The organism is Thiocapsa sp. (genome assembly GCF_022340925.1).
GTDB lineage: Bacteria > Pseudomonadota > Gammaproteobacteria > Chromatiales > Chromatiaceae > Thiocapsa.
The window spans coordinates 1-51,066 of sequence record NZ_JAJDNA010000081.1 but is presented as its reverse complement, the minus strand read 5'-3'; the positions used below and the strand labels follow the sequence as shown (position 1 = coordinate 51,066).

The window sequence follows — 51,066 nt, the reverse complement described above, 5'->3', positions numbered from 1 at the left end:
ACGGTCGGTTAAATATTTCTCGAAGGCCGGGCAGTCGCGCAGAAAGTCTTCGTACTGCTCGTCGGTGCAGAACCCCATGACATGCTCGACACCGGCCCTGTTGTACCAGCTGCGGTCGAAGATCACGACCTCCCCGGCGGCCGGGAAGTGTGCCAGGTAGCGCTGCATGTAGAGCTGCGTCTTCTCCCTTTCGGAGGGCGCAGGAAGAGCCACCACCCGGAATGTCCGCGGGCTCACCCTCTCGGTGAGTCGCTTGATCACGCCGCCCTTGCCGGCCGCGTCGCGGCCCTCGAACACGACGATGACGCGCAGCCCCTTCTCCTTCACCCAGTACTGGAGTTTTACCAGCTCGCCTTGCAGCCGTTCCAGCGCTGCTTCGTACTCCCTTGTCGACGGCTTCTTCGTCGCGTCTGACTCTGCGCGATCTTCGATCTTCTTCGAGCCGGATCTACGGTCTTTCTTTGCCATCCTCATTCTCCTCGTAAACTCTGGAAGGTGGTTAAGCGTTCGAGCCCAGGCCGTCGTGCAAGGTTCGCCCTGAAGGTCCACGCTCGTTTCTGGGTTACGGCCCGAAGCGGGATTTCCAGGGAACGCCTTCGCGTCGCAGCATAGCCCAGCCACGCAGTACGCCAAAACAACCGCCACCCAGCGTTGACGGGGGTTGCAACCGATTCTCAACTTCGGCATAAGCGGCACGAACAGGAGTGTCGCGTCTGCGCTCGCGATACCCGGCGGGTCGATCCCTCGCCGCCGGGACTCGCGCAGGGCGACAACCGATGGTGCCCCGGTTCGCCCCGCTCCGGGTCGGCGCTCCGCCACAAGCAGCGGCCCACAGGCCGCGCTTGGGCTGCGCACCAACTCTACGCGAATGGCTTGACGGCGTGTCGGATGCGCTCTGCATATCGCCTCCGCGGCTTCGGGACTCACGCCCCTTCGCCACTGCGGCGATACGCTCGCGCCTACGCCTCCCGGGGACTACCGGCCCTCGCGTTCGCTCTCCATGGCCGGCAGCGAATGTCCGCAACGGGTCGAGTTCAGACCTTGCAAAGATCCCTTAGGCGGTGTTCCATCGCGGGATAGGTAGCCGATGGCGAGGCGGGGGAATTCTAGAAGTCCGTGACGAAGCAGTGTTGGAAACAACAAATGGCCCCACGCAGGGCCCTTGCGGGCCCCAGAGGGTGTCCTCGGGACAGGCTGGACCTGCGTCGCGGATCGCATGAGGATGTGCCCGCCCATGCCTGTGACCAACCGGTGCCGGCGGCGGTGCAGATGGCTCAGGACTCCGCCCGGCTCGCCGCTTCATTCCAGATCGGATTGTCGCGGTCTTCCGGGTGCAGCTTCGGCAGCTCCCTGGGATACGCATGCCAGAATGACATGTCGATCGCACCCTCGGCGTAGGTCTCCTTGCGGTCATGCGCGAAAGGACACCACCAGTTCTCCACCACCTTCACCAAGTAGCTCGCATAGGCGAGCAAGGCGACGCTCATCGGACAGTACAGCTTGCAGTTAAGGATCCAGAAGTACCGCGAGCGCAGAATCATCCAGCGGCCGGTGCCGCCCTGGAAGCTGATGTGATCAGCATTGCGATAGCGGTGGGAGATCCACGAAGGGACGAAGTCCCAATAGCCCCTGATCTCCGTGCCACCGACCATCCGCAGGTGCAGCCGCGCCAGCGCGACGCCCAAGATGAGGAAAGGCACGGTCGTCAACAACGGCAGATAGATCAGCGGAATGCCGAGTAGGAGCTTCCAAGTTGGCTGCTCGCGGAATCCAAAGCCGATTCGAACCCGATTCATGGCCATCCCACCTGTCGTTGCATCAGCCGCAGGTCACCGACTGACGGTTTCGAGCCGCTCGCAGTGCGTGCGGTCTGCGAGATGCTGCGTGTCTCCACAGTCCGTTCCAATCAAGAACAGGTGGTGCGAGGAGTCGCTCGAGCGCCTTCACCGGGCCGCGCCTCGGACCAGGAGTCCTAACCTAACATGATCGGGAGCCTTGCAATACACTCAAAACAGCCCGGTCCCGATCCCGGAGCCACTCCGCAGGGGACTGATCGAGACCGAACGGACGGCCGGTCTGCGTCGGCTCAGCTCGATCGGTCGCCGATCATTTCCTGACCGAGCCCTTCAGGGCGAGAGCTTGCCATGTTCAGTGCACGCCGCCGGTACGAAAGATGGTCTCCAGCCTTGGCGGTTGTCCTCGGTGCGCTGCATGCCGACCCATCCGCAGCCGGCCTGACAGGCTTGTCCTGGGATGCCTGTCGCGACCGCGTGATCGCCGCACTGGAAGCGGCGGGCCAGCGTGACTTCGGTGACGTCAGCGCCTATACCGGGGCCAGCGGGGCTGGCGCGCTGGTCGCGGTCATCGAGCGCTGCGGGTACCGGCCCGAGCGGCTCAGCCGCGCTGACTGCGACGACCTCTACGAGCAGGTCTACAACGCATGCCGTCTCGAAGGCTTCGACGGGATGAGCGTGTCCGCAACCTCCTGGGTCCTGATCTACGACCCCGAGGGCGCGCTGGTCGAGCGGCTTCGACACATCTGCGCTCGTCCCGACCGGGCGAGCCGGACGGAGTTCGGCGTCCTGGTCTGCGGGGAGTGACGGGCGTGTCCCCCTGTCCTCGTGGAAGCAAGGAAGACGGGCCGTTCGCGTTGCCGCCAGCGAGATAAAGCCGACCGGAGCGATGCGCCAGCCATGCGGCCCCGTCGCCTGAGGCGAAGCGGCGCATGCCATCAACTGCGGGGCTGCCCCCGGCCCCCCAGCCTGCATCGATGCCCTGAATGCCCCGGGTGCGATTCAGCCCCGTTCAGCGCGGACCGATGTTGAATCCGATCGACAGGCGTCGTGCCGGGCTGCGATTGGTCTCGACCGCATGGGGCAGGGCCGGGTCGAAGAAGAGAAAGGTGCCGGCCTCGGGCGCGATCCGCACGGTAGCCGGGTCGTCGTAGAGCACGAGATCGCCCGACTCGTCCGGAACGCTCACATAGTAGACGGCTGAGAGCAGCTCATCGTGCTCGTCATGGGTATGCTCAGAGGTGCTCTGGCCCGGCTCCATTCGATTGAACCAGAAGCCGCACCGCAGCCCCCCGGCCGGGCGCTCGAGGATCGAAGCGGCGCAGGCAAGTGCCTGATCCAGGAGGGGGAGCAGGGCCGGCATGCGGTCACGCTCGAGATAGAGGTTCTCGAAACGACCGCCGAAGAAGTGGGAGCGCCGGTCGAAGTCCGTGTCAGCGAGCAGGTCAAAAGCAGCCTCGATCGTACGATTCACCCGCTCCGCGCCCGGCATTGCGCATCGATAGAGATTGGCGCTTCGCCAGCCGATCCGGACCGACCCTGGGGGGCCTTCGGGGCTCCGATCCACCATCCGGCCTATCATCCCGCTGTCGCAGGGGTCGCTGCAGGGCCGCCGATCCTGCCCCTCGCGACCCACCGAAGCGAACCCGAGCCGCGCCTCTTCATCGAGCAAACAACCGATCGGATTCGCTGCGGCTGCGCGTCAGCGCATCCTCGATCGAGACTCCGAGGAACCAGTTACCGGTGACGGCGAGATGCGTGCCGGACAGGGCTTGGTCGAGGCGCCCCACCCGCTTGGCATGCCCCGTACGGAGGGCCGGCAGGCGGTTGTGCACCCGCGCCTGAGCGGCGATGCGGCGCGGAGTCGTGCCGAGCGCGATGCAGGCGCGCTCGACCTGACCCTGCTCGTCCAGCACGCCCGGGCGAAAGTGGAAGGAGAAGGCACGGTAGCTTGGGTCGGCGAGGAAGTCGCGCGAGACCGCCGAGTAGAAGGCATCGTCGACTGCGATGAGTCCGGCGATCGGTTTCACGCCGAGGTCGGCCGCCCGGAACGCGAGCACCAGGGTCTCGATCTCGGCCATCCCGATCTCCGCGATCGCCTCGCGTGCCGCCTCGAGCCCGGCCGGCATGAGAGCCGTCGCCGCATCGGGCGGCACCGCCAGGGTCAGATAGCGGCAGCTCAGGCACTCTGACCCGGCCGTGACGCGAAACCCCTCGCCATCGGGCTCGATCGCGCTGACGCTCTGCCCGGTCCGCACCTCCACGCCGTCCTGGGCGGCGATGGCCGTCGGGATGGTCGAGAGGCCGCCGGCGAAGGTGAAGGCCTTGAGAACGTCCTTGCGACGGGGCTTCCGCCGGAAGAGTGCCTCTGCCGGGTAGTCGTCCGCGGGCTGGCAGATCACCGCCTGAAAGGCGTGACGCAGCAGGTCCTGATAGTTGCGGCGACCGAGCAGCTCACCGTAGTAGGCAGCCACGCTGCGGCCTTCCTTGGGGATCGAGAAGATCTTCGGGAGCGAGCGCACGGCTTCCCAGACGTGCAATGCCGAGATGATCGATCCCCGTTGCCCGCCCTTCCACAGCAGGTAGCTGACCTTGCCCTTGGCCTGCGCCCGGCCGGTCAAGCCGAGATCGTCGAGGATCGACAAGAGGTTGCCGTAGCTGTTGAAGCAGGTATGTCCGCCTGCCTCGCTCCAGAATCCGCCGAGCTCCGGGAAACGGTGGCTGTTGATGCAGCCACCAATCCGCTCGGATGACTCGAGCACCAGGCTGGGATGCCCGCGACGGCTCGCATAATGGGCAGCGCCCAGCCCGCTGATGCCGGCGCCGATGACGATATGGTCGAAATCTGTGCTCATGCGGATCGTGTCAGTCGGCCAATTCGTCGGGATCGGAAGGCGGTTCCCCTCCGGTGAGCGAGAGATGGCCGATGTCGGGTATTGCGACCGGCGCGGGCGGCGCCGCGCAGTCCGCCAGGTCCCAGTCGTGTCCGGAGACGAGGCTCAGGGAGCCGGTATCAAAGGCCGCTATGTTAACCGCCCTTGGCTCCTCCAGATAGCCGTCATGGGTCGTCAGGGACAGCCGCGGGGTGCCGGCCGTGTGCTCGCCCTGGGCTGCGTCCGGCAGCGGGGCGGCGCCACGGGCGGATTGCGCTCCCCCCTCGTTCTCGGCCAGTTCGACCGGAGTGATCCTGAGGACGGCGCCGGCGTGCGCGAAGGCCTGCTCGAAACGCGCCTTTGTCGCCGCATCGGCACCCCGTTTGACGATCACCGGTCGTCCCGTGAAGAGCCGGTCCATGCCCTGCTCGTCGAGCTTGAACACCGCGGTCAGGCGGGCGCGAACAGTCGCTGGATCGGCGCCCGGTGCGATACCACCCGCGTAGCTGAGATCGAAGCGTTCCTCTGCCATGGGTCTCCATCCTGCCCGACCGGGCCGGGGCCCGGTCGGGGAGCAAGGTCAAAGTGGTTTGGACAGGCTGAAGGCGCCCCGCACGTCGCCGAGGCTGTATCCGCGTGCCATGTCGTCAGGATAGCGTTCGTCCAGCGCTGCGGCGACCTCGTCGGTGATCGCGCTGCCGTGGCAGGCGAGACACACCTCCGCGGTGGGGATGGCCTTCATGAACCGGAACATGCGCCCCCCGTCGGTCCCGACGATCTCGGCATAGGCCATGGGCTGGACGTCTTCACCGGCGGCGCGACGCGCATCGAACCGGGCCAAGACCTCCGCCTCCCAGGCATCCGGGCTGTTCTCGGCAACGTTGCGGGTCTTGAGACTGGTGCGACCGACCTGCCAGCCGGAACGCTCGGACAGGTCGGCCGCGATCGCGGGTGCACGGTCCTGGCACACCGCGATGGCATTGGTGGGGCCGCCTTCCTTGATGGCCGCCTGCAGCTCTCCCTGCAGGGTCGTCGCGAACTCCTGGACGATGGCCTTGGCCTCTGCGAGGTCGTCCTCGGTGGCGGTCTCGGCATGGATTGTCGTCGTGATCAGGATGGCAAGGGTGGCGGCAATGCGGGCGATGGACTTCATGCGGGTCGACTCCCGGTCGGTGGTTGGGCTGGTTCTCGCTGCCTCGGTCGGTGACGAATGTGCCACCTTGCCTCGAGGCTCGCTGCCATTTGACGGATCGACCGCCGAGAGTTCCCTCTCCCATCGCCCGATGGTCGGCGGGCGCCGGATCGACGAGCCGCCCGGGCAGGGATTGGCTGCACGCACACGCTGGTCCGGATGCACGGCTCAGCCGGCGGCCCGCAGGGGTGATACCCTGTGCTCCCTGTCGGCCTCTGCGGCCGGCGGTGTGCTCTCGGGCGACTTGCCTTTGAGGATGCGCTCGACGCTCTTGGCGTTGCGGGCCAGATAGATGGTCAGCTCTTCCAGGTCGTTCTCCGGCAGGCCGGGCAGGATATTGTCATGGCGCAGGAGCTCCGCCAAGCGCTCGGCGCACTCGAGGGCTTTATCATAGGCGTCGGCGGCCTTCTTGTCGGTCGTGCGCAATCGTTCGGCTCCCCTCTGGTCTCTGACGACATATTCGATCTCGATCACGGTTCTCGGCTCCGGTGTCGGCGATGATGAGGCTCGGCGCGAGGCAGCGGGGATCAGTATACCCAACCCACATGGGTTTTTCGGAAGGCAGGGTCCGTTTCGTCTTCGGAGAATCCCCTGGGCGGCGTGGCCGATCGATCTGGGCGGTTCTCCGCTGAGCCCGCTTGGGGCGCGGAAGCCGGCCCCGGAGGGCGGCATGGCCGGTCGTTGCGAGGGCGCATCAGCAGCCGTTTGCCGAGCCGAGATGCTCCCGCAGCGCACAAGCGGTCGGTAGATCACCCGCCGCGGCGACCGTCTCCGGGGTTCCGGCAGCGCCGACCCGACCGCCGGCCTCGCCGGCCTCCGGGCCGAGGTCGATGATCCAGTCGGCCTCGGCCATGAGGTCCAGGTTGTGCTCGATGACCAGGACGGAATGGCCGGCGTCAACCAGTCTGTGCAAAACGCTGACCAGGCGCTCGACATCGGCCATGTGCAGACCGACCGTCGGCTCGTCGAGCACATAGAGGGTGGGGCGGGTGGTGCGCTGATCGGTGCTCGGGCGCGCCTTGGCCAGCTCGGTGACAAGCTTGAGACGCTGGGCTTCGCCGCCCGAGAGGGTCGGGCTCGCCTGGCCAAGCTGCAGGTAGCCGAGCCCGACCTCTTGGAGCAGGGCCAGCGGGTGGCGGATCGCCGGATGGGCCTGGAAGACGTCCAGCGCCTCGTCGATGCTCAGGGCCAGGACCTGGCCGATGTCGAGCCCCTGGTAGCGAATCTCGCGCGTCTCGCGGTCGAAGCGGCTGCCCCCGCAGACCTCGCAAGTCATCCGCACGCCGGGCAGGAAGCTCATCTCCAGCTTTTTCACCCCTTGGCCCTCACATGCGCCGCAGCGTCCGCCGGCGGTGTTGAAAGAGAAGCGCGCCGCCCCCCACCCGAGGATGCGTGCCTCCGGAGTGGCGGCGAAGAGGCGACGTACCCCGTCCCAGAAGCCGACGTAGGTGGCGGGACAGGAGCGGGGGGTCTTGCCGATGGGGGCCTGGTCCACCTCGAGGACACGGGCCAGGTCCTGCCAGCCGGTCAGCCGGCTGCAGCCGACGAGCGCGCGCGTGCCGGCCCGGTCCTCGCGTGCGAGCCGGTTGCGCAGGCTCTTGACCAGGACCTCGCGCACCAGGGTTGACTTCCCGGACCCGGAGACGCCGGTGACACACACCAGGCGGGCGAGGGGCAGCTGCACGTCGATGCCCCGCAGGTTGTGACGCCGCGCGCCCTCGACGACGAGCCAGGCGCCGTCCTCGCGGGTCTCCCGAACCGGGCGCGAGCGCCGGCGCGGGCGGGCGAGACAGCGACCAGTGATGGACGCCGGGTCCCGCATCAGATCCAGGGCGGTGCCGCGAGCGATGATGTCGCCGCCGCGGGTGCCGGCACCCGGTCCCAGGTCGATGACCTCGTCGGCGCGGCGGATGGTCTCCTCGTCGTGCTCCACGACCAGGACGGTGTTGCCCTTGGCCTGCAGCCGGGCGAGCCCGTTCAGCAGCAATCGGTTGTCCCGCGGATGCAGGCCGATGGTGGGCTCATCGAGGATGTAACAGACGCCACGGAGGTTGGAGCCGAGCTGAGCGGCGAGGCGAATCCGTTGGGCCTCGCCGCCCGAGAGGGTGGGCGCGCCCCGGTCCAGCGACAGATAACCCAACCCCACCTCGGCGAGGAAGGCGAGCCGTTCTCGCACCTCGGCGAGCAGGTCGTGGGCGATGGCATGCTCGCGCTCGTCGAGTCGAAGCCCGGCGACGAAGGCCGCGGCCTGGTCGACGGTGAGGGACGCGAGGTCCGCGATCGAGCGATCGCGAAAGCGCACCGCGAGCGCCTGTGGGTTCAGGCGGGCGCCGCGGCAGCTCGGGCAGGTGGCTGTCTCCGCCGCCTCGGTGTCCAGCCATGCGTCCTCTTCACCGGTTTGCTCTGCATCGAATCCGTCCAGCACGAGCCCACTCCCGAAGCAGGTCTCGCACCAGCCCTGCCTGGAATTGAAGCTGAAGAGTCGGGGGTCGGGATCGGGCAGCGCCGTCCCGCAGCGTGGGCAGGCGCGCTGGGTCGAGTAGGGTGTCTCGGGGCCCCAGGTCCCGTTGTCGATCTCGACCACGCGGACCGAGCCCTTGCCCAGGTCCAGGGCCTGATCCAGGAGGGCGCGGAGCTCGCCTTTCCGCTCGGGTCGAATCGCGACCTCACCGACGGGCAGCTCGATGGAGTGCTCCCGATAGCGGTCGAGCCGCGGCCATTGGTGGGTCTCGACCGGCTCGCCGTCGACCCGCAGGACAAACCAGCCGCGCCGCGCGGCCCATTCGGCGAGCTCCTTGTAGAGTCCCTTGCGGGCCACGACCAGCGGGGCCATCAGGCTGACCGTTTTGTCGGCATGCTCGCGCCGGATCCGCCGCAGCATGGCGTCCCGCCCCATCGGCTCGACCGGGACGGCACAGCTCGGGCAGGACTGGATCCCGAGCCTGACGTAGAGGAGGCGCAGATAGTGGTGGATCTCGGTCAGGGTGCCGACCGTGCTCTTGGCCCCGCCGCGGCTGGTTCGCTGCTCGATGGCGACGGTGGGCGGGATCCCGAGGACGGCATCGACATCCGGTCGTGCGGCGGGCTGGACGAACTGCCGGGCATAAGCATTGAGCGACTCCAGGAAACGGCGCTGGCCCTCGGCAAAGAGGATGTCGAAGGCCAGCGTGCTCTTGCCGCTGCCCGAGACGCCGGTGATCACCGTGAGCCGGTCGCGCGCGATCGACAGGGACAGGTCTTTTAGGTTGTGCTCGCGGGCGTGCAGGACGGAGATGCAGTTGGCTGGGGCAAGCGGCGCGTCGCGTGCTGTCGCGACCAAACCGCCCGGCGGGGGCTCGGCGACGCCGGGTGCGGATGTCGGTTGTGCCGCGTAGCCGGCGGGCGCGTCCTCCGGAGATGGATTCAAGCCCGGCTCGGGCGGGGCCCCGACTCCCGACAGTGCGTCAAGATGGCCGGCCAAGGCACGTCCGGTGAGGCTCGTGGGGTGTTCCGCAAGCGTTTTCGGAGTGCCGCAGCAGACAAGCTCGCCCCCCGCCTCTCCGCCCTCGGGGCCCAGGTCGATTAGCCAGTCCGCGGCGCCGATCAGGTCGAGGTTGTGCTCGATGACCAGCACGGAGTGACCCTTGTCGATCAGGCGCCGCAAGGCGCCCAGCAGGACAGCCACATCGGCGAAATGCAGGCCGGTGGTGGGCTCGTCGAGCAGGAACAGGAGGCCGCCGTCGCGGGTCCGGCCGCGGCCCGACTTGGCGAGATGGCCGGCGAGCTTGAGACGCTGGGCCTCGCCACCAGAGAGGGTCGGCACCGGCTGGCCGAGACGCAAATAGCCAAGTCCGACGGCCAGCAGGGGCTCGAGGGCGCGGCGGAGCTCCTGATCCGCTTCGAAGTAGGCGCGCGCCTCCGTCGCGGTCATCTCCAGCACGTCTGCGATGGAGCGCCCCCGCTCTCCGGGGCGGCCTCCGATCTCGACCTCCAGCACGGATCGGCGATAGCGCCGGCCGTTGCAGTCCTGGCAGCGCAGGTAGACATCGGCGAGGAACTGCATCTCCAGGTGCTCGTACCCGTTGCCGGCGCAGGTCGGACAGCGCCCCGCGCCGCTGTTGAAGCTGAAGGTTCCGGCCGTGTAGCCGCGCTCCCTGGCGAGCGGAAGTGCCGCGAAGCGTTTGCGCAGCACATCGAGCACACCGACATAGCTCGCCGGGTTCGACCGCGAGGTTCGCCCGATGCTGGACTGATCCAACAGGACGACCTCGGCGATCTCGGCGTCCCCCTCGATCTCGGCGTGCTCGCCCGGCGCCTCGACGGGGTGACCCTTGAGCTGGCAAAGGCCCCGGTAGAGAACATCCTGCACGAGTGTGGACTTGCCGGATCCAGAGACCCCGGTGATCACCACCAGACGGTGCAGCGGGATGGCGACGTCGATCCCCTTGAGATTATGGGCGCGGGCGCCTCGGACCCTGATCCAGGGCCCGTCCGGTGGCGAAGGGGCAGGCGCATCTGCGTTGGCGAGACGTCGCCGACCCGCCAGGTAATCCCCGGTCAGCGAACCTTGGCTCCTGGACATGGCTGCCGGCGACCCTTCAAAGACGATCCGGCCGCCGTGCTCGCCCGGTCCGGGACCCATGTCGATGATCCGATCCGCGGCCCGTATCACCTCGGGGTCGTGCTCGACCACCACCAGGGAGTTCCCCTGGTCGCGCAGCCGCTGCAGGATCCCCACCACCCGGCCCAGATCGCGTGAATGCAGGCCGACGCTGGGCTCGTCGAGCACGAACAGGGCGTTGACCAGGGTGCTTCCGAGCGCTGTGGTCAGATTGATGCGCTGCAGCTCGCCGCCCGAGAGTGTGCGCGACTGGCGGTCCAGGGTCAGGTAGCCGAGTCCGACCTCGCAGAGGTAGCCCAGGCGCGAGCGAATCCCGCCGATGAGCCGATCCAGTGCAGGGTCCAGGGTCAGGGCATCGCAGAAGTCCCGACAGGCGGTCAGCGGCAATCGCATGAGGTCGTGGATGCCCAGCCCGGGGAGGTTCAGCCAGATCGTCTCGTCCATGCCCACGCGCCCGTGGCGGAAGCGTTGCTCGGGTGCCAGCACGCGATCAGCGAGCGCCTTGCCGCCGACCCGCCAATCCAGCGATTCGTCCGTCAGCCTGGCCCCGCCGCACGCGCTGCAGACGTCATAGGAGCGGTAGCGCGAGAGCAGGACCCGCACGTGCATCTTGTAGCTGCGCCCTTCGAGCCAGGCGAAGAAGCGGCGCAGCCCATACCAGACGCCGGTCTCCCAGTCGCCCTCGCCTTCGATGATCCAGGCGCGGTCGGCGTCGGTCAGATCGCGCCAGGGCAGATCGGTCGGAACGCCGCGGCGATGCGCGAAGCCCATCAGGTCTTCCTGGATCTCCGAGTAGCTGTCGGACTGGATCGGCTTGATCGCACCCTCGAGCAGCGACTTGGATGGATCCGGGACCACCAGCGACCAGTCCACGCCGATGGTGCGGCCGAAGCCCCGACAGACCGGGCAGGCCCCCACCGGCGAGTTGAAGGAGAACCGGTTCGGCGTCGGATCCGCGTATGCGACGTCACAGTCCGGACAGTGCAGATCGGCCGAGAAGCGCCGGGGCGGTCCGGCCTGCCGATCCGCGCCGAGCGGATAGACCCGGACGCGCCCGTGGCCGCGGGCGAGTGCCGTCTCCAGGGCCTCGATCGCGCGGCCGCGATGCTCGCCGGTCAGGCGGATCCGGTCCTGGATGACCTCGATGGCCGTCGCGTCTGCCTCCAGGATCCGGACGTAGCCCTGCTGGGCCAGCAGCCCCTTGACTGCCGCGACGTCGAGGGAAGGCGGAACCGGAACGCGAAACGCGATCGCGACGGCGCCCGCGGCCGCCTCCTGCAGACCCGTCAGGTGCGCCCAGATCCCCTCTGGCGTATCGCGCTGGACCTCCCGACCGCAGCCCCTGCAGAAGAGGCGCGCGGCGCGGGCGAAAAGAAGCTTCAGGTGATCGTTGAGCTCCGTCATAGTGCCCACCGTCGATCGCGACGTGCGCACCGCGTTGGCCTGATCGATGGCGATCGCCGGCGGGATGCCGTCGATCCGATCGGCGGCGGGGCGGTCCATCCGATCGAGGAACTGGCGCGCATAGGGCGAGAAGGTCTCGACATAGCGCCGCTGACCCTCGGCATAGAGGGTGTCGAAGGCGAGCGAGGACTTGCCGGATCCCGAGACACCGGTGACGACGATCAGCTCGCCAAGGGGCAGGTCCAGGTCGATGGACCTGAGGTTGTTCTGCCGCACACCGCGCAGACGGATCAGGCCCGGGCGATCGGATGGGTGGGACATGGCCTAGGAGCCCGTCGGACTTAGGGGGGGCGACGCGAGGGCGTGGGAGAGCGAGGCCATTGCGTTCCGGTTGTGAGGCGCATCGTGGGTGCTATGTAACGAAAAATCGGGGTGAAATGGACCGATCTCCCGCTTCCGTAGCCGATTCATCCTAGATCCGACAGGCTCCTAGACAAGCTGTGAGTCGGGAGCCTGGGCGGCCGATCCTGACGGCGTCGCGCGAGTGTGGATCTCGCTGAAGGCGAAGACCCGGTCGCGTCCGGCACGCTTGCTTGCATAGAGGGCCTCATCCGCGCGCATCATGAGATTGTCGATATCCGTCGCCGTCCCCCGACAGGTCGCATAGCCGACGCTGACGGTGGTGGCGACCGAGTCCTGCCCGGCGTCGACCAGGGTGTTCGCGACCATCACGCGGATCCGCTCGCCTGCCTCGCGCGCCGCCGCCTCGGGCGTGTCGGGCAACAGCAGGACAAACTCGTCGCCCCCGTAACGGGCGACCAGGTCGGTGCCTCGGATGCTTCTGCGGATCCCCTCGGCGACCGCGCAGATGACCTTATTGCCGATCGCGTGGCCGAAGCGGTCGTTGATCTCTTTTAGATTGTCGGCATCGACCATCATGACACTGAAGGGGCGACGGTCATGCAAGGCCTCCTGTTTCTGATGGGCGAGTGCGAGCGAGAAAGCGCGCATGTTGGGCAGTCCCGTCAGGTCGTCGGTCTCCGAGAGACGCTGGACGAAGCTGCGCGAGAAATCCATGTCCGAGGCGATCAGTGACGTGACGTAGGCGACCAGCGCAACCGGCGCGAAAACCAGCATCAGGCGGCTGAACGTCGAGTAGGCGAAAAGATGATCGCCCGCCGCAGAGTAGGCGGCGAGCAAATAGAAGCTGGCGATGAGGACGGCTTCCAACAGGGTGATGAGCTTGCCGAGCGTCAAGGCGCTGAAGATGATGACCAGCAGAAAGAGGCTGATGAGCGGGCTGTCGATCTTGCCGGTATGCCAGACCACGAAACCGGTGAAACCCAGCATGGCCCAGGTCTCGATGGTGAATTTCCAACGTGCCGGCAGGGTGAACAGGTTCAGATAGCGGAAACCCAGCACGAAGACCGCGAAGCCGGCCGCTGCGGCGGCGATGGCCAAGATGTGCTCGACGGGCTCCTCGGGCAGGACCAGATAGACCAGGACCAAGACCAACAACAGCCACTCGATCTCAGCCAGGGTCCGATTGAACCCCGTCAGCTCGACCGGGTCCGGTACCGCAACACCCCATCTCCTGTTCATCGGACGCTCCGTTGTCTGCATCTCTGCGAGGGATTGTCCAGGCTTGCCGAGGCCGGATCATGCCGTCGCGGACGATCGCAACCGGCGGCCGGCCCTTGTCGGTCAAGGCGTCGGCCGTTGATCGGCGTCCAGCGCGCTCAAGCGGGCGCTTGCAGCCGATTTCCCCATTTTCCCGATTGTCATCTCAGCCGGGCAAGGTGTCGGTCCGGGCTTGTGGTCCGAAGAGCTGCCCCGACTTCAATGCGGGTACGTCGATCCGACACCGCGCTGTGAGGATCGTCGATCTCCCAAGACTATCCCGAGGTACCTTGCCAATGTCGATACGATACGCCACTTTTTCGACCGCCCTGCTGCTCGGCGCAATGCTCGTTGCGGGTTCGGTCATGACCGCGCACGCGGGAGATGGCTGCACGAAGGATCAGTCCCAGGACAGCTCCAGCTCCGCCGCTTACCCGACCGTGACGCTCCAGTCGTAGTCTCTACCGAGGCCCCGGGATCGCCCGGGGCCGTCGCGTGCCGACCCTTTCGCAACGGCCGTTTTTCCTCTCCCTTGCTCTCGTCGCCGCGTCCCGCGCCACCGTGCAAGCCGGGCCGGGTGAGTCGTCCCCTTCCTCTCCGCTCGACATGTGAGCCGTGCCCGGCGATCATCAGCGCGCGAAGCGGAGATCGATTCTTCGCTGCTTTGGGCGACATGACAGGAGGCGCCGATGCAAGAGACCCGATACGAAGCGCACCCGTCGATGCTGCGGATGCGACCCTTTTCCACACCTCTCGTGACCCTGCTGATGTTGGCAGGGATCCTGATTGCTGCCGCGGGTGCCGGTTGGCTCCCCGTCGCCTTGCCCCAGCGAATCGATGGGATGGTTCTCCGGCTCATCGGCATCGCGGTCTTCGCGCTGTCTGCCCTGCAACTCTTTGCCTGGTGGCTGTCGAGCCGGTCCGACCATCTGATCATCAGGGGCGATGAGCTGATCTGGACTCATGGCCTGCTCAGCAAGAGCTACATCGAGGTCAAGCTGTCCTCGGTCCGCACGGTCCGGCTGCATCAGAGCCTGCTGCAACGGATCCTGAATGCCGGCGACATCAGGGTCTACACGTCGGGGGACGTTCCAGAGCTGGTCGTTCGCGGCCTGCCGAACCCCAACCGGCTGCGCGAGCTCATCAAGGCCGTCGCCTGACCGCGAGCACGGGTCGCCTCCCCACGAATCGGGTCTTCACGATCGTCCCTGGTCCTCGGGCGCCGGGTGGCGTGATCAGCCGGCCGGCGCGACCTCGCCGCTGCGCTGCAGCAGGAGCTGAGTCAGTAAGGCGACGGGTCGGCCGGTCGCGCCCTTGTCCTTGCCGCTCAGATAGGCCGTGCCGGCGATGTCCAGGTGCGCCCAGCGGTAGGCCTTGGTGTAGCGTGCGAGAAAGCAGGCAGCGGTGACGGCACCGGCCTCACGGCCACCGACATTGGCCATGTCGGCGAAGTTGCTGTCGAGCTGCTGTTGATACTCGTCCCACAGCGGCATGCGCCAGGCGCGGTCGCCCGCGGCCTGTCCGGCGTTGACGATCTCCTCTGCGAGCCGCTCGTCGGTGGTGAATAGACCGGATGCGTGCTTGCCCAGGGCGATGACGCAGGCGCCGGTCAGTGTCGCCAGGTCGATGACCACCTCGGGGTCGAAGCGCTCGCTGTAGCTGAGGGCATCGCAGAGGATGAGTCGACCCTCCGCGTCGGTGTTGAGGATCTCGATGGTCTGACCGGACATGCTGGTGACGATATCGCCCGGCTTGTTGGCGTCTCCGTCCGGCATGTTCTCGGAGGCGGGTACCACGCCGACCAGGTTGATTGGCAGCCCCAGCTCACAGGCGGCGAGCACGGCTCCGAACACCCCGGCGCCTCCGCACATGTCGAACTTCATCTCATCCATGTCGGCGGCCGGTTTGATGGAGATGCCGCCGGTATCGAAGGTGAGCCCTTTGCCGACCAAGACCACCGGCTTGCTGGCGGCGTCGGTCCCCCGGTAGTGCATCAGGATCAGCTTGGCTGGTTGGCGGCTGCCGCGGGAGACGGACAGGAGCGCGCCCATCTTCAGCGCCTCCATATCGGCCTCTTCGAGTATCTCGACCTCGAGCCGGTCGAAACGTCCGCCGAGCTCCCTGGCCTTGTCGGCCAGATAGCTCGGTGTGCAAATGTTGCCGGGAAGGTTGGCCAGCTCCTTGGACAGGGCGATCCCGGCTGCGATTGCCGTCCCATGGCGTATCGCCAGCTCGGCTGTGGGCTGGGCCTCCTTCTCGTCAACCCAGAGGGTCAGTTGTTTGAGCGGCGTCTTCGGCGCCTGCTTGTCGTCCTTCTTGGTCTGGGTGTAACGGTAGACCTTGTCCGCGGCGGTCGTCACGGCCTCGCGGACGGCCGAGTAAAGGTCCAGGCCTTCCGGGTGGAGGTCATGCAGCGCGCAGAGCGCCGATCCCGAATGGGTCTGCTGCAGGGCTGCGACCGCGGCACCCAGTGCCTTGCGATAGTTGTCGCGACCGAACTCCTTGTGCTTCCCGCAACCCACCAACAAGACCCGTTCGGCGGCCAGCCCAGGAAGGTCATAGAGCATGAGCGTGCTCCCCGCCTGGCCGTCCATGTCACCCTTCTTGAGCAGCTCTGAGAGGCGCCCACCGCTGGCGAGGTCGAGGATCTCGGCCGGAGCGGAGAGCTTGCGCCGCTCGAATATACCGATCAGGATACAGGGCGTCTTTTGTCTGGCAAGCTCGCCGGTCTTGATTCTGAATTCCATCATCGAGCTCCTCGGGAGGGCGGGTCTGGGTCTGGAGGGCCGCGCTGCGGATCGGCGCGTGGCGCGGACCGATTTCAGATCGGGTGTCGTGGTGCCGAATTGGGAGTCTACCGGAAGAGGCGGTCTTGTCGAGACCCGGGGGTGCCGGTTGGCTGCTTGGCATCTCCGGCACCGGCGCTCAATGGCCATGGATCGCCGATCCCGGGGCGCCGGATACCCCCGGCGAGCCCGACCGCAGTGATCCTGCTCGAGCGCTACCTCGCGGGCGCCGTGATCGCCGGTACCCTGCTCACCCTGGGTGTGTTGCTGCCGCTCCTCGGGTTCTTCATCCTTGCCGACGAGATCGATGACGTCGGGATCCAGGGCTACGAGCTATTGGACGCCCTGATGTTCATGGCCCTGAGTCTGCCCCGCTACGCCTATCAGGTCTTTCCAATCGCGACCCTGATCGGCGCCTTGATCGGGCTTGGCGCTTTGGCGAGTCGCTCGGAGCTGGTGGCAATGCGCGCCGCCGGGTTTTCGGTTGCTCGCATCATCTGGGCCGGTCTGTTGGGTGGGCTGCTGCTCGCCGCCGTGGCAGTGGTCTTGGGCGAAGTCGTTGCCCCCGTGGCGGAGCAGCGCGGCCTCGAGCTGCGCCGAGAGGCGCTTTCGGGGGACGCGACCCAGCGGACCCCTTTCGGCTTCTGGGCGATCGATGATGACGCCTATGTCAACATCCGAGAGATTCACTCGGCGACTCAGTTGCGTGACATCTCCATCTATCAGGTGGATCCGGATCGCGGCTCTTTGGTCACGACCCACGCGGCGGGCGCACGCTACAGCGAGGGAGGCTGGAAGCTGGAGGATATCAAACGCAGCCGCGTGACCGCAGAGGGGGTCGATGTCGAGCGGGTGGATCAGGCGGAATGGGACTCGGTGCTTGACCCGGGACTCCTCAAGGTGGTGGTCGTCGACCCGCAGGCGCTGCCGGTGTGGGGCCTCTACAAGTACGTTCGGTTCATGGCGCTGAACAAACAGGATGCGGGACCCTACGAGGTCGCGTTCTGGGGTAAGGTCTTGCACCCGGCGCTCACCCTGTCGATGATCTTCGTCGCCATCCCGATCATCCTCGGCTCGGCCCGCACCAGCGGCCTCGGCCCGCGCATCTTCATGGGCGTCCTGGTCGGCATCGTCTACTATCTCGTCAGCCGCACCTTCGCATTCGCCGCACTCCTGCTGGGCTTGAGTCCCTTGGTCGCGGCGGTGATGCCGCCTGCCCTGTTCCTGCTCGGGGCGCTGGTCCTTCTGCGCAGGGTCGGGTGAGGGAGGGCATCCGTTCGGCCTGCGGCCCCGAGTCCTGGGTGGCGTTTGGCTCCTAGGAGGCTGTCTGACTTGAGCGATCGTCGCGAGCCGAGTGGGAGAGCGAGGACAGATTCGACCGGTTTTGAGGCGCATAGTGGGTCTATGTAACGAGACATCGGCCGGATATGGCCCGCTCTCCCGCCGGCGCAGTAGGTCGGCCTCAAGTCCGACAGGCTCCTAGTGCCGTTGCAGCATCGCCAGCCGGCTCCGCGACCAGCGGTCGTGCCAGGCGAGACCGTCGCGGTCCAAGGCACACCACCAGAGGCCCAGTCCGGCCGGCAGGAGGCTCAGGGTAGCCCACCCGAAGCGCCGCAGTGCGTCGGCCCGGCGCATGTCCTCGCCATCGTCCCGGATCACGCGAAAGCGCCAGGCACGCATTCCGAGGGTCTGTCCGCCGTGTGTCCAGAAGAAGACGTAGAATCCGCAAATGATCGCCAGCAGATAGAGTTGCATCAACAACAGATGAGTCGGGTTTTCGTGAGGCGATGCCCCGGTGACCAGCTGATACGGGATGACCACCAACATCACGGCGAGCATCAGAACGCCGACCAGCAGCAGGCTGTCATAGATGAGCGCGCCGAGACGGCGCAGCAGGGAGGGGGTCTTGGCGCGGCTGATGTCGAGGGCCATGGTCCCAGTCCTCATGTCGTCAGGTCTTCGATGAACGCGCAATTAGCCACCGGCTTCCGATCGCGCATCGCCTCCAGTCGTCGCTGGGCCGTGTGGTCCTGGGGCCAGCGGCGCGACTGTTCGATTCACTCTTCGCGGAAGGCGTCGCCTTGATTCGGATTCCCATCAAGCCAATCATCTTTCGATTGTTGCGGGGCCTTCCCATGCCCCTGATTGCGATCCTGATCGGGCTGTTCGTCGGTCTGGCGGTGTGGGGCCTGTTGGATCAGGTCCAAAGTCGGCAGGTCGACAAGATCTTCGATCAAGAGCTCGAGGCGCAGCTCGACCAGCGCGCTCGCGAGAGCCTCATCCGCTTCGACCGGTACCTCTCCAACTTCGGCGCGACCACCCGTCTGCTGGCCAACCACCGGCGTCTCTCGGAATACCTGGAGCCGCTTTTCTGGTTCGAGGACGACGCCGCCACGCCGGTCGTCTACAGGGAGTTTCGCCCGCACTGGCTCCCCGATTTTTTTGACCGTGAGGAGTTGAGTGCACCCAGTCATGTCGTGCTGACCGATCCGCAGGGGCGGATCCGCGAGGTCTTCCAGTCCGGCAGTGAGCCTCTCCCCGGGGAGATCGCCTCACGCATCCCCGCGCGATTTCTCAATGTTCGCGAGGTGCGTTGCGTGATCGAGCGGCTCGGCGCAAGACTCTACTTGGTCTGCAGTGATGCTGTCGAGGATGCCGGCGGCTATGCGATGGGGCACCTGGTGGTGCTGGTGCCGGTCGATGACGCCTTCCTGGCATCGTCGCAGCGCGGGGTCTACGTGGCCCGCGCGGCGGTGGCGCTGGTGGACGGGGACGATGGGCGCATCATCGCGAGCGTCGATTCCCAGATGCTGGTCCCGGGGACCCAACTCGCCGACTGGGCGGACACCTACCTCGTCACGTCTCAGTCGATGCCCGAATATGAGGGTGCCGACTCGAATCTCCTGTTTGCGACCTTTGTCCCGCACGCCGCGGTGGAAAAGATGTCGCGACATGTGCGGATCTTCGAGCGTCGGCAGCGCGGGATCGCCGCGCTGGTTTTCGTCCTGGTCTTCACCGCCGTGATCTACCTTGTGTCCTCGCGGTTGAACGCGGTGCTGAAGCGCATGACCCGCTTCTCCCAGCGGGCGCTCGGCATACCGGATCCCGGGTTCCATCGCGACGGCAACCAACTGCTTCTGCTCGAGGAATGGATACAGCACTTCACCCAACTGGTGCTGAAGGCGCGGGAGGAGATGAACATCAAGCACCAGGCCGAGATGCGCGAGAGTGAGGCGCTCAAGGCGGCCGTGATGGAGGCCTCCCTGGATGCGATCGTGACGCTCGACCACGATGGTCGGATCATCGAGTTCAACCCGGCCGCCGAGCGCGTCCTGGGGCTCGAGCGTCGCGACGCGCTCGGCGCGGCCTTCATCGAGCAGTTTCTGCCCGAGATTGCCCGTGCGGCATTCCAGCGCCTGCTCGATCGATCGCGTCACGTCCATCGCGCGCCCCAAGGTCGGGAGGAGATGGTGGCGCTGCGTTCCGATGGGTCCGAGATACCCGTGGAGATCTCGATTGCACCCATCGAGCTGGAATCCGAACGCTACTTCACCCTGTACATCCATGACATCTCGGCGCGCAAACAGGCCGAGCGCGAGATCAAGAGCCTGGCGCGCTTCGCCAGTGAGAGTCCGAGCCCGGTCCTGCGCGTGAGCGCGGGCGGCCTGATCGTGTACGCAAATCGGGCCAGTCGGCCGTTGCTCCAGGCCTGGGGCTCGGAGCCGGGGGAACGGCTGCCTGAAGACTGGGGCGCGGAGGTGGCGTTGGCCCTGGAGAGCGGTGAGCCTCGGGAGCGTGAGCTGGAAGTGTCGGGCCAGGTTTACTCGCTGCTCTTCGCACCCATTCGGGACCTGGGATATCTCAACATCTATGCGCGCGATATCACCGCTGTGCGGCGTGCCGAGCAGGAGGCACGCCAACACCAGGCTGAGCTGGTGCATGTCTGTCGGCTCAGCACGATGGGTGAGATGGCCACCGGGATGGCCCACGAGCTCAATCAGCCTCTCTCGGCGATCGTCAATTATGCAAACGGTTGCAGTCGCCGCTTGCAGGCTGCCTCTTCACGGACCGAGGATCTGGTCGGCGCCATGGGTCAGATCACGTCGCAGGCGCAGCGCGCGAGCGAGATCATCCGCCGTCTGCGGGCTCTGGTCGGCAAGCAGCCGCCGATTCGGGTGGATGCGGATCTCAATCACCTGGTACGCGAGGTCTGCTCGTTCGTCGAGTTCGAGACCAATCGGATGGGGCTGCCGATCGATCTCGATCTTGGAGTGCAGCCGATCCCCGTCCATGTCGACCTCGTGCAGATCGAGCAGGTGCTCTTGAATCTGGTTCGCAACGCGATCGATGCCCTCCAAGAGTCGCCTGAGGGGGCGCGGCGCCTCGCTATCCGGGCCTGGGTGGAGGGGGGGCAGGCCCTTGTGGCCGTCGCGGACAGCGGTCCCGGGATCAGCCCCGAGCGGATCCTGCACCTGTTTCATCCTTTTTTCACGACGAAGGAGGGAGGCATGGGGATGGGTCTGGCGATCAGTCAAACCATCGTAGAGAATCACGACGGTCGGATCTGGGCGGAGTCGGAGTCTGGTCAGGGCGCGACCTTTTACGTTTCGCTTCCGCTTGCAGAGGCCGCCGAGGGTGCAAGTGCGCAACCCGTGCTGCTGGAAGGCATGACATGACCATTGAAGCCACCGTCTTTGTCGTCGATGACGACCAAGCCATGCGGACCTCCCTGAAATGGCTGATCGAATCCACAGGCATGTCGGTGCAGACCTATGAGTCCGCCGACGCGTTTCTTGCGAACTACTACCCGGGTCGCGCAGGCTGCCTTCTGCTCGACGTGCGGATGCCGGGGATGAGCGGATTGGAGCTGCAGGGCCATCTGGCGCGCGAGAGCTATCATCTGCCGGTCATCATCATCACCGGGCACGGCGATGTTGCAATGGCCGTGAAGGCCATGAAAGCGGGCGCGGTCGACTTCATCGAGAAGCCGTTTCATGATGAAGACCTTCTGCGCAGTATCCGCCGGGCACTCGACTTCGACCAGAAGCACCGCTCGAACCAGGCGGTACGCGCCGCCATTGCGGCGCGTCTTGCCGAGCTGACCCCGCGCGAGCACGAAGTCATGGCGATGGTCACAGAGGGCAAGTCGAACAAGGATATTGCCGCGTCACTCGGCGTCAGTGCCAAGACGGTGGAGGCCCATCGCGCGCGTGTGATGGAGAAGATGCGTGCCGATTCGCTCGCGGAGCTGGTCCGCATGTCGCTGATCGCGGCAGCCGATGCGCCCGCCTGATCAAGCGCGCAGAGACTCGCCGCTTCACGCCGGGCAGGACTGCCGGCCATCGTCGGCGGCCACCCGGTCGAAACCGCAGGGACGCGGCGGCAGCCTCTCCGTCCCTTGCGCCGGGCATTGCCAAGGGCCGGCGATTGATCAGCGTCTTCTGATGTTTGCTCGGAGGCTGTCGGAGGCTCAAAATGTCCGATCCCCGAAGTCCCCCCGGAGAATGATCGATGTCCGACAAGGCCCCCTGGATTACCTTCCGACCCGAGCTGAAAGTCCTCGACTGCACCGTCCGCGACGGCGGGCTCGTGAACGCCCACCAGTTCAGCGATAGCTTCGTCACCGCGATCTATCGCGCCTGCGTCGATGCCGGCATCGACTACATGGAAATCGGATACAAGAACTCGGTTCGCGTCTTCCCGCGGGACAAGTTCGGTCCGTGGCGGCACTGCGACGAGGCCGACATCCGCCGGGCGGTGGGGGATCATGACCCCGAATCGACCGGGCTCAAGCTTGCGGCCATGGCGGACGCCGGCAAGAGCGATTGGCAGACCGATCTTCTGCCGGCGAGCGACAGCGTCCTCTCGATGATCCGCGTCGCGTTTTATGCCCATCAGGTTTCAGAGGCGGTCGATATGATTCGCCATGCCACGGAGCTCGGCTACGAGACGACGGCGAACCTGATGGCGGTCTCCAACATCACCGAGACGGAGATCGACACGGTGCTCGAGGCCATCGCCGAGACGCCGGCCAGCACCATGGTGATCGTCGACAGCTTCGGCTATCTCTATCGCGAGCAGGTCGACCGCCTCTACCACAAGTACGCGGCCGCGCTGGAGGGCGTGGGGAAGGAGATCGGCATCCACGCCCACAACAACCTGCAGTTGGCATTCGCAAACACGATCGAGGCGATCATCCTCGGCTGCAATCGGGTCGATTCGACGATCTTCGGGTTTGGTCGTGGGGCAGGCAATTGCCACACGGAGCTGCTGCTCGGTTTCCTGCGAAACCCCAAGTTCGATGTGCGACCGATCATCGATGTCATCCAGCATCACATGTTGCCGTTGCGTCAGGAGCTGGACTGGGGCCCCTCGATCCCCTACAACATCACCGGTCAGCTCAACCAGCACCCGCGTGCCGCCATCGAATGGCGCGAGGGTCCGACCCCGGACGACTATCTGAGCTTCTACGACAAGGTGGTCTCGGAGATCTGAGCCTTCCCGGCGGCTGACGTCCAACGATCAGAGACCCAACCGGATGCCCGTCGTGACCGGGCGACCTGCACACGTTCGGACGACGGCAGGGTCGCCGCGTGATCCGAAGCGATGACCCCGCGGTGGGCCGTGGCGGACGGCTGGTCTCCCCCGACAGAATCATCCATCGACCCCCGGAGCATCCCATGTCCGATGCGGCAACCCTGATCCTCGGCGATGCGAGCTATCGTTTTCCGATCCTGGAGGGCACCGAGGGCGAGCGCGCCATCGACATTCGCACATTGCGTGCGAAGTCGGGCTGCATCACCCTCGATCCGGGTTACGCCAACACCGGCAGCTGTGAGAGCGCCATCACCTTCATCGATGGAGAGCGCGGGATCCTGCGCTATCGGGGTATTCCGATCGAGCAGTTCGAGCAGGCACCGAACTTCGTCGAGGTCGCCTGGCTGCTGATCTTCGGTCATCTGCCGAGTCCGCAGGAATACGAGGCCTTCGCGGCCGATCTGACGGCCTGCGCGAACCTCGACGAGGGGATGAAGCATCATTTCGAGGGTTTCCCGCGCTCGGCGCCGCCGATGGCCATCCTCTCGGCCATGATCAACGCGCTGTCCTGTTTTCACCCGGAGCTCTTCGAGCTCGAGGACGCGGACCGTTTCCGTGTGGCGGCCGCCCGTCTGATCAGCAAGATCCGCACGATCGCCGCCTATGCCTACCGTCACTCGAGGGGGCTGCCCTACATCTATCCGCATCCCGAGCTGAGGTATGTCCCGAACTTCCTGCACATGATGTTTTCGCAGCCGTACGCGCAGCATGTGTGCGATCCGGTCGTTCGCGACGCCGTCAACCTGGTGCTGCTGCTGCACGCCGACCATGAGCAGAACTGCTCGACTTCGACGGTGCGGATGGTCGGCTCCAGCCAGGCCAATCTCTTTGCGTCCTGCGCGGCAGGGGTCTGCGCGCTCTGGGGGCCGCTGCACGGCGGGGCAAATGTTGCAGTGCTCGAGATGTTGGAGCAGATCCATCACGGGCACCTGAGTCCGGAGGAATATGTCCGCCTGGCGAAGGACAAGGACAGCAAGGTCCGGCTGATGGGCTTCGGTCACCGGGTCTACAAGAGCTTCGACCCGCGCGCCCGAATGTTGGCGAACGTCGCCGAGCGGCTGCTTCCGCAACTCGGTGTCCGTGATCCATTGCTCCAGATCGCGCGTCGACTCGAGGAGATCGCACTCGAGGATCCGTACTTTGTCGAGCGCAAGCTCTACCCGAACGTGGATTTTTACAGCGGTATCATCCTCAGGGCCATCGGGATTCCGACCAACATGTTTACGGTGATGTTCGCAATCGGCCGGCTCCCCGGCTGGATCGCCCATTGGTGGGAGCAGGCACAGACCTCGGGGAACAAGATCGCGCGTCCGCGTCAGATCTATGTCGGGCCGCTGGAGACCGACCGGGTGCCGCTCAGCGAGAGAGGCGAGCTCGGAACGGCCTGACGCAGCTCAATGCGGCCGGTTGGGTCGCGCTGCGCGTGCGCCGATCCGATCATGCCCTTCCGGATCAAAGGTGGCGGCGGCGCAGGTCGAGGTCTTCAGGGTTGACCACCCTGACTCGGACCTTTTGCGCCACCGCGGATGGGGGAGCTCGACCCGCCGGTGGGCCAGCGGCGGAAACCTGTTGGAAAACTACAACGAAGAGCCGATTGTCCGCCCCGGACTCGAGAAACAGCCCTTGTCGGGGCGTTTCAGGAGGCCGGGACTGTGGCCTGCTGGCGGCAATCGTTGTAAATATGTATCGGCCGATGAAAAAAGTTGCACTTTTGTCCCTGTTGTAGTCTAAAATGTCGTTGTGCCAAGTGCGGTCTGTCCACGCTGTCCGCGCTCTGAACTGTCCGCTGAGGCGGCGAAACGGAGGCAGACCCGCGGCGAACGGGCGATACACACACAACGCTGTTGCATTTTCCTGACATGTCCGCCGACGATGTAGACACCCAAGCTCGATTCATCATCCATCCACCTGAACAGGAAGCGAAGAGATGCGTAAACAGAAACAGACCTCATTCCTGGCCTCGCTCGCGATGGCCGTTGCCTTATCCGCCCCGCTGGCCGTGCAGGCCGACTACATGGAGGACCACTTCTGGTCTGCTCAGCCAGAGGGAACGGGATGGGTGAACAGCTCGGGCGAGTGCTGGCAGAGCATCCACGGGCCCGACACCCTGGAGCCCTGCGTTGCGCCCGTTCCGGAAGAGTTCACGGTCCGTCTGAACTTCGAGTTCGACAAGTACCGCATCGAGAACGTGGTCAACGACAGCGAGCTTCAACGGCTCGACGACTACATCGCGAACGTGAAGGCGACCCCGACCCGCGAGGAGATCTCCATCACCGGTCACACCGATGCCAAGGGATCGGACGAGTACAACATGGAGCTCGGCATGCGTCGCGCCGAGACCGTGCGGGACTACATGGTCAGCCAGGGCATCCCGGCCAGCGACATCGTCTCGGTGGAGAGCCGCGGCAAGCGCGAGATGCTGCCCGACTTCGACATCTTCTCGTTGGATCAGCGCCGCGTGAAGATTCGCTCCAATGTGGCGGGCGGCTGACGCTGGGAGGCACTGCGGGTCGATCACCGGCAAACCGGGGCCGGCGGAAGGGATCGCCGCGGCCGGTCGTCCCCTCGATCGATCAACTGTTGTTGTCAAAAGCCGCACCGGTCATCGGGGTGACCGGTGCGGGAAGGTCCAATAAGCCTCAATCCCCCCGACAGGGGCTTATGGGAAGGCCGGCCACGTCACGGCGTGACCGGCCTTTTTTAATTGTTCCACTCTTTAGATTTCGCGTGCAAGCTGTGCCGCGTCGCCGAGGTAGTCTGCGGGCGTCAATGCCTTGAGCCTCGACTTGGCGGCATCCGGGAGCTCCAGTCCGTCGATGAAGGCCTTCAGCGCCTCCGGGCCGACGCGCTGACCACGGGTCAGCTCCTTGAGCCGCTCGTAAGGGCGATCCACGCCGTAGCGGCGCATGAGGGTCTGGATCGGCTCGGCCAAAATCTCCCAATTTGCCTCCAGATCGGCCGACATCCGCCCGGGGTCGGCTTCGAGCTTCGCGATCCCGCGCAGCAGCGACTGCAGCGCGATGCTCGTGTGGGCGAAGCCGACCCCGAGGTTGCGCAGCACGGTCGAGTCGGTGAGGTCGCGTTGCCAGCGCGAGATCGGCAGCTTCTCCGAGAGATGCCCCAGGATCGCGTTCGCCATGCCCAGATTGCCTTCCGCGTTCTCGAAGTCGATCGGGTTGACCTTGTGCGGCATGGTCGAGGAGCCGACCTCGCCGGCAACGGTGCGCTGTCGGAAATACCCGAGCGAGATATAACCCCAGACGTCCCGGGCGAAGTCGATCAGCACGCGATTGAAACGCGCGACGGCGTCGAAGAGCTCCGCCATATGATCGTGGGGCTCGATCTGGGTGGTGTAGGGGTTCCAGGTCAGGCCGAGGTCTTCCACAAAGTCGCGGGTGAGCCGCTGCCAATCGAGCCCCGGATAGGCGAGCCGATGGGCGTTGTAACACCCGACCGCACCGTTCATCTTGCCCAGCAGGACGACACCGGCGGCGCGATCGCGCTGGATCCGCAGCCGATGGACCGAGTTCGCCATCTCCTTGCCGAGGGTCGTCGGCGTCGCCGGTTGACCGTGGGTGCGCGCGAGCATCGGTTGGTCGGCATAGCGATGCGCCAGGTCGCGGATGGCCGCGATCACGGCGTCCATCGCGGGCAGCACGACCTGCTCGCGCCCGGTGCTCAGCATCAACCCATGCGCCAGGTTGTTGATGTCCTCGGAGGTGCAGGCGAAGTGGATGAGCTCGCTGGCCGCCGCCAGCTCGGCGTTGTCGGCGACCCGTTCCTTCAGGTAGTACTCGACGGCCTTGACGTCGTGGTTCGTGGTGCGTTCGATCTCCTTGACGCGTTGTGCATCCTCGACGCCGAACCGCTCGACGATGGCGTCGAGCAGCCGGTCGGCCGCCGCGCTGAAGGCCGGCAGCTCGGCGATGCCCGGGTGGCGGGACAACGCCTGTAACCACCTGACCTCCACCACGACGCGATATCGAATCAGGCCGTACTCGCTGAAGATCGGCCGCAGATCGACCGTCTTGGACCCGTAGCGGCCGTCGACGGGGGAGACGGCGGTGAGACTGGTGAGATCCATCGCCTGACCCCTAAGCGGCGAGCCGGCGCAGGACGTAGTGCAGGATCCCCCCGTGACGGTAGTAGTCAACCTCGTTCGGGGTGTCGATCCGCACCTTGGCCACGAACGTCTTGCCCGAGCCGTTGCCGGCCGTCGCGCGGACCTCCACCTCCTTGGCCTCGGCGTTTCTCAGACCCCGGATGTCGAAACGCTCCGAGCCTGTGAGACCCAGGGACTGGGCGTTGTCGCCCGGCGTGAACTCCAGCGGGAGGATCCCCATCCCGACCAGGTTCGACCGGTGGATGCGTTCATAGCTCTCGGCGATCACGGCGCGGACCCCGAGCAGACGCGGGCCCTTGGCCGCCCAGTCGCGCGAGGAGCCCGAGCCGTACTCCTTCCCGGCGATGATGATCACCGGGGCGCCTTCGGATTGGTAACGCATGGCCGCGTCATAGATCGACATCAGCTCTCCGCTCGGTTGGTGCAGTGTGACGCCGCCCTCAGTGCCGGGCGCCATCAGGTTGCGCAGTCTGACATTGGCGAAGGTGCCGCGCATCATGACCTCGTGGTTGCCGCGCCGCGAGCCCAGGCTGTTGAAGTCCTTGGGCTCGACGCCCTTCTCGATGAGGTATCTCCCGGCCGGCGAATCCGGTTTGATCGACCCGGCCGGCGAGATGTGGTCGGTGGTGATGGAGTCGCCGAGGAGCGCCAGGCAGCGTGCACCCGTGAGATCGCCCACCGGAGGCACGTCCAGCGTCATCCCCTCGAAATAGGGCGGTTTGCGGATATAGGTCGAGTCGGGCCAGTCATAGGTCTGGCTGCTCGCGGCCTCGAGCGATTGCCAGCGCGCGTCACCGGCGTAGACATCTGCATAGGCGGACGTGAACTCGTCGACCGTGACATTCTCGGTGATCGCGCGGCTCACCTCCTCCTGAGTCGGCCAGATGTCCTTGAGATAGACCGGTCCGCCATTTGGCGCAATCGTCAAAGGATCCCTGTACGGGTCGAGATCGATCCGCCCTGCGATGGCATAGGCGACCACCAGCGGCGGGCTTGCCAGATAGTTCATGCGCACCTCGGCGTGGACCCGGCCCTCGAAGTTGCGATTGCCCGAGAGGATCGAGACGGCGCACAGGTCATGGTCCGCGATGGCCTTGGAGACAGGCGCGGGCAATGGACCCGTGTTGCCGATGCAGACCGTGCAGCCATATCCCACGTTGTGGAAGCCCAACGCCTTGAGCGGATCGATGAGGCCGGCATGCTCCAGATAGCGGGTCACGGCCATGGAGCCGGGCCCGAGCGAGGTCTTGACCCAAGGCGCGGCCTTGAGGCCCAGGGCTGCGGCCTTTTTGGCCACCAATCCGGCGGCCAGCATGACACTGGGATTCGAGGTATTGGTGCAGGAGGTGATGGCGGCGACCACGATGGAGCCGTCGGAGATCTCGACCTCCTGGCCGTCCATCACGACCTTCGCGGGCCCCTTGTCCGGGATGTTGCGCTCCCGCTTCAGCGCGGCCAGGGCGGCCGGGAAGTGGCTCGCCATCTCGGTGAGGGCGACGCGGTCCTGCGGGCGCTTGGGACCGGCGAGTGAGGGCACGACATCGGCGAGGTCCAGCACCAACGTCTCGGAGTAGTCGGCCTCGGCGGCGTCCGCGCTGTGCCAGACGCCTTGGGCCTTGCAGTAGGCCTCGACCAGGGCGATCTGGCCCTCGTCGCGTCCGGTCAGGCGCAGATAGTCGAGGGTGATCTGATCGATCGGGAAGAGGCCGCAGGTCGCCCCGTACTCCGGCCCCATGTTCGCGATGGTCGTGCGATCGCCGATTGGAAGCGTGGCGATGGCCGGGCCGTAGAACTCGACGAACTTCCCGACCACGCCGTGCCGGCGCAGCATATCGACGATCGTCAGAACCAGGTCTGTCGCGGTGACGCCTTCTCGCAAAGCGCCGGTCAGCTTGAAGCCGACGACCTTGGGGACCAGCATCGAGACCGGCTGGCCCAACATGGATGCCTCGGCCTCGATCCCGCCGACACCCCATCCGAGCACCCCGATCCCGTTGACCATGGTCGTGTGTGAGTCGGTCCCGACGCAGGTGTCGAAATAGGCCTGGGTCACGCCGTCGACAGGGTTCGGGAAGACGACACGGGAAAGGTACTCGATATTGACCTGGTGGACGATGCCGGTATCGGGTGGGACGACCTTGAACCCGTCGAGCGCCTTCTGTCCCCACTTCAGGAACTTGTAGCGTTCCTGGTTGCGCCTGAACTCCAGCTCCGCGTTGAGCGCAAAGGCGTCGTCCGAGCCGAAGTAATCGACTTGAACCGAGTGGTCGATGACCAGCTCGGCCGGCTGCAGCGGGTTGATCTTGCGCGGGTCGCCGCCTAGCACTTTCATCGCGTCGCGCATGGCGGCCAGGTCGACCACCGCCGGAACGCCGGTGAAGTCCTGCATCAGGACGCGCGCTGGCCGGTACTGGATCTCCTGGGTGGGCTCGGCCCGCGGGTCCCAGTTGGCCAGATCAGCGATGTGCGCGCGGGTGACGGTGACGCCATCCTCATTCCGCAGCAGGTTTTCCAGCAGGATCTTCAACGAAAAGGGCAGACGCGCACTGCCGGAGACCGAGTCGAGCTTAAAGATCTCGAAGTCTCGACCGGAGACACTAAGTGTGGTCTTGGCATTGAAGCTGTCGGTCATGCGGGGCTCCGGGGTCAGTGGCTGGTTGGCCACGATTCTAGCGGTCGCGGCGGGGCGCCGCCATATGCTGCAGTGCAGTAGGCGGCGGCAGGGCGGGTCCACTGCGTGCCGCCCACCCCTCGGCCATGTCGCCTGCGGCGCGCGCGCGGCAGTCTCAGGGGCGGTTTGCGGCACGCTCGAGATAGCGGCGGGCGTCGGCCAGGATCTGCTTGCTCCTGAAGAGAATGTGCCAGCGGCCGCCGCCGACCTGGCGCCACAGCATCGCGGCTCGGATACCCGCCAACAGCAGTGCGCGCACCTGGTTTTGGTTGTCCGGGTTCCGCAGATGAAGCGGATCGCCGCGGACGATGATCCGGGGCTCGAGATGGCTGATGGTCGCGCTGTAGATCTCGGCGAGCTGGGCAAGCATGTCGGGGCCAAGCAGCGCGGACTGCTCCTGGCTGAGCTGGGCGGAGACGATGCCTTCACGGATCCGTGCAAGCAGGTCGGCTCGCCTCGCCAGGGTGCGCTCCAACTTCATCAGGAGGACCACGTAGCGGGTCAGCTCCAGATTGCGCTCCGGCTTTCCCGTCAGTTGAGCGATGATCTGCCGTGCCCCGTTTGCGACAGCACCCGGTGGTCCGAACACCGCTTCCACGTCGTCCGCGTCCACCTGCAGGAGGCTGTAGATACAGGGTTCCATGGCTTCAACATCGGCCGAGCCATGGCGGGCGACGCGGGTCACGCAATTGACCGCTTGATAGATGCCGGCGAGTGCGACGACGCGATCGAGGTCGGTGTGGGCCATGCTGCTGGGGTCTCCTGAGCGTCTGCCCCGCCATTTGAACCCGAACACGGCGCTCTCGCCAAGGATTGATCGGGTTCGCCGGCTTCAGCGCCATCCCTCTTCGATGACCGCGCCGCCGAGACATTCGTCGTCGCGGTAGAAAACGATGGACTGGCCCGGCGTCACCGCGCGCTGCGGGGCACCGAAGCGGACCCTGCAGCCTTCGTCGCTGATCTCGGATACCTCGCAGGCCTGCAGCGGCTGGCGATGTCGCAATCGGGCGAGACAGTGAAACGGCGGGTGCGCGGGAGGCGAGCCGGCGATCCAATGTGGTGTCCCTGCCGTGAGACCCGCAGACATGAGAAGGGGATGAAGCGTGTCCTGAACCAGGATCAAGGTGTTACGTCGGGCATCCTTGGCGGCGACGAACCAGGGTGCCGCTTGCCCGCCGTTGACACCCCCGATGCCGAGCCCCTGACGTTGACCGATCGTGTAGTGCGCAAGTCCCCGATGCGCGCCGATGCGCACACCCTCGGCGGTCTCGATGGGGCCGGGCTCGATGGGAACATAGCGAGCCAGAAAATCCCGGAAACGTCGCTCTCCGATGAAGCAGATTCCGGTGCTGTCCTTCTTCTCGGCGTTCGGGAGCGCGAGCCCTTTCGCGATCCTGCGGACCTCGGCCTTGGTGACGTCATGCAATGGGAAGAGCGCCCACGCCAATTGGGCTTGGTCGAGCAGGTGGAGAAAGTATGTCTGGTCTTTCTCCGAATCGGCGCACAGGCGCAGGCGAACGCCCCGCGCGTCCCGCGTGGCGCGCGCATAGTGGCCCGTCGCAATGTGATCGGCACCCAAAGCCCGGGCATGGTCGAGAAAGGCGGTGAACTTGATCTCCCGGTTGCATAAGACATCCGGGTTGGGGGTGCGCATGGCACGGTACTGGGCGAGGAAGGCCTCGAAGACCCGGTCCCAATACTCGGCGGCGAAATTGACCGTGTGCAGTCGAATCCCGAGCCGGTCGGCGACGGCACTTGCGTCGGCGAGGTCGGCTGCTGCGGCGCAGTGGCCCGCGGTGTCGTCTTCCTCCCAGTTCTTCATGAACAGGGCCTCGACCGCATAACCGCGCTCGAGTAATCGGTGCGCGGCGACGGCTGAATCGACCCCGCCGGAGAGGCCGACGATGACGCGGCTTGTCCGCGTCTTCAGGGGCACACGAATCATGGCGTGATTGTAACGAGTACGCCCTGCCCCGTCGCCGCCTGCCCGCTGTGACTTGACATTTAAATAAGAATAAACTAATAAAGCAATGTAGTGATCGTTCCGGCACGGAAACCTGCAGGACGGCACATGCCGGGATCCCTTCGAGCGAAGCCGGACCCCGTCGTGCTGTTCGGCTGACGTCTCAACCATTCGGCAATTGGGAGGTGTCCCGCCATGAAATTCGTGGCTATCCTGAAACAGCTCACGGTCCCCGAGATCCTGTCCATGGGAATCGTCGTCATCGTTCCCTTGGCTATCCTCTATGGCATCCTGGCCTGACCGCAGGGGTGCGCAGGGGGCGAAGCGGCGCGCACGCGTCCTTGCACCTGTCGGCGCCGCGAGGCGGCGCCCTTCTGCGCGCGCGGGGGGCGCGGGTCCCGCTTAATCCTGCACCGCCTCCATCACATGGTCCAGCTTCTCCCGGACCATCGCGGCCAGCCCCGGCACCTGGGGGTTTTCAACCAGGTCCAGCACCGCCAGTGGGTTCATGAAGAGGACCCTGACATCGCCGTCGTCGTCTTCGCGCACGACAAAGTTGCAGGGTAGCAGAACACCGATGTCCGGCTCGGCGCTGATGGCTTTTTGGGCGAACTCCGGATTGCAGGCACCGAGAATACGATAGGGCCGGTGGTCGACGCCGAGCTTGGTCTTCAGCGTCGCGGCCACGTCGATATCGCTCAGGACACCGAAGCCCTCAGCCTTCAGGGCTTCAGTCAAGCGGTCGATGGTCTCGTCGAATCCGGTGCTCACTTTCGTCGATACGCCGTACATGATCTTGTCTCCTGCGGGTTCTGGCTCCCGCCGCGCAATTGTGAGGATGCCGGGCGACACCCCCGGCAGCAGCCCTATTTCCGGCACACGAACCAGGGACCTTCACGCGGGGACGCGGATCCGCGCGCGAAGCAAGGCCCACCGCACCGAGTCGGCGCGGTGGGCCGTGGAGTGTGCTTCGCCGCGGCGCCGACGGGGAAGGCTGAGTGGACCGCTGACGCTCGGGCGGCTGCGCTAAGCCAGCTTGGGCTTCAGGTACCTCGCGGGCGCAGCCCGTTCGCCCGTGCGCTCGGCGTCTGGCAGATCACAGCGGGGTGCGCGCTCGAACAGCTCGACCCAGCTCTCTTCTGCCTGTCCGACGGCGTCGAGCAGGCCGAGCGGGCCGGCATCGGCGATTGCCGCCCGGCGCCAGTCGCTGCGGCTTCCCCCTGCTTGACCGCAATTCATGCCGCGTCGGGCGCAGTCTTCACGCTCGAGCTCGTCCAGTCGGTTTTGACGAGCCACGAACTCCCGCACGTGAAGCTCGGCCAGAAGTGTCACGGATGTCATGCTGGTACCTCCTTATAAGGTGGTCATGTTCGGCCGGGATGCGGGTCTATTGTGTGTTCTTGTCGACCCGTCGCCGGTCCCCTGCCGACGCCTCGCCGGGCGCACGATGGCGCCTCATCATTGCACCTTGACGCTAAGCACCTCCTCGCCGTTCGGGTCGGTCAGATGCACCGCGCAGGCGATGCAGGGATCGAAGCTGTGGATCGTGCGCAGGATCTCGATCGGTTGCTCGGGATCGTGCAGCGCATGGCCCGCGAGCGCCGCCTCGTAAGGCCCTTGCTGGTCCCGGGCATCCCGCGGACCGGCATTCCAGGTGCTGGGTACAACGGCCTGGTAGTTGGCCGTCTTGCCGTTCTCGATGACGATCCAGTGGCCGAGCGCGCCGCGCGGGGCCTCCATGTGGCCGACTCCCTGTGCCTTCTTGGGCCAGGTCGACGGGTTCCAGAGCGCATCATTGAACGTCTTGACGTCGCCGGCCTTGATGTTGGCCAGCAGCTGGTCGTACCACCCACGCATCGCATCCACCATCACCGCAGTCTCCAAGGTGCGCGCCGCGGTCCGGCCCATCGTCGAGTAGAGCGCGTCGATGGGGAGCTCGAGCCGGCTGAGCGTGGAGTCCACGAGCTCCCTGGTCTGGTCGTGTCCGGACACGTAGAGCATCAGCACCCGCGCGAGCGGTCCGACCTCCATCGGCTTGCCCTTCCAGCGCGGTGACTTGAGCCAGGAGTACTGGTTGTCGACGTCCAGCAGGTCGTAGGGAGGCTCTGGCCCGGTATAGGCGAGCTCGGTCTCGCCCTGGTACGGGTGCAGGCCGGTGTCCTTGCCGTCTTTGTAGTCATACCAGGCCCGCGAGACGAACTCCTGGATCTCGGTCTCGGCATCCAGGTCCACCGGCTCGATATGGCTGAGATCGCGGTTCAGGATCACACCGGCGGGGATCAGGTAGGAATCGGCGTCACCGAAGCCCTTGGCCGGGAAATCGCCGTAGCAGAGGAAGTTGCCGACACCCTCGCCCTGCTTGAACCAGTCCTTGTAGTAACCGGCGATGGCGATGGTGTCCGGCACGTAGACCTGATGCACGAACGTCTCCATCTGGCCGATCAGATTGCGCACCCGCTGCAGGCCCACGACGTCCACCGCCGTGCCGGCCTGCTTGCCGGACTCCAGGCTGATGGCGCAGGGCATGCCGCCGACGCAGAGGTTGGGATGCGGGTTCTTGCCGCCGAAGATGGCATGCAGCTCCGCCACGTCGCGCTGCCAGGCCAGCGCGTCGAGATAATGCGAGACTGCCAGCAGATTGGCCTCCGGCGGCAGCCTGTAGGCCGGGTGGCCCCAGTAGCCGTTCGCGAAGATGCCGAGCTGGCCGGCCTCGACGAATCCCTTCAGCTTCTGCTTGACGTCGCCGAAATAGCCGGGCGACGACTTGGCATAGCCGCTGATGGACTGCGCCAGCTCCGACGTGGCCTTCGGGTCGGCAGCCAGCGCCGAGACCACGTCCACCCAATCGAGCGCGTGCAGGTGATAGAAGTGCATCACATGGTCGTGCACGTACTGAGCGCCGATCATCAGATTGCGGATCAGCTGCGCATTCGGCGGGATTGCGTAATCCAGTGCATCCTCGACGGCTCGGACACCGGCCATGCCATGCACCAGCGTGCAGACGCCGCAGATGCGCTGAACGAAGCCCCAGACTTCCCGCGGGTCGCGTCCCCGCACGATGGTCTCGATGCCCCGTACCATGGTGCCCGACGAGTAGGCCTGCTCAATGACACCGCCGTTCATCTGTGCCTCGATGCGCAGATGGCCCTCGATGCGCGTGATGGGGTCGACAACGACACGCGTGCTCATGCTGCTGCCCCTCCGGCCTTGGCCGCACCGGTCTCAGGGCCTTCGATCAGGTGGTCGGCGACCAGCTCGACCAGGCTATCGACGCGCTTGTCCCAATGGTTTTTCTGCCGGCCGGCTTCGAAGTTGAGTCGGCAGCTTGCGCAGCTGACCACCACCGAATCGGCACCGGTCTCGTTGACTTCGCGGATCTTGATCTTGAACGACTCGTCGCGCAGGCGGGTCGCGCGCTCCAGCAGGAAGATGCCGGCGCCGCCGCCGCAGCACCAGTTGTATTCCCTGTTTGCCGGCAGCTCCACGAAGTCCGCGTTCATGGCCTTGAGCACCGACCGCGGCTCGTCGAAGGCGCCGCCGCGTCGGCCGGTCTTGCAGGGATCATGATAGGTGACCTTGCCCTCCAGCGGTCTCAGGCGCAGTCGGCCGGCCTTCGCCTGTCTGCCGAGGAACTCGGACATGTACATCATCTCGAACGGCAGCGAGCCGCTGCGCACCATCGGATTCCAGCGCAGCGCCGGATAGGCGTGGCCGCATTCGGCAATGACCAGTGTCTTGGCGCCGATGCGTTGGGCGGCGGCGATGATCGGGTCCACCTGCTGCTTCCACAACGACATGTCGCCGGACAGCAGCCCGAAGTTGGCGCTCTCGAAGCCGTCCGAGCAGATGGTCCAATCGACCCCGACGTGGTTCATGACCCTGGCCGTGGCCAGCAGACCGTTGCCGTTGGCCACCAGGTCGACCGCTGAGCTCAGCACCATGACCTCGGCCTTGTCCTTGTCCAGCGGGATATCGATACCGTATTGGTCGCGGATCGTGTCGACCATCTTTCTCAGGGCTTCGGGCGAGGAGCCGAACACCGTCCCCTGGCGCTTCTGCTCCTCGCGAAGAGCGGCGAGCTCCGGCGGCACCAGCTCGGCGGCGACCATGGCGCTGCGCATGTGGTGCACCAGCGATGCGGTATCGATACCCATGGGACACACCATGGTGCAGCGGCCGCATTCGGAGCAGGAGTCATAGACTAGCTCCTGGGCCTCCTCGAAGTCCTTCAGCTTCACCGGTCTGGTGACGAGCCGGAACCACCAGCGCATCGGACTGATCTCGCGCTGATAGACGCGCCGGTACAGGTTCATCTTGCGCATCGGCGCGTATTTTGCGTCGCCGGTGGCCTGGAAGTAGTGGCAGGCGGTGGTGCACTGACCGCAGTGGATGCAGCTTTCCAGCCAGACCGCCTCGTCGGCATTGGTCTCTTCGATCAGGGTGTCGACGGCACGGGCCAGGCGCGTTTCGTCCGACAGCGTGGGCCGCGGTGCCATCTCGCGCAGCATGCCGATCTGCCCCGCCAGCCCTTGAAAGACCTGCTCGAACGTCGGGAAGACCCCTGTGGGTGCAGCTTGTGCGCTCATATCCGGACCCCCTTGTGGGCGTAGGCAAGGCCACTCTGGGCACGCGAGAAGATGAACCAGAAGGCGTGCATCAACTTGCTGAACGGGAAGTATGCGAACAGCAGCGCCGCACTCAGGATATGCAGCGCCAGCATCGTCTCGTAGCGCGGTCCGACATGGGCGAAGGCCATCAGGCCGGTGATCAGGGGCAGCGCAACAATGACCCAGGTGATGAAGTCCTCGACGGTCGAGTTGTACACGGCGGGTTTACCGAGTCTACGCAGGATCAATGCGATCAAGGATGCCAATGCGATCGTACCGAGTGCCACCCCGATCCAGTTCGGCAATCCAGGCCAGCTCAGTCCGGTCAGGCTGGTGATGAACTCGATATGTGGCACGATGCCGATCACGACGGCGAGGGTCGCCAGATGAAACGCATAGGCGACGGCGGTCTGATAGCGGGTCGCCGTCGTGAACTCGTCACTCGGCCAGGCGCGGCTGAAGACGGTTCGATAGCCTTTGAAGTTGCCGAAGGCGTCGCGCGGGCGCGAGAGGTCGGCGCCCCGGGTGAGCAGTAATACGCCGAGCAGGCGAAGTAGGATGCCGCCGACCAGCAGAATCAGCGAGGCGTGGATCGCCGGGCCGCGGGCGAATTCGAGAAGACTCATGGTATTCCGTCCTCCAAGGGGTTCTCTGGTGTAAGTTGAGGGCCTGGTCGCGAGGCCTCTTGTTATCGTTCTCGCAGGCTGTGGTGGGGGGCGCGAATCGTCTCCGGCCCCGCACAGCCTGGTCTCAGCTTGTCGTCGTGTCTTCGCCGACGTGATGTGCCTTCTTGCGACGGGCCAGAGCCGCCGCCCCGGCGCCGATGGCGGCACCGGCGAGCGCCGCTGCACCCAGTTTGGCACCCGACCCGAACTGTCCCTGCGGCACCGAGTCGTAGATGCCGAGTGCATCCCAGAAGCGCGGTTCCGAGCAGCCGATGCAGCCGTGCCCCGACTGGATCGGGAAGCTGACGCCGTTGTTCCATTTGATGTGGGCACAGGCGTTGTAGGTGGTCGGCGCCTTGCATCCGAGCTTGTACAGGCACCAGCCCTTGCGCGCGCCCTCGTCGTCGAAGGTTTCGGCGAACTTGCCCTGATCGTAGAAGGGCCTGCGGTAGCATCGGTCGTGGATGTTCTCGCCGAAAAAGGCCAGCGGGCGTCCGAGGTGGTCGAGCTGTGGCAGCTCGCCCATGGTCAGGTAGTGGGCGATGACACCGGTGATGGCCAGCGGCATCGGCGGGCAGCCGGGCACGTTGACGATGGGCTTGTCGGTGATGATGTCGCCGACCGCCACCGCCCCGGTTGGGTTCGGATTCGCCATCGGTAGACCGCCATAGGCGGAGCAGGTACCGATGTTGACGATCGCGGCGGCATCGGCCGCGGCCTCCTTCAGCATCTGCAGGTTACTGATGCCGGCGATGGTGGAGCAGTGCTCCTTCATCGGGATGGAACCGTCCACCAACACCAGGTATTTCCCGGCGTTGTCGTGCTGGGCCTGTTCGCGGGCATGCTCGGCGGCGTTGCCAGCCGCCGCCTGAAGGGTGTGGTGATAGTCCAGCGAGATGAAATCGAACAGCAGGCCTTCGATGGTCGGCGCATGGGAGCGCGTCAGGGACTCGGTGCAGCCGGTGCACTCCTGAAACGACAGCCAGATCACGGATGGGCGCCTTGCGCCGGCCAAGGCGTCCGCCATGGCGGTCGCGGCGCCGGCAGGCAGTGCCAACAACGAGGCCATGGCTGAGCAGTACTTCAAGAATGCGCGACGGCTCACGCCTTGGCTTCTCAGCATGTCGCCCAAGGTCGAGTCTGTAGCCATCGAAGGGCCCTCCCATGTGGGGTGGTGATCGCTCTCTCGGCGCCGTCGTTGCGCCCAGATGCTGGTGATCGGTCGGTCGGGAGTCCATTCTTTACGGCATTCGGCAATCAACGCACGAAACCGCTAGGTGATAGGCAGGCCGGTCTCGTGTAGCGTAACTGTATGCGGAAACACGCCTCGATGTTTGATTGGAATGAGGTGGTCCTTGATCCAGGTCAAATGGCTGTCTCATTTGGCTCGCCACTCGTTTCCACGCCAACCGGTCATTCCGCATTCATCGGTCAACTCATCGCGCTTTTCGAAATGAATGGCGCTACAGCATTCAAGTAATTAAGTGATTGGGTTAATACCGAAAAACAAAATAATCAATTAATGAATCTCTCATGCTCAACCGGCATCGGAATACGAAAACGCTGACCGCATCGGCGGTTGGCGCCGCGCGCGGATGCGCTGCCATTGTCAGTTTCCTAAGCAACTGAAAATGCAAAGATTCGGAGGCTGGGTTAGGAGTCGCGGGGTGATCTTTGAGCGGGATGGCAAGTCATGGGGACAGCGCGACGGCCTTCAGAAACGCTGTTGCGTATCCCGCGAGGCAGGATGACGCGACATGTTCGGCGGCTGGTCAGCTGCTGAACACGAAGGAGGACGGAAACGCGCGTGCCGCCCGGCCGGGCGGCAGCGGTGGGCATCAGGCAAGGACGCTGTAGCCGACGGCGACGCCGGCGGCGATGAGCACGGCAATGGAAATGATCTCGCCGGCATTCAGCTCTCGTAATGCGGCCAGGTACTTCATGGCAGCAGACCTCTCTGTTGTCGGAGTGGGCTCGGCGTCGGAGTCCCGGCGGACTGTCCGCCGGAATGCTCCAGCGCGTATCTAAGGCGGTTCTATCGCTCCATTGATTCGCGCGACCGGGGCATGCGGCCGCTTCGCGATCGAGATGGGCTGATCCGCTCTGGGAGTTTTTTAGTAGATGCTTAATTTGTGTTCCATGACATTTGGCAACCGCACGCCCTGCACCCCGCCGGCCACTCTGCCACCGCTTCCCGGGCGAAGGTGCGCGCAACCGGCCCTGCCGGATGGTGGGCAGGCCCGGTGCGTCCGAGCGCCGGCCAGACGAGGTCTGCGCAAGCCGCGGACGCAGTGGTAGCATGAGCACTTTTGAGCGACCCGAGAGAGCACCGCGCATGGCCTACGAGAAGATCAAGATCCCAGAGGGCGGCGAGAGGATTCGAGTGAAGGGGGATCTGTCCCTTGACGTTCCGGACGATCCGATCATTCCCTACATTGAGGGAGACGGTATCGGCATTGACATCACCCCCGTGATGCGTGCGGTGGTCGACGCCGCGGTCGCGAAGGCGTACGGCGGGTCCCGCCGCATCCACTGGATGGAGATCTACGCCGGCGAGAAATCGACCCGGACCTATGGTGAAGACGTCTGGTTGCCGGAGGAAACGCTCGCCGCGGTCAAGGACTTCGTGGTTTCGATCAAGGGTCCGCTGACCACGCCGGTCGGCGGTGGCATCCGCTCGCTCAATGTCACCCTGCGCCAGGAGCTGGACCTCTACGTGTGCCTCCGCCCGGTGCGCTATTTCAGCGGCACGCCGAGCCCGCTCAAGGAGCCGCAGCACACCGACATGGTGATCTTTCGGGAGAACTCGGAAGACATCTATGCGGGTATCGAGTGGCAGCAGGGCTCACCCGGGGCGAAGAAGGTTATCGATTTTCTGCGCAGCGAGATGGGCGTGACCAAGATCCGCTTTCCCGACAGCTCCGGGATCGGCATCAAGCCCGTCTCCCGGGAAGGCACGGAGCGCCTGGTCCGCAAGGCCATTCAATACGCCATCGATCAGGGTCGCCCCTCGGTCACCCTTGTGCACAAGGGGAACATCATGAAATATACCGAGGGTGCCTTCAAACAGTGGGGATATGAGCTCGCCATGGCGGAGTTCGGGGCCGAGGAGATTGGCGGCGGCCCCTGGTGCAGCTTCAAGAGTCCGAAGACAGGCGCCGAGATTTTGGTCAAGGATGTGATCGCCGATGCCTTCCTTCAGCAGATCCTGCTGCGCCCCAAGGACTATGACGTGATCGCGACCCTGAATCTCAACGGCGACTACATCTCGGACGCGTTGGCGGCCCAGGTCGGCGGGATCGGCATGGCCCCCGGAGCCAATCTGTCCGACTCCGTGGCCATGTTCGAGGCCACGCACGGGACGGCCCCCAAGTATGCCGGCAAGGACCAGGTCAATCCCAGCTCCCTGATCCTTTCGGCTGAAATGATGCTGCGACACATGGGCTGGGGCGAGGCGGCCAACCTCATCGTCAAGGGTGTCGAGGGGGCGATCGGTGCCAAGACCGTGACCTACGATCTGGAACGGCTCATGGAGGGGGCGAGCAAGGTGAGCTGCACGGGGTTCGGCGAGGCTGTGATCGCCCAGATGGACTGAGCCGGATTGCGGTCTGCCGAGCCGGAAACAAAAAGGGGCGCGGAAGCGGCTTCCGCGCAGACCCGTCGGCCTCGCAGAGTCGGCAAGGCCGTCGGATCGGCTGACTCAGCTCACGCGGTGCACATTCGCCGCATGGAGGCCTTTTGGCCCCTGACTGATCTCGAACTGAACCTTTTGTCCCTCGCGCAGGGTCTTGTAGCCGTCCATATCGATCGCCGAGAAATGGACGAAGACGTCCTCGTCCCGCCCATCGGGCTGCACGAACCCGTAGCCCTTGGCGTTATTGAACCACTTGACAACACCGGTAATCATTGACGGGCTCCTCCAGGAGTTGCAGGTCTCGCGTTGGTGGTCATCGTTCTTGTTGTCTGGCGGGGTCACTTGAATCCGCGGAACCGCACCATAGCTGCGTAGTATAGTGAGGTGATTTCGGGGGTCAAACTGTCGCCGTCAGGCCCCGTCCACGACCGAGGTACGCCGCGCACCGACCTTGGGCCGGGCTCCCCGGGGTAGGGGACGGCCGGGCCGGCTTCGACGGTTGACCCGGCGAACGGTCGGCGCAGGCGGTCAGAATTTGTCTAGAATCCCGAGCCATGAGTAACGATCTTCCCGGCGAGGACCGCGAATCCGGACTGACCGTCCAAGAGGCGAAGCCCAAGCTGCGTCGCCCGCCCCTGTTCAAGGTTCTGTTGCTGAACGATGATTACACCCCGATGGAGTTCGTTGTCCAGGTGCTGGAGACCTTCTTCGGCATGAACCGCGAGAAAGCGACCCAAATCATGCTTCACGTCCACACGCGGGGTCGGGGGGTATGCGGCGTCTTTACCAAGGATATCGCGGAGACCAAGGTGTCGCAGGTGAATGATTACGCCCGCAGCAACCAGCACCCGCTGTTATGTACGATGGAGGAGGCATAGAGGTTGGAAACATCGGTTGCTGCGTCATCAGACACTGTCTTGTAAACCCCCGCTTGGACTAGGCCGATGCTGAGCAAAGAACTCGAATTTTCGCTGAACCGGGCCTTCAAGGAGGCGCGCGCGAAGCACCATGAGTACATGACGGTCGAGCACATGCTGCTGTCGCTGCTCGACAACCCGACGGCGGCCAAGGTGCTCAGGGCCTGCGGCACCGACTCGGAGCGGCTGCGTCGCGAGATCACGGCCTTCATCGACGAGACCACCCCCCTGATCCCCGAAAGCGAGGACCGGGACACCCAGCCGACGCTGGGCTTCCAGCGCGTTCTGCAGCGGGCGGTCTTCCACGTCCAGTCCGCCGGAAAGAAAGAGGTCACCGGCGCAAACGTGTTGGTGGCACTGTTCAGCGAGCAGGATTCGCAGGCCGTTTATCTTCTCAATCAACAGGACGTGACGCGGCTCGACGTCGTCAACTACATCTCCCACGGGATCTCCAAGGTCCCCGGGGAGAGCCAGGAGGACGACGTGCCGGGTGAGGTCGACGAGCCTCGAGGCGAGGAGAAGGAGGGCGGCAGTGCCCTGGAGAGCTTTGCGACGAACCTGAACGAGATGGCGCGGCAAGGGCGCATCGACCCGCTGATCGGGCGCGCCAGCGAGGTCGAGCGGACCATCCAGATCCTGTGCAGGCGGCGCAAGAACAACCCCCTGTTCGTCGGCGAGGCGGGTGTCGGCAAGACGGCGATCGCCGAAGGTCTCGCCAAGAAGATCGTCGATGGTGCGGTTCCGGATGTCCTCAGCGACGCTGTGATCTACGCTCTGGATCTCGGGGGGCTGGTCGCCGGCACCAAGTATCGGGGGGATTTTGAAAAGCGCCTCAAGGCCGTGCTCGCGCAGCTGAAGCGCCAGCGCCATGCCATCCTCTTCATCGACGAGATCCACACCATCATCGGCGCCGGCTCCGCGTCCGGCGGTGTCATGGATGCCTCCAACCTGATCAAGCCTGTCCTCGCCTCCGGCGATCTGCGATGCATCGGGTCGACGACCTATCAGGAATATCGCGGTATCTTCGAGAAGGATCGCGCGCTGGCCCGGCGCTTCCAGAAGATCGATGTCGAGGAGCCGTCCGTCGAGGAGACCTTCGAGATCCTCAAGGGCCTCAAGACCCGCTTCGAAGAGCATCATCAGGTCACCTATACCAGCCCGGCGTTACGCGCGGCGGCGGAGCTGTCGAACCGCTACATCAACGACCGCCACCTCCCGGACAAGGCGATCGATGTCATCGACGAGGCGGGCGCGCATGTGCAGCTCAAGAGTCCGGCCAAGCGCAAGAAGCGGATCGATGTGAGCGATGTCGAGGCGATCGTCGCCAAGATCGCTCGCATCCCGTCGAAGAAGGTCTCGGCCTCGGATACCGAGTCGCTCAAGAATCTCGACCGGGATCTCAAGATGGTGGTGTACGGCCAGGATGCCGCGATCGATGCATTGACCTCATCGATCCGAATGAATCGCTCGGGGCTGGGGACGGAGGAGAAGCCGATCGGGTCGTTCCTGTTCACCGGACCGACCGGCGTCGGCAAGACCGAGGTGACGCGCCAGCTGGCGCGGATCCTGGGCATGGAGCTGCTGCGCTTTGACATGTCCGAGTACATGGAGCGGCATACCGTCTCGCGCCTGATCGGGGCGCCCCCGGGATACGTAGGTTTCGATCAGGGCGGCCTCCTGACCGAAGAGGTGAATAAGCACCCGCACTCGGTCCTGTTGCTGGACGAGATCGAGAAGGCCCACCCAGACGTCTTCAATCTGCTCCTGCAGGTCATGGACCATGGCACCCTCACCGACAACAACGGCCGCAAGGCGGATTTTCGTAATGTCGTTCTGGTGATGACGACCAACGCGGGGGCCGAGGACACCGCACGTCGCTCCATCGGCTTCACCGAGCAGGACCACTCGACGGACGGGATCGAGGCGCTGAAGCGCTATTTCACGCCGGAATTCCGCAATCGTCTGGACGCGGTCGTGCAGTTCGGGTCGCTGAGCGAAGAGACCATCCGCAGCGTGGTGGATAAGTTTATCTTCGAGCTGGAGCAGCAGCTGGAGGACAAGAAGGTCCGCCTGACGGTCGACCCCGAGGCCCGCGCCTGGCTGGCGGAGAAGGGCTACGACCCGAAGATGGGCGCCAGGCCGATGGCACGCGTGATCCAGAATCACATCAAGAAGCCGTTGGCGAACGAGCTCCTGTTTGGGGATCTCGTCTCCGGAGGCAGCGTGCGGATCTACGTGAGTGCGGACAGTCTTGCGTTCGATATCAACGGCGAGCCGCGCGCCCTCTGATCGGCGGGAGGTGTGAGGCGCGCCCCGATCCGGGCAAAGCGTGATCCGGTGGGCGTTGGGGCGCCGCCGTGGCGGCTGGACCCGCGGGCTCCGCGATCAGCACCATCCGCTGCCGCTGCGCCAGGCAGGGTCGAAGAGGCAGGGGCGCTGTCATCTGGCGCGATAGACAATACGCCCCTTGGTCAGGTCATAGGGGGTGAGCTCGACCGTGACCTTATCCCCGGTCAGGATCCGGATATAGTGTTTGCGCATCTTTCCGGAGATATGAGCGGTGACGGTATGACCGTTTTCAAGCTCGACCCTGAAGACGGTATTCGGCAGGGTCTCTGTCACCGTGCCTTCCATCTGGATGACGTCGTCTTTTGACATAGTTTCTGTGTACTGCGAGAACAGCTTCCGGCCCCAAAGCGCCGGAAGTGTACCATAGCTTCAAGACGAACGTCGGTCGAGACCGGCATCTTTCCGAGCAGGGCCGTCCAAGCGCCGGTCCTCAGTCCCCGGCGTCCTTCCAACCCAGCTTCACCGCCCGAGCGCGCTCGAAGCGCATCCAGTCGTGTCCGTTCCAGGCTTCGATCGGGCGGAACCGGTCCTTGTATCGCATCTTGGGCGATTCCCGGAGCCAATAGCCCAGATAGAGGTAGGCCACGCCCATTCGGCGTGCCGCCTCGATCTGCATCAGGATCGCAAAGGTGCCAGGTGCGCGATCGGAGATTGAGGGGTCGAAAAACGTGTAGACCGCCGAGAGCCCTCGGTCCAGTCGGTCCGTGATCGCCACGCCGACCAGTCGTCCGGACAGTCGCAGCTCGATGAAACGCGTCTCGCCGCCCCAGGGTTCGACCAGAAAACGCCGGTAGCTCTCTTCAGAGGCGTCCTCGGCCATACTGCCCTCGGGATGACGCTCCGCGAGATAGCGCCGGTAGAGGGCGAAATGGCTCGCATCGAAGGCTGCCGCTGCATCGACCAGGTCCAGGTCGGGTGCATTCCGGCGCCAGTTGCGTCTCTGCGAGCGGTCCGGGGCGAAGTCCGCGACCGGGATGCGCACAGGAACACAGGCGGCGCAAGCCCGGCAGGCGGGCCGGTAGATATGCGCACCACTGCGTCGGAAGCCTTGATCGACAAGGGCTTGGTAGGTCGCCCCGTCGATGCGGGCCGTCGGATCGACGAACAGGGTGCGGGCGCGGCGCCCCGGCAGGTAGGAGCAGGCGTGCTCGCCGGTCAGGTACAGGGCGAGGTGATGCCCCGCAAGCGGATCATTGCCGGCATTCATCAGGTCTTGGTGTGCCCATCGACGCGGGGCAGGTGCTCGAGCCCGTCGTCCCAGTCGGTATCGTGCGGCGGCTGCCGACAGAGTCGGTCGAGTCGGCGGATCAGCTCGGCACGGGGGATCTCCATCGCGCCCAGACGGATGAGGTGCTCGGTTCGCATCTGGCAGTCGATCAGGCCATACCCCCATTGGGTCAGTCGTTGACAGAGGTGGAGCAGGGCAACCTTCGAGGCGTCGGTGGCCCGGCTGAACATGGATTCGCCGAAGAAGGCACGCCCAATGGCAACCCCGTACAGGCCGCCGACCAGCTCGCCGTCCTGCCAGACCTCGACCGAGTGGGCGAGCCCGCGCCGATGCAGGGCCGTGTAGGCGACGACCATCTCCGGCAGGATCCAGGTGCCGCCTTCCTCGTCGCGCGGGGCCGCACAGGCGCTTATCACGCCACCGAAGGTTCGATCCATGGTGACCCGGAACGGGTCTTTGCGCAGCCGCTTGGCCAGGCTCCGGGCTATCCGGAGCCGATCCGGGAACAGCACGGTGCGCGGGTCCGGAGACCACCAGAGGATGGGGTCGCCGGCGCCGAACCAGGGGAAGATCCCGCGCCGGTAGGCGTTCTCGAGTCGCTCGGGGGACAGGTCGCCGCCGAGCGCCAGCAGGCCGTTGGGGTGGCGCAAGGCATGCCGGACATCGGGAAAGGCGGACCTGTCCTCGCGAGCGAGCCGGGCAATCATCCTAGCCGAGGGTCCCCGTGGAGGGCGAGGTGAGAGGCCCCGGAGGGACTTCACGATAGGGGCTGTGGGTCTGCATCTCCGCCAGATAGGCGCCCATACCCTCGGCTTCCAGCGTCACGAACCGCGCGACCGCATCGCGAAAGCCCGGATCGGCGATCCAATGGGCAGACCAGGTAGGGGTCGGCAGAAAGCCGCGGCTCACCTTGTGCTCGCCCTGCGCCCCGGGCTCGAAGCGGGTCAGGTGTTGCTCGATGCAATACTCGAGACCCTGGTAATAACAAGCCTCGAAATGGAGGCTGTGAAAATCCTGAAAGCAGCCCCAGTGGCGACCATACAGAGAGCGCGCGCCGACCAGGTCAAAGGCGGCGGCGACGATGTCCTGACGATATTCGGCCAGCACCAGCAAGAGGCTTTCACCCATGGTCTGGCCGATGGCCTGGAAGAAGGGAAGCGAGAAGGTCGGGATCCCCCCGCGCTTGTCGAAGGTGTCACAGTAGAGGCGGTGGAAGGTGGCCCATTCCGCCTCCGTGACCTGGTCGCCGGGTACGCGGCGGATGCGCACCCCGGCCTCCGCGACCCGACGGCGCTCGCGTTTGACCTTCTTGCGTTTTTCGGCCGTGAAGGCACCGAGAAGATCCTCGAACGACGCGTAGCCGCAGTTGTGCCAGTGGAACTGGCAGCCGACGCGTCGCATCAGCCCCTGACCCTCGAGCAGTGTCTGCTGGTCGTCGGCTGTAAACAGCCAGTGCAGCGACGACACACCCGCGTCCTCGGCGACCCGGATCGCGCCCTGGATGAGCGCCCGCGCATAGCCTTCGCCGGCCGGTGACTCACCGGTCAGGATCCGCGGACCCGTGGCCGGCGTGTAGGGTGAGGCCACGACCAGCTTGGGGTAGTAGCGCAACCCCTGACGCCGGTAGGCTTCGGCCCAGCTCCAGTCGAAGACGAACTCCCCGTAGGAGTTGAATTTCAGATAGCAGGGCGCGGCCGCGAGCAGGCGCCCGTGCGCGTCACGCAGTGCCAAATGCTGGGGCACCCACCCCATTGACTCGCCGACGCACCCGTGACGCTCCATCGCATCGAGGAACTCATGGCGCAGGAACGGGCTGTCGTTCCCGGCCAGCCGATTCCACTGATCGGCTGGGATCTCCGCGATCGCGGAATGGGTGGTGAGTCTGTCCATCTGTATCGACCGAACGCCCTGCCAATGACTGCGACATAAGGGCATCGAATGCCCGCCCAAGGCATCGGTGGTCCGCGGCGCCCGCTAAGTCCCCTGTGCCGCCAGCGCGTCCAGATACTTCTCGGCGTCCAGCGCGGCCATGCAGCCGGTCCCAGCTGACGTGATGGCCTGGCGATAGACATGGTCCATGACGTCGCCGGCCGCAAACACGCCCGGGATCGAGGTGGCCGTGGCATCTCCCTCGGTGCCGCTGCGCACCTTGATGTAGCCGCCGGCCATCTCGAGCTGCCCCGCGAAGATCTGCGTGTTCGGCTTGTGCCCGATGGCGATGAACACGCCCTGCAGATCGATCTCTTGCGTGGAGGCGTCGAGCGTGCTTTTGATCCGGATGCCGGTCACGCCGGTCGCATCGCCCAGGACCTCGTCGAGGGTGTGATTCCAGGCGATCCGGATGTTGCCCTGCTCGGCCCTCTCGAACAGGTGTTTCTGCAGGATCTTCTCGGCGCGCAGGGCGTCGCGACGGTGGACGAGGGTCACCTCGGAGGCGATGTTGGAGAGGTAGAGGGCCTCCTCCACCGCGGTGTTCCCGCCGCCGATCACGGCGACCTTCTGGTTACGATAGAAAAAGCCGTCGCATGTCGCGCAGGCGGAGACACCACGCCCGCGAAAAGCCTCCTCAGAGGGCAAGCCGAGATACATGGCGCTGGCGCCCGTGGCGATGATCAAAGCGTCGCAGGTGTAGACCGCCGAGTCCCCTGTCAGCCTGAAGGGGCGGGTCCCCAGACCGACAACGTTGATGTGGTCGAAGATGATCTCGGTCTCGAAACGCTCGGCATGGCGGCGCATCCGCTCCATCAGCTCGGGTCCCTGGACGCCGTCGGGATCGCCCGCCCAATTGTCGACATCCGTCGTGGTCATCAACTGGCCGCCTTGCTCCAGACCGGTGATCAGGACCGGGCTGAGGTTGGCGCGCGCCGCATAGACGGCAGCCGTGTAGCCGGCGGGACCGGATCCCAGGATCAGCAGCCTGCAGTGTCTGGTTTCGCTCATTTGGAAATCCTCCAGAGGGGTTCGATGGATCGTGTGCGAGCCAGCGCCAGGCCCTGGTCAGACGACTAGGGCGAGGCGTGCCCGCCGGAGCGGGCGGCCATGGCCCGAACCAAGGGCCCGAGGGTGAGGCCCTGCACCAGCACGGAGAAGACAACCACGATATAGGTGACCGTCAAGATCACGTCTCGCACCTCTCCCCGTGGCAGTGACAGGGCCAAGGCCACCGAGATGCCCCCGCGTAAGCCACCCCAGGTGAGGATGGAGACCACCCCGGGCTCGAAGCTGCGGAATCGACGCATAAGGTGGACGGGCAGGCCGACGCTGGCGAGGCGAGCGGCGAGCACCAGGGGTATCGCGAACAGGCCCGCGAGGACGAGATCGCCGGTCATGCTGATCGCCAGGACCTCCAAGCCGATGATCACGAACAGGATCGCGTTGAGCACCTCATCGACCAGCTCCCAGAAATCGTCCAAACGGTAGCCTGTCTCCGGGGTCACCGCGGAGACACGCCCATAACTGCCGATCAGGAGACCGGCGACCACGATCGCGATCGGTGCAGAGACATGCGCGTGCGCGGCAATCGCGTACCCGCTCATTGCCAGTGCCAGGGTCATCATGACCTCGACCTGATAGCTGTCGGTCCGGCGGATCATCAACAGGGCGATCCACCCGAGGGACAAACCGAACAGGAGTCCGCCGGCGATCTCGGTGAAGAAGAGCATCAGTGTATCGCCGAGGCTCAGGGGTGCCTTGCCGGATGCGAGGCTTGCCAGCAGCACGAAGACCACGACCGCCACCCCGTCGTTGAAGAGGGACTCCCCGGTCATCTTGATCTCCAACCCCTTTGGGGCGTGCGCCGACTTGAGGATGCCGAGCACCGCGACCGGATCGGTGGGAGAGACGAGGGCGCCGAAGAGCAGGCAGTAGAGCACGGGGATATCGATCCCGAGGGCCAGGAACACCAGATAGCTTCCAATGCCGACCAAGACGGTGGCCCCCATGACGCTGGCTGAGGCCAGGATGCCGATGGCCCATTTCTCCTTCGCCAGCTCGCGCAGGTCGACGTGTAGGGACCCCGCGAACAGGAGGAATCCGAGCATCCCATGAAGCAGGGTCTCGCCGAGATCGAGGCTGTCCAGCATGCGTGCGACCTCGTGCTCCAACTCCCGGGCGAAGGGAAACGGGAGCATCAGCACCAGCGAGAAGACCAGCGCGATCAGCATTAGGCCGATGGTGCTCGGCAGCTTGAGATAGCGGTCGTTCAGCCAGCTGAAGACGGCGGACAGCCCGGTCAAGACGGCGATGATGTCGAATAGGCGCATGGTCCGAGCCTGTCGCGTCGGGGCGGTTTGGTGATTGAGCCGTCAAGCGTGCCACAGGCGGATGCGCGTCTCCGGGGCGCCCGGTCTCGCTTGACGGACGATGCGGGACGCGCCCCGCGGGGACTCGCCCGCCGGGCCCCGGCTGAGGCTCGGACAGATTATGCCGCGTCTGCGTCGCGTCTGCGCGCACCTTCGCGCTTCACACCCCTCGCACCCGCTGCGGACACCAAACCCGCTTGACACCTCGCCGTCGGTGATCTAGAAGTTGTAATAACAAAATATTGCGCAACGAAACGCGAGTGATTTATGAGGCATTGGCTGCGTCTGGTCTCGCTCTGGGCACCCCTGGCGTCCGGGTTGCTCCCGGGCTGCGCCACACAGCGCGGCGACGGACTGCAGGGGCCGCGCGCCGATGTCGTGTTGGCAGGGCTGTCGCAGGTCGGTACGCCCTACGTCTACGGGGGCACGAATCCGGGGGAGGGGCTCGACTGCAGCGGGCTCACCTACTACGCCCACCACGTTGCGGGGGTCCGGATCCCGCGCGTTTCGACCGAGCAGCTCCGCGCGGCAAGACCCGTCGCGGGACGTCGCCCCCGCGCGGGTGACGTCGTGTTCTTCAAGACCGGTCCCGGACAACATCATGTCGGCCTCATGGTCGACGACGAGCGATTCGTGCATGCCTCGACGTCGCGCCGGGAGGTCCGCCTGGACCGACTGCAGACCCCCTATTGGCAGGCCCGTTATCTCGGCGCCGGAACCTATCTAGACTAGGAGCCTGTCCGACAGGCTCCTAGCCGTGCCGATCGCCAACGGCCAGCCGCTCGCGTTTTTCGGGCCGATGTAGCACAATGCGCGGCAGCTTCCGGCTGAGCCGGGGGCGTCGATGTCACCACAACGGTTTTCTGTAAGGAGTTGACAATCATGTCCGATAAGCCAATGCGCACGAGCCGTCGCGACGCCGTCAAGATCATGCTGGGTACCGCCGCGGCGATCCCGGTGATCAACCTGGCCGGCTTCAGCACCGCACGCGCCGAGGCGCCGGCGAACGCGGTCGCCGCGAACGACCCCACCGCCGTCGCGCTGAAGTACCATGCAGACGCGACCCAGGCCGATCGCGCTGCTGCTGCTCGCCCGGGGCTTCCGCCCGAAGAGCAGGCGTGCCACAACTGCCAGTTCCGCCTCGCCGACGCCGCGGGTGCCACCGACGAATGGAGCGGGTGCAGCCTCTTCCCGGGCAAGCTGATCAACGTCAACGGATGGTGCGCCTCCTGGACCCTGAAGGCCGGCTGATCGATTCCTTGAATCGCTCCTGACCGAGGCAACAACGGGGCCCCTGAGGCCCCGTTTGTCATTGGGGCGCGAGGGGGTCCGCGGGCATGCAGGCGCGTCTGACCCCCGGCCACCGCTCGAGCACGGCGGTCGTTTCAAACGGCGCTTTCCTTCTTCGGATCATCTCCTGGGTTGTACGATGGGCCGCAGATCGCGGACTGACCCCGGATCCGGGCTCGCTGGCTGGCGCATCACGGTCTTGTTCATGTCCCATCCTGGACAACCCACGTCGTCCCGCTCCGGGCTTGTGCCCTCCCTGGATGGCTCCGTCCCGGCCTTCGGTGCGCCTCCCTCCAGGTGGTGCCGAGGGGGTCTACGCAGCATCGGCTGGGGCCGCGTCAAAACCGCCTTGTAGGAGTGCTCGCCTCATGGGGAGGACACCTTCCAGCCGCCAATGGCTCGACCGTCACCTGAGCGACCCGTTCGTGAAACGCGCCCAGCAGGAGGGATATC

General features: G+C 65.3%; 41 protein-coding genes. 13 read left to right on the top strand and 28 right to left on the bottom strand.

Annotated elements, in window-relative coordinates; genetic code table 11:
• A partial coding sequence (locus tag LJE61_RS10350; protein ID WP_519973016.1) for a polyphosphate kinase 2 family protein occupies positions 1 to 468 on the bottom strand: 468 nt, incomplete at its 3' end.
• 806 nt (positions 469 to 1,274) lie between these two features.
• Positions 1,275 to 1,796, bottom strand: a complete 522-nt coding sequence (locus LJE61_RS10345; RefSeq protein WP_296914950.1) for a hypothetical protein — start codon at positions 1,794 to 1,796, stop codon at positions 1,275 to 1,277.
• A gap of 390 nt (positions 1,797 to 2,186) precedes the next feature.
• On the opposite strand from LJE61_RS10345, the gene LJE61_RS10340 reads away from it, so the two are divergent.
• Positions 2,187 to 2,600 (top strand): hypothetical protein, encoded by a 414-nt coding sequence (locus LJE61_RS10340; protein WP_296914952.1) that lies wholly within the window; start codon positions 2,187 to 2,189, stop codon positions 2,598 to 2,600.
• A gap of 205 nt (positions 2,601 to 2,805) precedes the next feature.
• Here the strand turns inward: LJE61_RS10340 and LJE61_RS10335 are convergent, their stop codons facing one another.
• The 7 genes from LJE61_RS10335 to LJE61_RS10305 form a co-directional block, all read right to left on the bottom strand.
• Complete coding sequence (locus LJE61_RS10335; protein ID WP_296914954.1) at positions 2,806 to 3,267, bottom strand: putative 2OG-Fe(II) oxygenase; 462 nt, start codon at positions 3,265 to 3,267, stop codon at positions 2,806 to 2,808.
• Between the two features lie 187 nt (positions 3,268 to 3,454).
• Entirely contained in the window at positions 3,455 to 4,648 is a 1,194-nt protein-coding gene (locus LJE61_RS10330; RefSeq protein ID WP_296914956.1) for a protoporphyrinogen/coproporphyrinogen oxidase, read from the bottom strand.
• 10 nt (positions 4,649 to 4,658) lie between these two features.
• The gene (locus LJE61_RS10325; protein WP_296914958.1) at positions 4,659 to 5,198 is read right to left on the bottom strand and encodes a hypothetical protein; all 540 of its coding nucleotides are present in this window, start codon (positions 5,196 to 5,198) and stop codon (positions 4,659 to 4,661) included.
• Positions 5,199 to 5,246: 48 nt separating this feature from the next.
• A complete protein-coding gene (locus LJE61_RS10320; protein ID WP_296914961.1) occupies positions 5,247 to 5,819 on the bottom strand; it encodes a Tll0287-like domain-containing protein in 573 nt (190 codons plus the stop codon).
• Positions 5,820 to 6,026: 207 nt separating this feature from the next.
• Entirely contained in the window at positions 6,027 to 6,332 is a 306-nt protein-coding gene (locus LJE61_RS10315; RefSeq protein WP_296914963.1) for a YebG family protein, read from the bottom strand.
• 220 nt (positions 6,333 to 6,552) lie between these two features.
• Positions 6,553 to 12,183 (bottom strand): excinuclease ABC subunit UvrA, encoded by a 5,631-nt coding sequence (gene uvrA / locus LJE61_RS10310; RefSeq protein ID WP_296918313.1) that lies wholly within the window; start codon positions 12,181 to 12,183, stop codon positions 6,553 to 6,555.
• 168 nt (positions 12,184 to 12,351) lie between these two features.
• Positions 12,352 to 13,464: a GGDEF domain-containing protein gene (locus LJE61_RS10305; protein ID WP_296909520.1), complete on the bottom strand. Its 1,113-nt coding sequence runs from the start codon at positions 13,462 to 13,464 to the stop codon at positions 12,352 to 12,354.
• 707 nt (positions 13,465 to 14,171) lie between these two features.
• Here LJE61_RS10305 and LJE61_RS10300 point away from each other — a divergent pair.
• Complete coding sequence (locus LJE61_RS10300; protein ID WP_296918311.1) at positions 14,172 to 14,642, top strand: PH domain-containing protein; 471 nt, start codon at positions 14,172 to 14,174, stop codon at positions 14,640 to 14,642.
• A 75-nt stretch (positions 14,643 to 14,717) separates the two neighbouring features.
• On the opposite strand, the gene LJE61_RS10295 is transcribed toward LJE61_RS10300, so the two are convergent.
• Positions 14,718 to 16,229, bottom strand: coding sequence for a leucyl aminopeptidase (locus LJE61_RS10295; RefSeq protein ID WP_296909523.1), 1,512 nt, complete (start codon positions 16,227 to 16,229; stop codon positions 14,718 to 14,720).
• 237 nt (positions 16,230 to 16,466) lie between these two features.
• On the opposite strand from LJE61_RS10295, the gene lptG reads away from it, so the two are divergent.
• Positions 16,467 to 17,531: an LPS export ABC transporter permease LptG gene (gene lptG / locus LJE61_RS10290; protein ID WP_296909518.1), complete on the top strand. Its 1,065-nt coding sequence runs from the start codon at positions 16,467 to 16,469 to the stop codon at positions 17,529 to 17,531.
• 216 nt (positions 17,532 to 17,747) lie between these two features.
• Here the strand turns inward: lptG and LJE61_RS10285 are convergent, their stop codons facing one another.
• Positions 17,748 to 18,200 (bottom strand): RDD family protein, encoded by a 453-nt coding sequence (locus tag LJE61_RS10285; RefSeq protein ID WP_296918309.1) that lies wholly within the window; start codon positions 18,198 to 18,200, stop codon positions 17,748 to 17,750.
• Positions 18,201 to 18,403: 203 nt separating this feature from the next.
• On the opposite strand from LJE61_RS10285, the gene LJE61_RS10280 reads away from it, so the two are divergent.
• The 5 genes from LJE61_RS10280 (at position 18,404) to LJE61_RS10260 (ending at position 25,356) form a co-directional block, all read left to right on the top strand.
• Positions 18,404 to 20,944 carry an ATP-binding protein gene (locus LJE61_RS10280; RefSeq protein ID WP_296909516.1) on the top strand — a complete coding sequence of 847 codons (2,541 nt, stop codon included), beginning with the start codon at positions 18,404 to 18,406 and terminating at the stop codon, positions 20,942 to 20,944.
• A complete protein-coding gene (locus LJE61_RS10275) occupies positions 20,941 to 21,561 on the top strand; it encodes a response regulator transcription factor (protein ID WP_296909515.1) in 621 nt (206 codons plus the stop codon). The genes LJE61_RS10280 and LJE61_RS10275 overlap by 4 nt, the downstream gene beginning before the upstream one ends.
• 218 nt (positions 21,562 to 21,779) lie before the next feature.
• Entirely contained in the window at positions 21,780 to 22,763 is a 984-nt protein-coding gene (locus tag LJE61_RS10270) for an aldolase catalytic domain-containing protein (RefSeq protein ID WP_296909514.1), read from the top strand.
• Positions 22,764 to 22,948: 185 nt separating this feature from the next.
• Entirely contained in the window at positions 22,949 to 24,253 is a 1,305-nt protein-coding gene (locus tag LJE61_RS10265) for a citrate synthase (RefSeq protein WP_296909513.1), read from the top strand.
• 539 nt (positions 24,254 to 24,792) lie between these two features.
• Positions 24,793 to 25,356 (top strand): OmpA family protein, encoded by a 564-nt coding sequence (locus tag LJE61_RS10260; protein ID WP_296909512.1) that lies wholly within the window; start codon positions 24,793 to 24,795, stop codon positions 25,354 to 25,356.
• A gap of 225 nt (positions 25,357 to 25,581) precedes the next feature.
• On the opposite strand, the gene purB is transcribed toward LJE61_RS10260, so the two are convergent.
• The 10 genes from purB to LJE61_RS10210 form a co-directional block, all read right to left on the bottom strand.
• The gene (gene purB, locus LJE61_RS10255; protein ID WP_296909511.1) at positions 25,582 to 26,949 is read right to left on the bottom strand and encodes an adenylosuccinate lyase; all 1,368 of its coding nucleotides are present in this window, start codon (positions 26,947 to 26,949) and stop codon (positions 25,582 to 25,584) included.
• A 10-nt stretch (positions 26,950 to 26,959) separates the two neighbouring features.
• Complete coding sequence (gene acnA, locus LJE61_RS10250; RefSeq protein ID WP_296918307.1) at positions 26,960 to 29,620, bottom strand: aconitate hydratase AcnA; 2,661 nt, start codon at positions 29,618 to 29,620, stop codon at positions 26,960 to 26,962.
• A 154-nt stretch (positions 29,621 to 29,774) separates the two neighbouring features.
• Positions 29,775 to 30,407, bottom strand: coding sequence for a high frequency lysogenization protein HflD (gene hflD / locus LJE61_RS10245; protein ID WP_296918306.1), 633 nt, complete (start codon positions 30,405 to 30,407; stop codon positions 29,775 to 29,777).
• Between the two features lie 84 nt (positions 30,408 to 30,491).
• Positions 30,492 to 31,604, bottom strand: a complete 1,113-nt coding sequence (mnmA, locus tag LJE61_RS10240; RefSeq protein ID WP_296918305.1) for a tRNA 2-thiouridine(34) synthase MnmA — start codon at positions 31,602 to 31,604, stop codon at positions 30,492 to 30,494.
• 420 nt (positions 31,605 to 32,024) lie between these two features.
• Positions 32,025 to 32,414 (bottom strand): DUF302 domain-containing protein, encoded by a 390-nt coding sequence (locus tag LJE61_RS10235; protein WP_296914936.1) that lies wholly within the window; start codon positions 32,412 to 32,414, stop codon positions 32,025 to 32,027.
• A 234-nt stretch (positions 32,415 to 32,648) separates the two neighbouring features.
• Positions 32,649 to 32,963, bottom strand: a complete 315-nt coding sequence (locus tag LJE61_RS10230; protein ID WP_296914934.1) for a hypothetical protein — start codon at positions 32,961 to 32,963, stop codon at positions 32,649 to 32,651.
• Between the two features lie 117 nt (positions 32,964 to 33,080).
• Positions 33,081 to 34,811, bottom strand: coding sequence for a nickel-dependent hydrogenase large subunit (locus LJE61_RS10225; RefSeq protein ID WP_296914933.1), 1,731 nt, complete (start codon positions 34,809 to 34,811; stop codon positions 33,081 to 33,083).
• Positions 34,808 to 36,208, bottom strand: coding sequence for a (Fe-S)-binding protein (locus LJE61_RS10220; protein ID WP_296914932.1), 1,401 nt, complete (start codon positions 36,206 to 36,208; stop codon positions 34,808 to 34,810). Before LJE61_RS10220 ends, LJE61_RS10225 begins: the two co-directional genes overlap by 4 nt.
• Positions 36,205 to 36,855, bottom strand: a complete 651-nt coding sequence (locus LJE61_RS10215) for a nitrate reductase (protein ID WP_296914931.1) — start codon at positions 36,853 to 36,855, stop codon at positions 36,205 to 36,207. The genes LJE61_RS10220 and LJE61_RS10215 overlap by 4 nt, the downstream gene beginning before the upstream one ends.
• Before the next feature lie 124 nt (positions 36,856 to 36,979).
• A complete protein-coding gene (locus LJE61_RS10210; RefSeq protein WP_296914930.1) occupies positions 36,980 to 38,044 on the bottom strand; it encodes a hydrogenase small subunit in 1,065 nt (354 codons plus the stop codon).
• A gap of 1,185 nt (positions 38,045 to 39,229) precedes the next feature.
• On the opposite strand from LJE61_RS10210, the gene icd reads away from it, so the two are divergent.
• Entirely contained in the window at positions 39,230 to 40,489 is a 1,260-nt protein-coding gene (icd, locus tag LJE61_RS10205) for an NADP-dependent isocitrate dehydrogenase (protein WP_296918303.1), read from the top strand.
• A gap of 105 nt (positions 40,490 to 40,594) precedes the next feature.
• On the opposite strand, the gene cspD is transcribed toward icd, so the two are convergent.
• Complete coding sequence (cspD, locus tag LJE61_RS10200; protein WP_007193300.1) at positions 40,595 to 40,801, bottom strand: cold shock domain-containing protein CspD; 207 nt, start codon at positions 40,799 to 40,801, stop codon at positions 40,595 to 40,597.
• Positions 40,802 to 41,082: 281 nt separating this feature from the next.
• On the opposite strand from cspD, the gene clpS reads away from it, so the two are divergent.
• Both clpS and clpA read left to right on the top strand, forming a co-directional pair.
• Positions 41,083 to 41,406 (top strand): ATP-dependent Clp protease adapter ClpS, encoded by a 324-nt coding sequence (gene clpS, locus LJE61_RS10195; protein ID WP_296911952.1) that lies wholly within the window; start codon positions 41,083 to 41,085, stop codon positions 41,404 to 41,406.
• 66 nt (positions 41,407 to 41,472) lie between these two features.
• On the top strand, positions 41,473 to 43,734 hold the full coding sequence (gene clpA, locus LJE61_RS10190; RefSeq protein ID WP_296911950.1) for an ATP-dependent Clp protease ATP-binding subunit ClpA: 2,262 nt from the start codon (positions 41,473 to 41,475) through the stop codon (positions 43,732 to 43,734).
• 150 nt (positions 43,735 to 43,884) lie between these two features.
• Here clpA and infA read toward each other — a convergent pair whose 3' ends face one another.
• The 6 genes from infA to LJE61_RS10160 form a co-directional block, all read right to left on the bottom strand.
• Positions 43,885 to 44,103, bottom strand: coding sequence for a translation initiation factor IF-1 (gene infA, locus LJE61_RS10185; protein WP_007193303.1), 219 nt, complete (start codon positions 44,101 to 44,103; stop codon positions 43,885 to 43,887).
• Between the two features lie 121 nt (positions 44,104 to 44,224).
• On the bottom strand, positions 44,225 to 45,001 hold the full coding sequence (locus tag LJE61_RS10180) for an arginyltransferase (protein WP_296911949.1): 777 nt from the start codon (positions 44,999 to 45,001) through the stop codon (positions 44,225 to 44,227).
• Positions 45,001 to 45,729, bottom strand: a complete 729-nt coding sequence (gene aat, locus LJE61_RS10175; RefSeq protein WP_296911948.1) for a leucyl/phenylalanyl-tRNA--protein transferase — start codon at positions 45,727 to 45,729, stop codon at positions 45,001 to 45,003. Before aat ends, LJE61_RS10180 begins: the two co-directional genes overlap by 1 nt.
• A gap of 1 nt (position 45,730) precedes the next feature.
• Positions 45,731 to 46,912, bottom strand: coding sequence for a GNAT family N-acetyltransferase (locus LJE61_RS10170; protein WP_296911947.1), 1,182 nt, complete (start codon positions 46,910 to 46,912; stop codon positions 45,731 to 45,733).
• Positions 46,913 to 46,996: 84 nt separating this feature from the next.
• On the bottom strand, positions 46,997 to 47,962 hold the full coding sequence (gene trxB / locus LJE61_RS10165; RefSeq protein ID WP_296911946.1) for a thioredoxin-disulfide reductase: 966 nt from the start codon (positions 47,960 to 47,962) through the stop codon (positions 46,997 to 46,999).
• Positions 47,963 to 48,027: 65 nt separating this feature from the next.
• Complete coding sequence (locus LJE61_RS10160) at positions 48,028 to 49,284, bottom strand: cation:proton antiporter (RefSeq protein ID WP_296911945.1); 1,257 nt, start codon at positions 49,282 to 49,284, stop codon at positions 48,028 to 48,030.
• A gap of 306 nt (positions 49,285 to 49,590) precedes the next feature.
• Here LJE61_RS10160 and LJE61_RS10155 point away from each other — a divergent pair, with 306 nt between their 5' ends.
• Complete coding sequence (locus LJE61_RS10155) at positions 49,591 to 50,055, top strand: C40 family peptidase (RefSeq protein WP_296918300.1); 465 nt, start codon at positions 49,591 to 49,593, stop codon at positions 50,053 to 50,055.
• Positions 50,056 to 50,205: 150 nt separating this feature from the next.
• Positions 50,206 to 50,574 carry a high-potential iron-sulfur protein gene (locus LJE61_RS10150; RefSeq protein ID WP_296911943.1) on the top strand — a complete coding sequence of 123 codons (369 nt, stop codon included), beginning with the start codon at positions 50,206 to 50,208 and terminating at the stop codon, positions 50,572 to 50,574.
• Positions 50,575 to 51,066 lie beyond the last annotated feature (492 nt).

Coding starts and splice junctions, on each gene's coding strand:
- LJE61_RS10345 (WP_296914950.1), bottom strand. CDS start 1,796: ATGAATCGGGTTCGAATCGGCTTTGGATTCCGCGAGCAGCCAACTTGG.
- LJE61_RS10330 (WP_296914956.1), bottom strand. CDS start 4,648: ATGAGCACAGATTTCGACCATATCGTCATCGGCGCCGGCATCAGCGGG.
- LJE61_RS10325 (WP_296914958.1), bottom strand. CDS start 5,198: ATGGCAGAGGAACGCTTCGATCTCAGCTACGCGGGTGGTATCGCACCG.
- LJE61_RS10320 (WP_296914961.1), bottom strand. CDS start 5,819: ATGAAGTCCATCGCCCGCATTGCCGCCACCCTTGCCATCCTGATCACG.
- uvrA (WP_296918313.1), bottom strand. CDS start 12,183: ATGTCCCACCCATCCGATCGCCCGGGCCTGATCCGTCTGCGCGGTGTG.
- LJE61_RS10305 (WP_296909520.1), bottom strand. CDS start 13,464: ATGAACAGGAGATGGGGTGTTGCGGTACCGGACCCGGTCGAGCTGACG.
- LJE61_RS10300 (WP_296918311.1), top strand. CDS start 14,172: ATGCAAGAGACCCGATACGAAGCGCACCCGTCGATGCTGCGGATGCGA.
- LJE61_RS10295 (WP_296909523.1), bottom strand. CDS start 16,229: ATGGAATTCAGAATCAAGACCGGCGAGCTTGCCAGACAAAAGACGCCC.
- LJE61_RS10285 (WP_296918309.1), bottom strand. CDS start 18,200: ATGGCCCTCGACATCAGCCGCGCCAAGACCCCCTCCCTGCTGCGCCGT.
- LJE61_RS10280 (WP_296909516.1), top strand. CDS start 18,404: ATGCCCCTGATTGCGATCCTGATCGGGCTGTTCGTCGGTCTGGCGGTG.
- LJE61_RS10275 (WP_296909515.1), top strand. CDS start 20,941: ATGACCATTGAAGCCACCGTCTTTGTCGTCGATGACGACCAAGCCATG.
- LJE61_RS10270 (WP_296909514.1), top strand. CDS start 21,780: ATGTCCGACAAGGCCCCCTGGATTACCTTCCGACCCGAGCTGAAAGTC.
- LJE61_RS10265 (WP_296909513.1), top strand. CDS start 22,949: ATGTCCGATGCGGCAACCCTGATCCTCGGCGATGCGAGCTATCGTTTT.
- LJE61_RS10260 (WP_296909512.1), top strand. CDS start 24,793: ATGCGTAAACAGAAACAGACCTCATTCCTGGCCTCGCTCGCGATGGCC.
- purB (WP_296909511.1), bottom strand. CDS start 26,949: ATGGATCTCACCAGTCTCACCGCCGTCTCCCCCGTCGACGGCCGCTAC.
- acnA (WP_296918307.1), bottom strand. CDS start 29,620: ATGACCGACAGCTTCAATGCCAAGACCACACTTAGTGTCTCCGGTCGA.
- hflD (WP_296918306.1), bottom strand. CDS start 30,407: ATGGCCCACACCGACCTCGATCGCGTCGTCGCACTCGCCGGCATCTAT.
- mnmA (WP_296918305.1), bottom strand. CDS start 31,604: ATGATTCGTGTGCCCCTGAAGACGCGGACAAGCCGCGTCATCGTCGGC.
- LJE61_RS10235 (WP_296914936.1), bottom strand. CDS start 32,414: ATGTACGGCGTATCGACGAAAGTGAGCACCGGATTCGACGAGACCATC.
- LJE61_RS10230 (WP_296914934.1), bottom strand. CDS start 32,963: ATGACATCCGTGACACTTCTGGCCGAGCTTCACGTGCGGGAGTTCGTG.
- LJE61_RS10225 (WP_296914933.1), bottom strand. CDS start 34,811: ATGAGCACGCGTGTCGTTGTCGACCCCATCACGCGCATCGAGGGCCAT.
- LJE61_RS10220 (WP_296914932.1), bottom strand. CDS start 36,208: ATGAGCGCACAAGCTGCACCCACAGGGGTCTTCCCGACGTTCGAGCAG.
- LJE61_RS10215 (WP_296914931.1), bottom strand. CDS start 36,855: ATGAGTCTTCTCGAATTCGCCCGCGGCCCGGCGATCCACGCCTCGCTG.
- LJE61_RS10210 (WP_296914930.1), bottom strand. CDS start 38,044: ATGGCTACAGACTCGACCTTGGGCGACATGCTGAGAAGCCAAGGCGTG.
- icd (WP_296918303.1), top strand. CDS start 39,230: ATGGCCTACGAGAAGATCAAGATCCCAGAGGGCGGCGAGAGGATTCGA.
- cspD (WP_007193300.1), bottom strand. CDS start 40,801: ATGATTACCGGTGTTGTCAAGTGGTTCAATAACGCCAAGGGCTACGGG.
- clpS (WP_296911952.1), top strand. CDS start 41,083: ATGAGTAACGATCTTCCCGGCGAGGACCGCGAATCCGGACTGACCGTC.
- clpA (WP_296911950.1), top strand. CDS start 41,473: ATGCTGAGCAAAGAACTCGAATTTTCGCTGAACCGGGCCTTCAAGGAG.
- infA (WP_007193303.1), bottom strand. CDS start 44,103: ATGTCAAAAGACGACGTCATCCAGATGGAAGGCACGGTGACAGAGACC.
- LJE61_RS10180 (WP_296911949.1), bottom strand. CDS start 45,001: ATGAATGCCGGCAATGATCCGCTTGCGGGGCATCACCTCGCCCTGTAC.
- aat (WP_296911948.1), bottom strand. CDS start 45,729: ATGATTGCCCGGCTCGCTCGCGAGGACAGGTCCGCCTTTCCCGATGTC.
- LJE61_RS10170 (WP_296911947.1), bottom strand. CDS start 46,912: ATGGACAGACTCACCACCCATTCCGCGATCGCGGAGATCCCAGCCGAT.
- trxB (WP_296911946.1), bottom strand. CDS start 47,962: ATGAGCGAAACCAGACACTGCAGGCTGCTGATCCTGGGATCCGGTCCC.
- LJE61_RS10160 (WP_296911945.1), bottom strand. CDS start 49,284: ATGCGCCTATTCGACATCATCGCCGTCTTGACCGGGCTGTCCGCCGTC.
- LJE61_RS10155 (WP_296918300.1), top strand. CDS start 49,591: ATGAGGCATTGGCTGCGTCTGGTCTCGCTCTGGGCACCCCTGGCGTCC.
- LJE61_RS10150 (WP_296911943.1), top strand. CDS start 50,206: ATGTCCGATAAGCCAATGCGCACGAGCCGTCGCGACGCCGTCAAGATC.